General features: G+C 71.0%; 55 protein-coding genes and 1 riboswitch (1 of these 56 cut by a window edge). Of the genes, 22 read left to right on the top strand and 33 right to left on the bottom strand.

What is annotated here, in order from left to right; all coding sequences use genetic code 11:
- Positions 1 to 73: 73 nt before the first annotated feature.
- The 3 genes from FB462_RS05265 (at position 74) to FB462_RS05250 (ending at position 2467) form a co-directional block, all read left to right on the top strand.
- On the top strand, positions 74 to 823 hold the full coding sequence (locus FB462_RS05265; RefSeq protein ID WP_114848961.1) for a CPBP family intramembrane glutamic endopeptidase: 750 nt from the start codon (positions 74 to 76) through the stop codon (positions 821 to 823).
- 337 nt (positions 824 to 1160) lie between these two features.
- Complete coding sequence (locus FB462_RS05255) at positions 1161 to 1640, top strand: peroxiredoxin (protein ID WP_114848960.1); 480 nt, start codon at positions 1161 to 1163, stop codon at positions 1638 to 1640.
- 272 nt (positions 1641 to 1912) lie between these two features.
- On the top strand, positions 1913 to 2467 hold the full coding sequence (locus tag FB462_RS05250) for a hypothetical protein (protein ID WP_141860575.1): 555 nt from the start codon (positions 1913 to 1915) through the stop codon (positions 2465 to 2467).
- A gap of 133 nt (positions 2468 to 2600) precedes the next feature.
- On the opposite strand, the gene FB462_RS05245 is transcribed toward FB462_RS05250, so the two are convergent.
- Positions 2601 to 4313: an ABC transporter family substrate-binding protein gene (locus FB462_RS05245; protein WP_167510021.1), complete on the bottom strand. Its 1713-nt coding sequence runs from the start codon at positions 4311 to 4313 to the stop codon at positions 2601 to 2603.
- Between the two features lie 250 nt (positions 4314 to 4563).
- On the opposite strand from FB462_RS05245, the gene FB462_RS05240 reads away from it, so the two are divergent.
- From FB462_RS05240 to FB462_RS05230, 3 genes are read left to right on the top strand one after another with little or no spacing between them, the layout of a single operon-like run.
- Complete coding sequence (locus FB462_RS05240) at positions 4564 to 5544, top strand: ABC transporter permease (RefSeq protein WP_058741465.1); 981 nt, start codon at positions 4564 to 4566, stop codon at positions 5542 to 5544.
- A gap of 3 nt (positions 5545 to 5547) precedes the next feature.
- Entirely contained in the window at positions 5548 to 6486 is a 939-nt protein-coding gene (locus tag FB462_RS05235) for an ABC transporter permease (RefSeq protein ID WP_114848957.1), read from the top strand.
- Positions 6437 to 8623 carry a dipeptide ABC transporter ATP-binding protein gene (locus FB462_RS05230; RefSeq protein WP_141860572.1) on the top strand — a complete coding sequence of 729 codons (2187 nt, stop codon included), beginning with the start codon at positions 6437 to 6439 and terminating at the stop codon, positions 8621 to 8623. Before FB462_RS05235 ends, FB462_RS05230 begins: the two co-directional genes overlap by 50 nt.
- Positions 8624 to 9364: 741 nt before the next feature.
- Here the strand turns inward: FB462_RS05230 and FB462_RS05225 are convergent.
- The 8 genes from FB462_RS05225 to gcvT form a co-directional block, all read right to left on the bottom strand.
- On the bottom strand, positions 9365 to 9871 hold the full coding sequence (locus FB462_RS05225) for a PH domain-containing protein (RefSeq protein ID WP_058741980.1): 507 nt from the start codon (positions 9869 to 9871) through the stop codon (positions 9365 to 9367).
- 59 nt (positions 9872 to 9930) lie between these two features.
- Positions 9931 to 11673 (bottom strand): dipeptide ABC transporter ATP-binding protein, encoded by a 1743-nt coding sequence (locus tag FB462_RS05220; RefSeq protein WP_114848955.1) that lies wholly within the window; start codon positions 11671 to 11673, stop codon positions 9931 to 9933.
- Positions 11670 to 12620 (bottom strand): ABC transporter permease, encoded by a 951-nt coding sequence (locus FB462_RS05215; protein WP_114848954.1) that lies wholly within the window; start codon positions 12618 to 12620, stop codon positions 11670 to 11672. The genes FB462_RS05220 and FB462_RS05215 overlap by 4 nt, the downstream gene beginning before the upstream one ends.
- Positions 12610 to 13539 (bottom strand): ABC transporter permease, encoded by a 930-nt coding sequence (locus tag FB462_RS05210; RefSeq protein ID WP_114848953.1) that lies wholly within the window; start codon positions 13537 to 13539, stop codon positions 12610 to 12612. The genes FB462_RS05215 and FB462_RS05210 overlap by 11 nt, the downstream gene beginning before the upstream one ends.
- Before the next feature lie 229 nt (positions 13540 to 13768).
- On the bottom strand, positions 13769 to 15403 hold the full coding sequence (locus tag FB462_RS05205) for a peptide ABC transporter substrate-binding protein (RefSeq protein ID WP_181819153.1): 1635 nt from the start codon (positions 15401 to 15403) through the stop codon (positions 13769 to 13771).
- A gap of 370 nt (positions 15404 to 15773) precedes the next feature.
- Positions 15774 to 18698, bottom strand: coding sequence for an aminomethyl-transferring glycine dehydrogenase (gene gcvP / locus FB462_RS05200; protein WP_141860570.1), 2925 nt, complete (start codon positions 18696 to 18698; stop codon positions 15774 to 15776).
- On the bottom strand, positions 18695 to 19072 hold the full coding sequence (gene gcvH / locus FB462_RS05195) for a glycine cleavage system protein GcvH (RefSeq protein WP_141860568.1): 378 nt from the start codon (positions 19070 to 19072) through the stop codon (positions 18695 to 18697). The genes gcvP and gcvH overlap by 4 nt, the downstream gene beginning before the upstream one ends.
- A 4-nt stretch (positions 19073 to 19076) precedes the next feature.
- Positions 19077 to 20180, bottom strand: coding sequence for a glycine cleavage system aminomethyltransferase GcvT (gene gcvT / locus FB462_RS05190; RefSeq protein WP_141860566.1), 1104 nt, complete (start codon positions 20178 to 20180; stop codon positions 19077 to 19079).
- A 169-nt stretch (positions 20181 to 20349) separates the two neighbouring features.
- Positions 20350 to 20451, bottom strand: a riboswitch (glycine riboswitch).
- A gap of 95 nt (positions 20452 to 20546) precedes the next feature.
- Between gcvT and FB462_RS05185 the strand changes: the two genes are divergently transcribed.
- From FB462_RS05185 to FB462_RS05165, 5 genes are all read left to right on the top strand, one after another.
- A complete protein-coding gene (locus FB462_RS05185) occupies positions 20547 to 20945 on the top strand; it encodes a BlaI/MecI/CopY family transcriptional regulator (protein WP_058741973.1) in 399 nt (132 codons plus the stop codon).
- Between the two features lie 13 nt (positions 20946 to 20958).
- Positions 20959 to 21696 carry a M56 family metallopeptidase gene (locus FB462_RS05180; RefSeq protein ID WP_114848947.1) on the top strand — a complete coding sequence of 246 codons (738 nt, stop codon included), beginning with the start codon at positions 20959 to 20961 and terminating at the stop codon, positions 21694 to 21696.
- Positions 21697 to 21735: 39 nt separating this feature from the next.
- The gene (locus FB462_RS05175; protein WP_058741971.1) at positions 21736 to 22218 is read left to right on the top strand and encodes an FBP domain-containing protein; all 483 of its coding nucleotides are present in this window, start codon (positions 21736 to 21738) and stop codon (positions 22216 to 22218) included.
- Positions 22215 to 22469 carry a hypothetical protein gene (locus FB462_RS05170; protein WP_058741970.1) on the top strand — a complete coding sequence of 85 codons (255 nt, stop codon included), beginning with the start codon at positions 22215 to 22217 and terminating at the stop codon, positions 22467 to 22469. Before FB462_RS05175 ends, FB462_RS05170 begins: the two co-directional genes overlap by 4 nt.
- 74 nt (positions 22470 to 22543) lie before the next feature.
- The gene (locus tag FB462_RS05165) at positions 22544 to 23830 is read left to right on the top strand and encodes a hypothetical protein (RefSeq protein WP_141860564.1); all 1287 of its coding nucleotides are present in this window, start codon (positions 22544 to 22546) and stop codon (positions 23828 to 23830) included.
- A 184-nt stretch (positions 23831 to 24014) separates the two neighbouring features.
- Here FB462_RS05165 and FB462_RS05160 read toward each other — a convergent pair whose 3' ends face one another.
- Positions 24015 to 24893 (bottom strand): LysR substrate-binding domain-containing protein, encoded by an 879-nt coding sequence (locus tag FB462_RS05160; protein WP_058741968.1) that lies wholly within the window; start codon positions 24891 to 24893, stop codon positions 24015 to 24017.
- 68 nt (positions 24894 to 24961) lie between these two features.
- Here FB462_RS05160 and FB462_RS05155 point away from each other — a divergent pair, with 68 nt between their 5' ends.
- The 3 genes from FB462_RS05155 to FB462_RS05145 are packed head-to-tail and all read left to right on the top strand — an operon-like array spanning position 24962 to position 26252.
- Complete coding sequence (locus tag FB462_RS05155) at positions 24962 to 25450, top strand: GNAT family N-acetyltransferase (protein ID WP_141860561.1); 489 nt, start codon at positions 24962 to 24964, stop codon at positions 25448 to 25450.
- 41 nt (positions 25451 to 25491) lie between these two features.
- Entirely contained in the window at positions 25492 to 26046 is a 555-nt protein-coding gene (locus FB462_RS05150; protein WP_167510020.1) for a GNAT family N-acetyltransferase, read from the top strand.
- A 17-nt stretch (positions 26047 to 26063) separates the two neighbouring features.
- Positions 26064 to 26252, top strand: coding sequence for a hypothetical protein (locus FB462_RS05145; RefSeq protein ID WP_114848943.1), 189 nt, complete (start codon positions 26064 to 26066; stop codon positions 26250 to 26252).
- 48 nt (positions 26253 to 26300) lie between these two features.
- On the opposite strand, the gene FB462_RS05140 is transcribed toward FB462_RS05145, so the two are convergent.
- The 3 genes from FB462_RS05140 to FB462_RS05130 form a co-directional block, all read right to left on the bottom strand.
- Positions 26301 to 27488 carry a MalY/PatB family protein gene (locus FB462_RS05140; protein ID WP_229666756.1) on the bottom strand — a complete coding sequence of 396 codons (1188 nt, stop codon included), beginning with the start codon at positions 27486 to 27488 and terminating at the stop codon, positions 26301 to 26303.
- Between the two features lie 76 nt (positions 27489 to 27564).
- Positions 27565 to 28968 (bottom strand): SNIPE associated domain-containing protein, encoded by a 1404-nt coding sequence (locus tag FB462_RS05135; RefSeq protein ID WP_229666758.1) that lies wholly within the window; start codon positions 28966 to 28968, stop codon positions 27565 to 27567.
- Between the two features lie 113 nt (positions 28969 to 29081).
- Positions 29082 to 30356 carry a hypothetical protein gene (locus FB462_RS05130; protein WP_229666760.1) on the bottom strand — a complete coding sequence of 425 codons (1275 nt, stop codon included), beginning with the start codon at positions 30354 to 30356 and terminating at the stop codon, positions 29082 to 29084.
- A gap of 156 nt (positions 30357 to 30512) precedes the next feature.
- On the opposite strand from FB462_RS05130, the gene FB462_RS05125 reads away from it, so the two are divergent.
- The gene (locus FB462_RS05125; protein ID WP_141860557.1) at positions 30513 to 31289 is read left to right on the top strand and encodes an isocitrate lyase/PEP mutase family protein; all 777 of its coding nucleotides are present in this window, start codon (positions 30513 to 30515) and stop codon (positions 31287 to 31289) included.
- Between the two features lie 106 nt (positions 31290 to 31395).
- Here FB462_RS05125 and FB462_RS05120 read toward each other — a convergent pair whose 3' ends face one another.
- Both FB462_RS05120 and FB462_RS05115 read right to left on the bottom strand, forming a co-directional pair.
- Positions 31396 to 33312 (bottom strand): amidase family protein, encoded by a 1917-nt coding sequence (locus tag FB462_RS05120; protein ID WP_229666761.1) that lies wholly within the window; start codon positions 33310 to 33312, stop codon positions 31396 to 31398.
- On the bottom strand, positions 33309 to 34091 hold the full coding sequence (locus tag FB462_RS05115) for a cohesin domain-containing protein (protein ID WP_141860555.1): 783 nt from the start codon (positions 34089 to 34091) through the stop codon (positions 33309 to 33311). Before FB462_RS05115 ends, FB462_RS05120 begins: the two co-directional genes overlap by 4 nt.
- 397 nt (positions 34092 to 34488) lie before the next feature.
- On the opposite strand from FB462_RS05115, the gene FB462_RS05110 reads away from it, so the two are divergent.
- Positions 34489 to 34779, top strand: coding sequence for a hypothetical protein (locus FB462_RS05110; RefSeq protein ID WP_141860553.1), 291 nt, complete (start codon positions 34489 to 34491; stop codon positions 34777 to 34779).
- A gap of 214 nt (positions 34780 to 34993) precedes the next feature.
- On the opposite strand, the gene FB462_RS05105 is transcribed toward FB462_RS05110, so the two are convergent.
- Positions 34994 to 35323 carry a hypothetical protein gene (locus tag FB462_RS05105; RefSeq protein ID WP_058742755.1) on the bottom strand — a complete coding sequence of 110 codons (330 nt, stop codon included), beginning with the start codon at positions 35321 to 35323 and terminating at the stop codon, positions 34994 to 34996.
- A gap of 114 nt (positions 35324 to 35437) precedes the next feature.
- On the opposite strand from FB462_RS05105, the gene FB462_RS05100 reads away from it, so the two are divergent.
- Together FB462_RS05100 and FB462_RS05095 are read left to right on the top strand one after the other, a co-directional pair.
- Positions 35438 to 35902 carry a helix-turn-helix domain-containing protein gene (locus FB462_RS05100; protein ID WP_141860551.1) on the top strand — a complete coding sequence of 155 codons (465 nt, stop codon included), beginning with the start codon at positions 35438 to 35440 and terminating at the stop codon, positions 35900 to 35902.
- Positions 35899 to 36273, top strand: a complete 375-nt coding sequence (locus FB462_RS05095) for a ribonuclease HepT family protein (protein WP_141860548.1) — start codon at positions 35899 to 35901, stop codon at positions 36271 to 36273. The genes FB462_RS05100 and FB462_RS05095 overlap by 4 nt, the downstream gene beginning before the upstream one ends.
- A 7-nt stretch (positions 36274 to 36280) precedes the next feature.
- Here FB462_RS05095 and FB462_RS05090 read toward each other — a convergent pair whose 3' ends face one another.
- Positions 36281 to 36742, bottom strand: coding sequence for a phage tail protein (locus FB462_RS05090; RefSeq protein WP_141860546.1), 462 nt, complete (start codon positions 36740 to 36742; stop codon positions 36281 to 36283).
- A 37-nt stretch (positions 36743 to 36779) separates the two neighbouring features.
- A complete protein-coding gene (locus FB462_RS05085) occupies positions 36780 to 37133 on the bottom strand; it encodes a hypothetical protein (protein WP_058742759.1) in 354 nt (117 codons plus the stop codon).
- A 108-nt stretch (positions 37134 to 37241) separates the two neighbouring features.
- Between FB462_RS05085 and FB462_RS05080 the strand changes: the two genes are divergently transcribed.
- A complete protein-coding gene (locus tag FB462_RS05080) occupies positions 37242 to 37877 on the top strand; it encodes a TetR family transcriptional regulator C-terminal domain-containing protein (protein WP_058742760.1) in 636 nt (211 codons plus the stop codon).
- Between the two features lie 33 nt (positions 37878 to 37910).
- On the opposite strand, the gene ychF is transcribed toward FB462_RS05080, so the two are convergent.
- The 3 genes from ychF to FB462_RS05065 form a co-directional block, all read right to left on the bottom strand.
- Positions 37911 to 38984: a redox-regulated ATPase YchF gene (ychF, locus tag FB462_RS05075; RefSeq protein ID WP_114848934.1), complete on the bottom strand. Its 1074-nt coding sequence runs from the start codon at positions 38982 to 38984 to the stop codon at positions 37911 to 37913.
- A 61-nt stretch (positions 38985 to 39045) separates the two neighbouring features.
- Positions 39046 to 39246: a hypothetical protein gene (locus FB462_RS05070; protein ID WP_058741738.1), complete on the bottom strand. Its 201-nt coding sequence runs from the start codon at positions 39244 to 39246 to the stop codon at positions 39046 to 39048.
- A 9-nt stretch (positions 39247 to 39255) separates the two neighbouring features.
- Positions 39256 to 39810 (bottom strand): hypothetical protein, encoded by a 555-nt coding sequence (locus FB462_RS05065; RefSeq protein ID WP_141860544.1) that lies wholly within the window; start codon positions 39808 to 39810, stop codon positions 39256 to 39258.
- A gap of 51 nt (positions 39811 to 39861) precedes the next feature.
- On the opposite strand from FB462_RS05065, the gene FB462_RS05060 reads away from it, so the two are divergent.
- A complete protein-coding gene (locus tag FB462_RS05060; protein WP_058741739.1) occupies positions 39862 to 40536 on the top strand; it encodes an exonuclease domain-containing protein in 675 nt (224 codons plus the stop codon).
- A gap of 95 nt (positions 40537 to 40631) precedes the next feature.
- On the top strand, positions 40632 to 41390 hold the full coding sequence (locus FB462_RS05055; protein ID WP_058741740.1) for a GntR family transcriptional regulator: 759 nt from the start codon (positions 40632 to 40634) through the stop codon (positions 41388 to 41390).
- A gap of 33 nt (positions 41391 to 41423) precedes the next feature.
- On the opposite strand, the gene FB462_RS05050 is transcribed toward FB462_RS05055, so the two are convergent.
- The 11 genes from FB462_RS05050 to iolC all read right to left on the bottom strand — a co-directional run bounded on the left by FB462_RS05050 (position 41424) and on the right by iolC (position 53527).
- On the bottom strand, positions 41424 to 41831 hold the full coding sequence (locus tag FB462_RS05050; protein WP_058741741.1) for a tautomerase family protein: 408 nt from the start codon (positions 41829 to 41831) through the stop codon (positions 41424 to 41426).
- A 103-nt stretch (positions 41832 to 41934) separates the two neighbouring features.
- Positions 41935 to 43155 (bottom strand): Gfo/Idh/MocA family protein, encoded by a 1221-nt coding sequence (locus FB462_RS05045; RefSeq protein WP_141860542.1) that lies wholly within the window; start codon positions 43153 to 43155, stop codon positions 41935 to 41937.
- Positions 43152 to 44267 (bottom strand): transaldolase family protein, encoded by a 1116-nt coding sequence (locus FB462_RS05040; RefSeq protein WP_141860540.1) that lies wholly within the window; start codon positions 44265 to 44267, stop codon positions 43152 to 43154. The genes FB462_RS05045 and FB462_RS05040 overlap by 4 nt, the downstream gene beginning before the upstream one ends.
- Complete coding sequence (locus FB462_RS05035; RefSeq protein ID WP_141860538.1) at positions 44264 to 45133, bottom strand: sugar phosphate isomerase/epimerase family protein; 870 nt, start codon at positions 45131 to 45133, stop codon at positions 44264 to 44266. Before FB462_RS05035 ends, FB462_RS05040 begins: the two co-directional genes overlap by 4 nt.
- Positions 45133 to 46194 (bottom strand): Gfo/Idh/MocA family protein, encoded by a 1062-nt coding sequence (locus FB462_RS05030; RefSeq protein WP_141860535.1) that lies wholly within the window; start codon positions 46192 to 46194, stop codon positions 45133 to 45135. Before FB462_RS05030 ends, FB462_RS05035 begins: the two co-directional genes overlap by 1 nt.
- Before the next feature lie 41 nt (positions 46195 to 46235).
- Positions 46236 to 47156 (bottom strand): sugar phosphate isomerase/epimerase family protein, encoded by a 921-nt coding sequence (locus FB462_RS05025; RefSeq protein WP_058741746.1) that lies wholly within the window; start codon positions 47154 to 47156, stop codon positions 46236 to 46238.
- A 37-nt stretch (positions 47157 to 47193) separates the two neighbouring features.
- Complete coding sequence (gene iolD / locus FB462_RS05020; protein ID WP_141860533.1) at positions 47194 to 49089, bottom strand: 3D-(3,5/4)-trihydroxycyclohexane-1,2-dione acylhydrolase (decyclizing); 1896 nt, start codon at positions 49087 to 49089, stop codon at positions 47194 to 47196.
- A complete protein-coding gene (gene iolB / locus FB462_RS05015) occupies positions 49086 to 49988 on the bottom strand; it encodes a 5-deoxy-glucuronate isomerase (protein WP_141860530.1) in 903 nt (300 codons plus the stop codon). The genes iolD and iolB overlap by 4 nt, the downstream gene beginning before the upstream one ends.
- 8 nt (positions 49989 to 49996) lie before the next feature.
- On the bottom strand, positions 49997 to 51541 hold the full coding sequence (locus FB462_RS05010; protein WP_141860528.1) for a CoA-acylating methylmalonate-semialdehyde dehydrogenase: 1545 nt from the start codon (positions 51539 to 51541) through the stop codon (positions 49997 to 49999).
- Positions 51538 to 52533: a class I fructose-bisphosphate aldolase gene (locus FB462_RS05005; protein WP_229666763.1), complete on the bottom strand. Its 996-nt coding sequence runs from the start codon at positions 52531 to 52533 to the stop codon at positions 51538 to 51540. Before FB462_RS05005 ends, FB462_RS05010 begins: the two co-directional genes overlap by 4 nt.
- Complete coding sequence (gene iolC / locus FB462_RS05000; RefSeq protein ID WP_141860526.1) at positions 52526 to 53527, bottom strand: 5-dehydro-2-deoxygluconokinase; 1002 nt, start codon at positions 53525 to 53527, stop codon at positions 52526 to 52528. The genes FB462_RS05005 and iolC overlap by 8 nt, the downstream gene beginning before the upstream one ends.
- A 154-nt stretch (positions 53528 to 53681) precedes the next feature.
- Between iolC and FB462_RS04995 the strand changes: the two genes are divergently transcribed.
- Positions 53682 to 54944, top strand: a complete 1263-nt coding sequence (locus FB462_RS04995) for a DNA recombination protein RmuC (RefSeq protein WP_141860524.1) — start codon at positions 53682 to 53684, stop codon at positions 54942 to 54944.
- A 101-nt stretch (positions 54945 to 55045) separates the two neighbouring features.
- Here FB462_RS04995 and glpX read toward each other — a convergent pair whose 3' ends face one another.
- A protein-coding gene (gene glpX, locus FB462_RS04990; RefSeq protein ID WP_114848921.1) for a class II fructose-bisphosphatase crosses the window boundary here: on the bottom strand, positions 55046 to 55934 show its 3' portion. 101 nt of this gene lie beyond the right edge of the window; 889 of the gene's 990 nt are visible here — the last part of the coding sequence; its start codon lies off the right edge, out of view; the stop codon is at positions 55046 to 55048.

Here is a 55934-nt window from a genome sequence, read left to right as displayed (position 1 = left end):
CACATGGCACCCGCGGGCAGAACGCCCGACACGCCAGTCTACCGGTAGTTCGCAACCACGAGGAGTACAGCGTATGAGCCGACGGCGAACGTGGGTCGAGATCACGATCGTCCTCATGCTGTCGCTCGGCGGGAGCGCGCTCTACTCGATCCTGCAGATCATCGACGACCTGTCGCAGACGACCCCGCTCGGCGAGCAGTCCACGGCGCTCAACCAGTCGACGACGACCGTGCAGTACGTCGACCTGGCGCGGCAGCTCCTGGGCATCGCGGTCGACCTGGCCCCGGTCGCGCTCGTCTGCTCCCTGCTCTGGAGCACGACCCGCCCGCACCTGTCCCGGCTCGGCATCGACCGGTTCCGCGTGCGCCCGGACCTCGGCGGCGCGGCGCTCATCGCCCTGGGCATCGGGATCCCGGGGCTCGCGCTGTACTTCACGGGCCGGGCGCTCGGCTTCACGGTGGACGTGGACCCGGCGGCACTGAACACGTACTGGTGGACGATCCCCGTCCTGCTGCTCTCGGCGATCCGGTCCGGGCTGCAGGAGGAGGTCATCGTGGTCGGCTACCTGTACGAGCGGCTCGGCGGGCTGGGGTGGGGGCGGTGGCAGGTGATCCTGTCCACCGCGGTCCTGCGCGGGAGCTACCACCTGTACCAGGGCTTCGGGGCCTTCGTGGGGAACGCCGTGATGGGGATCGTGTTCGGCTGGATGTACACCCGGTGGGGGCGGCTGCTCCCCCTCGTGATCACGCACTGCCTGCTCGACGCGGCGGTGTTCGTCGGGTACCCGTACGTCGCCGCGGCGTTCCCGCACCTGTTCCGCTGACCCGGCGGGATCGGGGCACCGGCGCCGGCGTCGGTGCTGGCGCCGGTGCTGGTGCTGGTGCTGGTGCTGGTGCCGGTGCTGGTGCCGGTGTTGATGCCGGTGTTGGTGGAGCAGAAGACGTCGGGTCCGCGGGCGCGACCCGACGTGTTCTGCTCCACCGACGCGCCGGACGCGACCGACCGCCGGGCGGGAGGCGCGTGGCGGGGCGGCACCGTGCCTCCAGGCCGTCAGCCCGCCGCCTGCCGGGCCGCCCGCCCGCCTGCCCGCCCGGCCAACCAGCGGGCCGCGACACGCAGGTTGCGGCTGGCTCCCGGGCACCTGGCCCTACCGTGAGCGCATGAGCATCCCCGAGGTCGGCGAACCGGCTCCCGACTTCACCCTGCCGGGCACGATCGTCCGCGCCGGTCACCGCACCGACGGCGAGTACGCGCTGTCCGCCGAGATCGGCCGACCGGTCGTCCTGGCCTTCTACCCCGGGGACGCCAGCCTGGTCTGCACGGCACAGCTCTGCAGCTACCAGGAGGAGCTCGACGGGTTCCAGGACCTCGGTGTCGTCGTGTGGGGCATCAGTCCGCAGGCGCTGGACTCGCACGAGGCGTTCGCGCGCGGGGCGTCGCTGACGTTCCCGCTGCTGAGCGACCCCGCCGGACGGATCGTCCGCGCCTACGGCCTGCAGGCTCCGGGGATCGGACTGCGCCGGTCGGTGTTCCTGGTGGGACCGGACGGTGTGCTGCGGTGGCGGCACGTCGGGTTGGTCGGGCTGCGGTTCCCCAAGGCCGCGACGATCCGCGAACAGGTCGAGCGGCTGGTCGAGTAGCGGGCGCACCGCCGGGGCAGCGAGTTCTGTGCCGGAACGGCGTGGCGACTTCCTGAAGGTTCCGGGGTCGGGTATTGACACCCGAACTGGGGCGCGGTGACCATGGATGCACGAGAGGTCCACAGGACTTGCCTCCCCGGGGAATCGGGTCGTCCGGAGATACGCGCCGGTGTGTCACACCCGCTCCCCGGACGTTCCCGGGGAGGCACTCTCGGTACGCGCGTCCGCCTCGTCGGCGCGGGTCCCACTGCCCGCTCGCCTACCATGCTCGGGTGACCCGCACCGTGATCGTTGCCCCCGGCATGCGTCTGTCCGCCGTCGTCCTCTGGGCGGTCGCCGTGCTCCTCGTGCCGCTCGCCCTGGTCGGCGGCGGGGCCCCGTGGCTCGCCCCGGTGCCCAGCCTGTTCATCGCGCTCGTCGCGTACGCGGTCCTGTGGCGGCCGCGCTTCGTCTGCACCGACGGCAACCTGCAGGTCGTCGACGTCCGACGGACCAGCACCTACGACTGGCGCCGCGTCACCGAGATCCGGACGAAGTACGGGATCGAGATCGTCTCGAGCGAGGGCGTGCGCCGCACCTGGCTCGCCACACGCAGGACGGCTCGGCTGGGCGTGCTGCCGACGGACCGGACGGGAGGCACGACCCGCCTCGACGTGGAGGCTGCGGCCGCTCGGATGCGTGCGTTCCTGCCCGAGCCGGTGGTGCAGGACGGCCCGCCTCCGGCGACCGTCGTGCCGGCGGTGATCACGCACCGAGCGCACGGCTGGTCGGTGGTCGGGATGATCGTGCTCGGGGTGGCCGCGTCGATGGCGGGCGCGCGGCTCTGAGGGGGTCGGCGGCCGCCAGGCGACGGCCGGCTGCGGCCGACGGCTGCCGGCTGCCAGCTGCCAGCTGCCAGCTGCCGTACACGGGAGAACCCCCGGCGCCCGGAGGCGTCGGGGGTTCTCGGTGCGGTCGTGACTACTTCGTGTAGCCGACGTCCTGCCACTTGACGGAGCTCTGCTGGAACTGCGCCGGACCGTAGTTGACCAGGTCCTTCCGCACACCCCAGGCGTAGGGCTCCGGGAACAGCGGGATGGTGCCGGCGACGCCGACGATCACCTTGTCAATCTTCTGCGCGTCCTTGATCCGGTCGTTCGCGTTGAGCTCGGCGTTCGCGGTGTCCCAGAGCTTGCCGAGCGACTCGTCGGTCACGCCGGTGTAGTTCTGGCCTGCGTCGGCCGGGTAGTAGATCGACTTCGTGGACGACACCGGGAAGGGCGTGCCCTGCCAGGCGAAGTAGGTCGCGTCGAAGTCACGCGTGGTCGTCGTGACGTACTTCGTGAAGAAGTCGTCGGTCGGGACCGTGTCGATCGTGACCTTGAAGCCGGCGAGCTTCGTCTGCTGCTGCACGAGCTGCGCGATGTTGGCCGAGTTCTGGTTGTCCGACGGGATCACGAAGCGGACGTCGAGCTCCTTGCCGCCCTTCGACGCGTATCCGTTCGAGCCGATCTTCCAGCCGGCGTCCTCGAGCTTCTTCTTCGCGGAGTCGGTGCTGTAGCCGTAGACCTTCGACGCGTCGTCCTGGTACCCCTTCTGCCCCGGGAGGTAGATGAGGTTGTTCAGGACGGTCACCGGGCTCTTCACCGGCGAGAGGATCGCCTGCGCGAGGACCTGACGGTTCATGGCCTGCGCGAACGCCTGGCGGACCGACTTGTCCTTGAACACCTCGGACGTGCCGTTCAGCGTGATCTGCCGCTGGGTCGTGCCGAGCGAGCGCTCGATCTTCGAGTCGGACCGGCTGTTCGCGGTCTTGAAGTTGTCGGCGCTGCCGTTCAGGTTGAACGCGTCGAACTCCTTGTTGGCGTACGCCTGGGCCACGCTGTCGCGCGACACCGTCTTGAAGACGATCGTGTCGAGCTTGGGGGTGTCACCCCACCACTTCGGGTTCTTCTCGAAGGTGAGCACGCCGCCGTTCGCGTCGAACGACTTGACGATGTACGGGCCGCCCGAGACGTACGTCGTCCCGTCGGCCGCGTACGGGCCCTTCGCCCACGCTTTGTTGAAGTGGTCCGGGGTGTCGACGGCCCAGTACGGGTAGATCCCGCCGAGCACGCTCGGCCAGTCGGCGTTGACCTTCTTGAAGGTGATGACGACGTCGCGCTCGTCCGAGCCCTGCGTCACGGAGTCGACGTCCTCCCAGACGTTCGTCGCGAGGGGCGCGAACGCCGGGTTGGTCCCGTTCAGGGCCTTCCAGTTCGCCTCGACGTCCTTCTCGGTGATCGGCGTCCCGTCGGACCACACGGCCTTCGGGTTGATCTTGATCTCGACGGTCTGCGGGGAGTCCTTCGTGAGCTTCACGGACTCGGCGTAGTCCGGGTTCGCCTCCCAGTCACCGTTCTCCTTGAACTGGATGAACCCGGGCAGGTACACGCCGGCGATGGTCTGGTCGTCGACCGTGCCGGAGTCGAGGTTGTTGATCTGGAAGTTGGCGGGAGCCGAGTCGATCGGCAGCGTCAGGGAGCCGCCGTCCTTGATCGAACTGCGGTCCGCGGTCGTCCAGCCCGTCGACTTGAGCGACGACTGGGCGACCGCGGAACTGCTCTCCCCCGCCGTCCCGCCGCCCGAGCAGCCGGCCAGCACGAGTGCTGCGGCGGCTGCGGTGGCGAGCACAGCGGTGCTCTTGATCCTCATTCGCATCGCGAGGATCCCCTTTCGGTGTGGTTCGCGCTGAGCGCTGGCGAACGTCGGCGGCCCCTGCCGTCACGTCTTTGGTTGAGAACCCTAGCCACATCAGAAGGCTCCACAAGAGTCCCTGCGAGGAATCGAAACACGGCCGTAACACATGTTGCATAGCGTCACTTCGCATCACCACGACGTCGACGGATGGGGTTACGCTCTCCTCGCCGACAACGCCGTCCGTACCCTGCGAGGTCCATCGTCCATGCTTGCCTTCATCGCGAAGCGCATCGTCAACTACGTCATCCTGACGATCGTCGCGACCACCCTCGGGTACCTGCTCGCCAGTTCCACGCTGAACCCGGCATCCCGGTTCCTGGGCCGCAACCCCGCCGTGCCACAGGGCACGATCGACGCCTCGCTCCGCAAGCTCGGCGCCGACCCGAACACCCCCCTGCTCGTCCGCACGTGGGACTGGTGGGTGGGCCTCGTCACGCACGGCTCGCTCGGCATCAGCGCCCGCGGCACCGAGGTCACGGCCGACATCGTCGCCCGGTCCGGCACGAGCCTGCGGCTGCTGGTGATCGGCACGCTGCTCGGCGCGATCCTCGGCGTGCTGCTCGGCGTCTGGAACGCGGTCCGGCAGTACCGGGCGTCCGACCAGGTGTCCTCGTACCTGTCCTTCGCCGTCCTCGCGACGCCGGTGTTCGTGATCGCCGTCGTGCTCATGATCCTCGCGACCGCGCTGAACAACGCGGCAGGGACGCAGCTCATCAGCTTCACCGGTGAGTACACACCGGGGGTGACCGGGTTCTTCCCCGTCCTCGGCGACCGGCTCGTCCACCTGTTGCTCCCGACGATCTCGCTGACGATCGGCGCCGTGGCCTCGTACTCGCGGTACCAGCGCTCGGCGATGCTCGACGTCCTGTCGAACGACTTCATCCGCACCGCCCGGTCGAAGGGCCGGACGCGCGGATCGGCCATCATGCGCCATGGCGTCCGCGTCGCCCTCATCCCGATGTCGACCTTCTTCGCGTACTCGTTCGGCCTGATCCTGACCGGCGCGAGCATCACCGAACTGGTCTTCAGCTGGCACGGCATGGGCGAGTACTTCGTGCAGAGCATCACCAACAACGACATCAACGCGGCAGCGGGCACGATCCTCTTCACGGCGATCCTCGTGCTCATCGCAGGCACCCTCGCGGACCTGCTCTACGCCGCGCTCGACCCGCGAGTGAGGGTGTGACCCGTGTCCGTACTCGACCCCACCACCACGACCACCGCCGGCGACCCCGGCAGCGGTGACGCCGGGACGCCCGCGCACGTCATCGAGGTCCGGTCCGGCCGCACCCCGCTCTGGCGGAAGGTCCTCGGCACCTGGCGCGCCCGCATCGGCGGTGGCGCCCTGCTGCTCATCATCCTCTGGGCCTTCGTCGGTCCGTACCTGTACCACTGGAACGCGGTCGACTCGGACGGCCTGGCCTTCGGCGCCGCACCGAGCGCCGCCCACTGGTTCGGCACGAACGACATCGGACAGGACATCTACGCGCAGACGCTCGTCGGCCTGCAGAAGTCGCTGCTCATCGGTCTCATCGCCGGACCCGCCTCGACCCTGATCGCTGGGATCGTCGGCGCGGTCGCCGGCTACTTCGGCGGATTCGTCGACCGTGCCCTGGTGTGGGGCATCGACCTGCTGCTCGTGATCCCGTCGTTCTACGCGCTCGTGCTCCTCAGCCCGCTCTTCAAGAACCTCAGCTGGGTGGCCCTGATCGTCGGCCTGGCGATCTTCGGCTGGATGATCATGGCGCGCGTGATCCGCGGGCAGACGATGTCGCTGCGCGAACGCGACTACGTGAAGGCCGCCCGGTTCATGGGCGTGCCGTCGTCGACGATCATCCGCCGGCACATCCTGCCGAACGTGGCCTCGCTGCTCATCATCGACGCGACCCTCGGCGTCGGCGCGATGATCCTGTCGGAGAGCGCCCTGAGCTTCTTCGGCTTCGGCATCCAGGTGCCGGACGTGTCCCTCGGCACGCTGCTCGCCGCCGGGAGCCAGTCCGCCGTCACCCGTCCGTGGCTGTTCGTGCTGCCGGCCGCGACCCTCGTCGCGACCGTCCTGTCGACCAGCCTGCTCGGCGATGCCCTGCGCGACGCCATCGACCCCACCTCTGGAGCCAACCGTGACTGAGCCGCTGCTCACCGTCTCCGACCTGTCCGTCACCTTCAACCCGCGGACGAAGCCGGTCTACGCGGTCCGGGGTGTCGACTACTCGGTGCAGCAGGGCGAGTTCCTCGGCATCGTCGGCGAGTCCGGTTCGGGCAAGTCCGTGTCGTCGATGGCCGTGATGGGCCTGCTGCCGTCGTCCGCCCAGGTGCAGGGCAGCATCCGCTTCGACGGCCAGGAGCTCGTCGGCCGCACTGACCGCGAGATGTCACGGCTCCGCGGTGGCGACATCGCGATGGTCTTCCAGGACCCGCTGTCCGCGCTGACGCCCGTGTACACGATCGGGCAGCAGATCGCCGAGGGCCTGAAGCTGCACGACCGGGCCCTCACCACGCAGGCCGCCCGGGTCCGCTCCGAGGAGCTCCTGCGTGCCGTCGGCATCCCGAACCCGGCCCGCCGGCTCGACGCCTTCCCGCACGAGTTCTCCGGCGGCATGCGCCAGCGCGCGATGATCGCCATCGCGATCGCGAACGACCCGAAGCTGATCATCGCCGACGAGCCCACCACGGCGCTCGACGTCACGATCCAGGCGCAGATCCTGGACGTGCTGCAGACCGCGAAGGACATGACGGGCGCCGCGGTCGTGCTCATCACGCACGACCTCGGGGTCGTCGCGGGCAACGCCGACCGGGTCGCGGTGATGTACGCCGGACGGATCGTCGAGACCGCGCCGGTCGACGAGCTCTTCCACGAGCCCGTGATGCCGTACACGATCGGCCTGCTCCGCTCGATGCCGAACATGACCTCGGCACGGACCGAGCGTCTCGTGCCGCTCGACGGCCGCCCGCCGCTCCTGACCGCCCGGCCGACCGGGTGCCCGTTCGCGGACCGCTGCCCGGCCGTCATCGACGCCTGCCGCGACGGTGAGCCCGCACTGCTCGCGCCCACCGTCCCGGCCGCGGCGGGCAACCCCGTGCTCACCGGCACCACGCCGACGATCACGAACGGCACCTTCCTCGACGACCACACCGCCGCGTGCATCCGTCGCGACGAGATCGCCGCGGGCACCCTCGCCCGCTCCGAGATCTTCCCCCGCCCCGAGGACGTCCCCGAGGCCGCCATCGACCACGGCGACGAGGTCGTCCTCGAACTCCAGGACGTCGTCAAGACCTTCCCGCTCACCAAGGGTGCCGTCTTCCGTCGGCGCATCGGCGAGGTGCACGCCGTCGACGGCATCTCCCTGACCCTGAAGCGCGGGCAGGTCCTCGGGCTCGTCGGCGAGTCCGGCTGCGGCAAGACGACCACGATCATGGAGATCCTCGAGCTCGCCGGGGCGCAGCAGGGCACCATCCGGGTGAACGGCGTCGACACCGGCACGCTCTCGAAGCGCGACCGCCGGGCCCTGCGGAGCGACATCCAGGTCGTCTTCCAGGACCCGATGGCGTCCATCGACCCGCGGCTCGACATCGGTTCGGTGATCGGCGAACCCCTCACCGTGCACGGTGTCCCGAAGGACGAGATCCGCCGCCGGGTCCGTGACGCGCTCGAGCTGGTCGGACTCGAGCCGAGCTACATCGACCGATACCCGCACGAGTTCTCCGGCGGCCAGCGGCAGCGCATCGGCATCGCCCGCGCGCTCATCGTCGAGCCGAAGATCCTCGTGCTCGACGAGCCGGTCTCCGCGCTCGACGTCTCCGTCCAGGCCGGTGTCATCAACCTGCTCGAGGACCTCAAGCACCGCCTGGGCCTGTCCTACCTGTTCGTCGCGCACGACCTGTCGGTGGTACGGCACATCGCCGACGACGTGGCCGTGATGTACCTCGGCCGCATCGTCGAGTACGGCGAGGGCGACCGCGTCTTCGACGACCCGCAGCACCCGTACACGCGGGCGCTCCTGTCGGCGGTCCCCGTCCCGGACCCCTCCGCCGAGGCAGCCCGCGGACGCATCCTGCTGCAGGGAGACCTGCCGAGCCCCACCGAGCGCATCGAGGGCTGCCGGTTCCGCACCCGGTGCCCGCTCTACCAGCTGCTCGACGAGGGCCGCCAGCAGCAGTGCCGCGCCGTCGACCCGCACCTGCAGGACGTCGCGGGCCGCGGAGTCGCCTGCGTGCAGACCGACCAGGAGCACCTGCTCACGGAGCACGCGACCGCCGCGGTCTGAGCCACCCACGGACGGGAGGCAGGTGGCGGCCGCGCCACGTGCCTCCCGTCCGGCGTCTGCACGTGCCCGCGCGCGCTCGGCCGTGGACCGCGAGCGGGCGGAAGCCGTCACGCTCGCGACGACCGGGCCACACGTTCCGCCCGCTCGGCGCACCGGCTCCCCGCGCCCCGCGCGAGCGGGCGGAATCCGCGCGTCAGCGGCTCCTCGCGCCGCGCATTCCGCCCGCTCGGCTCGCGCGGTCATCCCACGCACGCGAGCGGGCGGTACACGTCACGTTCGCCCGAACCGGGTGACACCTTCCGCCCGCTCGGCACACGGTTCCGCCCGGCGCGCGCGAGCGGGCGGAATCCGCGGCCGGGACGCCCGTCGCCCCGCAGGAACCGCCCGCTCGGCTCATCGCGGGGCGCGCCGTCGCGACCGGGCGGGATCCGCGCGTCAGCGGCTCCCCTCCCCACGCATTCCGCCCGCTCGACGCACGCGACCGCCCGGGCACGCGAGCGGGCAGTACGCGTCACGTTCGCCGGGACGGGTGACACCTTCCGCCCGCTCGGCCGACGGGTCCGTGCGGCGCCGCGCGAGCGGGCGGCATCCGCGCCGGGCGTGCGCGGCGCGTCGCGGGAACGGCCCGCTCGGCAGGCCGCGCGAGAGACGGGCGGGCTGCGGTGCGCGGGGTGCGTGCGCGACGGACGGGAGGCGCGTGGCGGGGCTGGTGCCGCGCCTCCAGGCCGGTGGGTGGCGGGGTCAGCGCAGCGCAGCGCTCACCAGGGAGACCGCGAGGAGGACGACGGCCGCCGCGCCGACGAGCAACGCGAGTCGGTCCCATCCGCGGACGACCAGGCCACCGGCGGCACCCGCCTCGCGGCGCTCCGCCCAGCGGTCGAGCAGCACCGACATCTCGACCGGCTGCGGCAGCGTCCGCGGCTCGCCTCGGCGCGCGGGCTTCGGGCGAGGCAGCGACGGGCCACCCCAGCAGGAGACCGTGCGGCCCTCGGTGGTCTCGACCACGATCTGCCAGCGGAGGCGGACGTCGGCCACCGCGCCCCACGGCACGCGGGTCTCACGGAGGGGGTTCACGACGGTCAGCGCGTCGTCGTCGAGTCGGATCGACGGACGGAAGGTGAGCACCCAGAGCGCCCAGACGAGCACGGCGAGCGGGCCGAGGGCGGTGAGCACGACGTCCCAGCTCCCCCGGACCGCAGCGTCGCCGAGCAGGAAGAGGCCCAGCAACGCGACGAGGCCGGACGCCACCGCTCCCCCGCGCCCAGCGCGGAGGACGACGGTGCGTCCGGCCTCGGTACCGCTCAGGATCAGCGCCCGAACTCGAACCCGGCGCCCGGGATCGCGGCGAGCAGGTCCTTGGTGTACTGCTCCTTCGGCGCGGCGAAGACCTCGTCGGTCGTCGCCTTCTCGACGATCTGCCCCTTCCGCATGACGCAGACGTTGTCCGCGACGAGGCGGACGACGGCGAGGTCGTGCGTGATGAAGAGGTAGGTCAGGCCGAGCTCGGTCTGCAGCTCGGTGAGCAGGTCCAGGATCTGGCCCTGGACGAGCACGTCGAGCGCGGAGACCGCCTCGTCGAGCACGATGACCTCGGGCTTGAGCGCGAGAGCGCGGGCCACGGCGATGCGCTGGCGCTGACCACCGGAGAGCTCGTTCGGGTAGCGGTTCACCATCGACTTCGGCAGGGCGACCTGGTCGAGCAGCTCGAGCACGCGGGCCCGGCGGCTGGCCTTGTCGCCGACCTTGTGCGTGGCGAGCGGCTCCGCGATCGTGTTCCCGACGTTGTACATCGGGTCCAGCGAGCCGTACGGGTCCTGGAACACCGGCTGCACGCGACGGCGGAAGTCGAAGAGCTCCTTGCCCTTCAGCGCGCCGATGTCGATGCCGTCGAACTGCACCGTGCCGCTCGTGATCGACTCGAGCTGCAGGACGAGCTTCGCCACGGTGGACTTGCCCGAACCGGACTCGCCGACGAGCGCCGTGGTGGTGCCCTTCGGGATCGCGAAGGACACGTCGTCGACGGCCTTCAGCTCGCGGGTCTGCAGGTTCTTGCCGCGCAGCTTGTAGACCTTCTCGAGGTTCTTCACCACGATGAGGTCCTTCGCCGGCTGGTGCTCGCGCTCCTGGGCGCGGGCGATCAGCTCGTCGTCCTCGCTGCCGGCGTCCGCGATGTCGACGTGCTGGTGCTGCACCTTCGACTGGATGCGGCGGCTCGCGAGCGACGGTGCCGCGGCGACGAGGCGCTGCGTGTACGGGTGCTGCGGGTTGGCCAGGATCTCCTTCGAGGGCCCCGACTCGACGACCTGGCCCTTGTACATGACGACGAGCTTCTCGGCGCGCTCTGCGGCGAGCCCGAGGTCGTGGGTGATGAACAGGACGGAGGTACCGAAGTCCCGCGTCAGCGTCTCGAGGTGGTCGAGGATGACGCGCTGCACGGTGACGTCGAGCGCCGAGGTCGGCTCGTCGGCGATGAGCAGCTTCGGGCGGCTCGACAGGCCGATGCCGATGAGCACGCGCTGGCGCATGCCGCCGGAGAACTCGTGCGGGTACTGCTTCAGGCGGGTCGCGGCGTCACCGAGACCGGCCTCCTGCAGCACCTCGACCGCGCGGGCACGGATCGCGTGCTTGCCGGTCGCCATGCCGTTGGCCTTGATCGCCTCTTCGACCTGGAAGCCGATCGACCACAGCGGGTTGAGGTTCGACATCGGGTCCTGGGGGACGTAGCCGATCTCCTTCCCGCGGATCTCGGACATCTCCTTGTCGGACAGCCCGACGAGCTCACGCCCGTTGAACTTGATCGAGCCACCCGTGACCTCGCCCGTGCCGGCGAGGAGCTTGATGACCGCCTGCGCGCTGGTCGACTTGCCGGAACCCGACTCGCCGACGATCGCCAGGCGCTCGCCCTGCTCGAGGGTGAAGTTGACACCGCGGACGGCCTGGACGAACCCGCTCTGCGTCTTGAACCCGACCTGCAGGTCCGTGATCTCGAGGAGCGGCGTCCCCGGGTTCGTCGGACGGCTGGTCGTGGGGTCGGTGAGCGTCTCGGTCATCGGCGGGCCCTCGCCTTCGGGTCGAGCGCGTCGCGGACCACGTCACCGAGGAGGAGGAACGCGAGCACGGTGATGGACAGGGCGGCGGACGGCCAGAAGATCGTCGACGGGTTGGTGCGGATCGACGTCTGCGCGGTGCCGATGTCGAGACCCCAGCTCAGCGCCGACGGCGGCAGCCCGATGCCGAGGAACGACAGGGTCGCCTCGGCCACGATGAACGAACCGAGGGACACGGTCGCGACGACGATGACCGGAGCGAGCGCGTTCGGGATGACGTGACGGACCAGCGTCGTGAAGCGGCTGACGCCGAGGGCGGCCGAGGCCATCACGTAGTCGGACTGCTTCGCGCTGAGGACCGCACCGCGCATGATGCGGGCGATCTGGGGCCACGCGAAGGCCGCGAGCACGAGGGCCACGGTCAGGGCGTTGCGCGCGGGGATGACGGACATGATCACGATCGCGCCGAGGATGGTCGGGATCGAGAAGAAGATGTCACCGATGCGGGAGACGATCGTGTCGAGCCAGCCGCCGTAGAACCCGGCGAGGGCGCCGATCACGATGCCGACGACGGACACGAGGATCGTGGCGACGAGGCCGACGATGACCGAGTTGCGCGCACCCCAGATGACGCGGGCATACACGTCGTAGCCCTGTCGGGTGTACCCGAGCGGGTGTCCCGGGCGCGGACCCTCGTCACTGAAGTCGAGGTTGGCCGCACGGGGGTCGACGTGCGTGAACAGGCCGGGGAAGATCGCGACGACCAGCACGAGCAGGATCAGGACGGACGAGATCCAGAACGTCGGGCGGGTGCGCATGGAGTCCCATGCGTCCGTCCAGATGGAACGGGTCTTCTCGTCCTCGTTGACCTGGTCGACCGCCTGCAGCGGCGTCTCCTCGATCGGCGCGACGTAGTGCGTCGCGGAACGGGACTCGGCGTTACTTGGCATAGCGGATCCTCGGGTCCAGGACGGCGTAGAGCAGGTCGACCAGGAGGTTGGCGAGCATGAAGATGATGACCATCACGGCGACGAAGGACACGACCGTGGGTCCCTCGCCGAGCTTGACGGCCCGGAACACCGTGCCACCGACACCGCTGATGTTGAAGATGCCCTCGGTCACGACCGCGCCGACCATCAGGTTGCCGATGTCGACACCGAGGTAGGTCACCACGGGGATGAGCGAGTTGCGGAAGATGTGCACGCCCACGACGCGGCGACGGGGCAGGCCCTTCGCGGTGGCGGTGCGGACGAAGTCGGCGCTCATGTTCTCGGCGACGCTCGCCCGGGTCAGGCGGACGATGTACGCGAACGACACGGAGGCGAGGACGATCGCGGGGAGCACGAGCTCCGACCACGGCGCTTGACCGGACACCGTGACCCGGAACAGGCCGAGCTGGATGCCGAAGACGTACTGCAGCAGGAAGCCCACGACGAAGGTCGGGACCGAGATGAGCAGCAGCGAGACGACGAGCGCGGTGGCGTCGAACCACTTGCCCTTCTTCAGACCAGCGATGACACCGACGACGATGCCGGCAACGGCCTCGAACACGAGGGCGAGGATCGCGAGTCGAGCGGTGATCGGGAACGCGGCCGCGAGCTGCTGCGAGACCGGCAGGCCCGAGTACGTCACGCCGAGGTCGCCCTTGAACACGCCACCGATCCAGAGCAGGTACTGGACGATGAACGGCTTGTCGAGGTTGTACTGCTGCCGGAGCTGCTCGATCACCTGCGGCGACGGCTGGCGGTCGCCGAACAGCGCGGCGATCGGGTCGCCGGGCAGCGAGAAGACCATGAAGTAGATGAGGAACGTGGCCCCGAAGAACACGGGGATGAGTTGCAGGAGGCGCTTGCCGAGGTACCAGAGCATCAGATCGCTCGGTCCTGCGCGGCGCGCATGTCGTTCTGGTTCATGTCGTGAGGGGTGGACGGTCCGCGGGTCGGCACGGGAGTCCGGTGCGGGCGGCGGCGCCCGCGGTGGTGGGGGAAGGTGTTGCCGCCGTGGTACGGGGGCCCAGGGACCGTTCGGTCCCCGGACCCCCGTCCGGTGGTCGCGGAGCAGGATACCTGCTCGCGGTGGGTCTCCGAGGAGACCCGCGTTACTTCTTCTTGACCTCGATGTCGTAGTACAGCGGCACCGAGTCCCAGCCGAACTTGACGTTGGTGACGTTGTCGTTCGACCACACGCCGGTCACGTTGGCGTACCAGAGCGGGATCTCCGGCAGGTCCTGGAACAGCAGCTCCTGGGCCTGGTCGAAGTACTTGTTGCCCTCTTCGACGGAGGAGGCCGAACGGCCCTTCGCGAGGAGGTCGTTGTACTCGGTGGAGTCGTAGCGCGAGTAGTTGCTGGACGAACCCTCACCCATGGTCGGGCCGAGGAAGTTGTACAGCGACGGGTAGTCGGCCTGCCAACCGGTGCGGCTACCGCCCGTGAGCTTGTCGTTCTTCTGCGTGTCCAGGGCCTCCTGGAACGTCGGGATCGCGTTGCCCTGCGCCTTGATGCCCAGCGTGCTGGAGATCGAGTTGGTGACCGCGGTCACCCACGCCTCGTGACCGCCGTCGGCGTTGTACGAGATGGTGAGCGTCTCGTTGTAGGGCGAGATCTTGTCGGCCTCGGCCCACAGCTCCTTGGCCTTCGACTTGTTGTAGTCGAGGACGTCCGAACCCTTGAGGTCACCGTTCCAGCCGGAGATCACCGGGGAGGTGAAGTCCTTGGCCGGGGTGCGGGTGCCGTCGAAGATCTTGTCGGTGATCTGCTTGCGGTTGATCGCCATCGAGATCGCCTCGCGACGGAGCTTGCCCTCTTCACCCTTCCAGTGGTCGAGGTAGTAGGGCAGGTAGATCGCCTGGAAGATCGCCGCGGCCTGGTTGACGTTCGAGTCGGGGAAGTCCGACTTGTAGGTCTGGAAGGCGCTGTCCGGGATCGCGTCGAGGACGTCGAGGTTGCCGCCCTGCACGTCGGCGTACGCGGTGTCCGGGGTCGTGTAGAACGTGATCGTCAGACCACCGTTCTTCGGCTTGCGCTTGCCCTCGTAGTCCTTGTTGGTGACGAGCTTGATGGACTGGTTGTGCGTCCAGGCCTTGTCACCGTCGAGCTTGTAGGGACCGTTGCCGATCGGGTTCTCACCGAAGGCCTTGGTGTCCTTGTAGAACTCCGAGGGCAGCGGCATGAAGGCCGAGTAGCCGAGCGACAGCGGGAAGTCCGACTGCGGCGAGTTGAGCGTGACGGTGAACTCGTCGTCGCTCTTCACCTTGAGTCCGGTGAGCTCCGAGTCCTTCTCGGCGTCGTAGCCCTGGATGTTCTCGAAGAAGTAGCTCGCGCCCTGCGCGTTCGAGAACTGGGCAGCCCAGTTCCACGCCTTCGTGAACGACTCAGCCGTGACCTTCTCGCCGTTGGTGAAGGTGTAGTTGGTGTTCAGCTTGATGTCGTAGGTCTTCGAGTCATCGGTGGTGATGCTCTTCGCGACCTCGTTGACCGGCTTGCCCTTCTCGTCGTACGAGACGAGGCCCTCGAAGATCGACGAGACGATCTTGCCGCCACCGGTCTCGGTGGAGTTCGAGGGGATGAGCGGGTTCTGCGGTTCGCTGCCGTTCGTCGTGACGATGCCGGACGCGTTCGTCGAGCCCGAGTCACCACCGTTGCTGCTGCTGCCGTTGGACGAGCAGGCGGTCAGGGCGAGTGCTGTGGCCCCGAGCACGGCGAGGGCGGAGAGCCCAGCGCGCTTCTTGATCAAGGTTCCTCCTGGTGCATGGGACGCGCCAGGCACAGAGGTGCTGCCGGGCGCGCGTGTCATTGCACTGTAGGCAGTGCCGAGACCACCGACCAAACCCTGCGGAGATCGGTTACAAATCGGAAACCAAGTCGCAGGATCGTTGCGAGAGGATGCAAGTTTCGCGCGCTCGCGCGAACCCGATGCCGGATTGTTGCTTCTGCAACGAAGTTGTTGCACGAGCGCACAGCGGTGTGCAAGCGAACCGCGACGCCGCGGGACGTGGAGCGCTCCGACCTTTCCGGCCGCCGGGACGGACCCGGACGCACGCGTGCCCCGCCCGGACGGACCGGACGGGGCACACGCTACCTGCTCTGCTGGATCGGGGGAACGGTCAGGCGAACGCCTCGATCGGCGGGCACGCACACACCAGGTTGCGGTCCCCGTACGCCTGGTCGATGCGACGCACCGGCGGCCAGTACTTCCGCGCGCTGATGCCGGGCAGCGGGTAGACCGCCTGCTCCCGGGTGTAGGCGTGCGCCCACTCCCCCGAGATCACCGACGAGGCCGTGTGCGGGGCGTGCACGAGCGGGTTGTCGTCCGCCGGCCACTCCCCTCGTTCGACGGCCGCCGCCTCGGCCCGGATCGCGAGCATGGCGTCCACGAACCGGTCGAGCTCGGCGAGGTCTTCGCTCTCGGTCGGCTCGACCATGAGCGTCCCGGCGACCGGGAACGACATCGTCGGCGCGTGGAACCCGTAGTCGACGAGCCGCTTCGCGACGTCGTCCACCGTGATGCCCGTGCTGTCGCGCAGCGGCCGCAGGTCGAGGATGCACTCGTGCGCCACGAGCCCGTCGGCGCCCGTGTAGAGCACCGGGAACGCGTCCCGCAGCCGTGCCGCGACGTAGTTCGCGCCGAGCACGGCCGCCTCGGTCGCGCGGGTCAGCCCCTCGAGCCCCATCATCCGGACGTAGGTCCACGTGATGGGCAGGATGCTCGGGCTGCCGTACGGCGCCGACGACACCGGACTGCCGGCGTGCGCGAGGCGCCCGTCGGCCGCCTCCGTCGTCGTGCCGGTGCGACGGTCGTCCTGCTGGGCCATCGGGTGGCCGGGCAGGAACGGTGCGAGGTGTGCCTTCGCCGCGACCGGGCCGACGCCGGGGCCGCCGCCGCCGTGCGGGATGCAGAAGGTCTTGTGCAGGTTCAGGTGCGACACGTCGCCGCCGAAGTCGCCGAAGCGCGCGTGGCCGAGCAGGGCGTTGAGGTTCGCGCCGTCGACGTAGACCTGGCCGCCGGCGTCGTGCACGGCGTCGCAGACCTCGCGGATGTCGTGCTCGTAGACGCCGTGGGTGGACGGGTAGGTGATCATCAGGGCCGCGAGCGTGTCCGCGTGCTGCGCCGTCTTGGCGCGGAGGTCGTCGAGGTCGACGTTGCCGTCGTCGTCGCACGCCACCACGACCACGCGCATCCCGGCGAGCACCGCCGACGCCGCGTTGGTGCCGTGGGCGCTCGACGGGATCAGGCACACGGTCCGCTCGGTGTCGCCGTTCGACCGGTGGTACCCGCGGATGGCCAGCAGGCCCGCGAGTTCGCCCTGGCTGCCCGCGTTGGGCTGCAGCGAGACGGTGTCGTAGCCGGTGACCTCGGCGAGCCAGGTCCCGAGGTCGCCGATCATGTCGAGGTACCCCGCGACGTCCTCGCGCGGGGCGAACGGGTGCACGTTCGCGAACTCCGGCCAGGTCACCGCCGCCATCTCGGTCGCCGCGTTGAGCTTCATCGTGCAGCTGCCGAGCGGGATCATGCCGCGGTCGAGCGCGTAGTCCTTGTCGGACAGGTGCTTCAGGTACCGCATCATCCGGGTCTCGCTGCGGTGCGCGCTGAAGACGGGGTGCGTCAGGTACTCGCTGCTGCGCAGCAGGGCGGACGGGAGGCCCGTGGCTGCGTCCCGGACGGCGGTCTCCGTCCCGGGGACGGTCGCGTCCACGGCACCGAACACGACGGCGAGGGCCGTCACGTCGTCCGGGGTGGTCGTCTCGTCGACGGACACCTGGAGGGTGTCGGCGTCGACGCGGTGCAGCAGGTACGAGGCGCTCCGGGCGGCGTCGACGATCGCACCGGCCCGACCCGGCGCGCGGAGGGTGAGGGTGTCGAAGAACGCCTCGTGTACCACCTGGAGTCCGGCACCACGTGCCGCGTCGGCGAGCGCCGTCGTCGTCCGGGCGACCCGGTCGGCGATGAAGCGCAGCCCCTCGGGCCCGTGGTAGACGGCGTACATCGAGGCCATCACGGCGAGCAGCACCTGCGCGGTGCAGATGTTGCTCGTCGCCTTCTCGCGGCGGATGTGCTGCTCGCGGGTCTGCAGGCTGAGGCGGTAGGCCATCTGTCCGTCGGCGTCGAAGGACACCCCGACGAGTCGGCCCGGCAGCTGGCGCTCGAGACCGGCACGGACGGCGAGGTAGCCGGCGTGCGGGCCGCCGAAGCCGAGCGGGACGCCGAAGCGCTGGCTCGTGCCCACGGCGACGTCGGCGCCGAGGTCCCCCGGGCTGGCGAGCAGCGTCATGGCGAGCAGGTCCGCGGCGACGACCGCGATGCCGCCGCCCGCGTGGACGCGCTCGATGGTGGCGGTCGGGTCGACGATGCGTCCGGAGGCTCCGGGGTACTGCAGGACGACCCCGAACGCGCCGTCGAGCTGCTCGTCGGTGGGGCCGTCGACCGCGTCGAAGGTGCGCAGGGCGATCCCCACGGCGTCCGCACGGTGGTCGAGGAGCGCACGGGTCTGCGGCAGCAGGTCGGCGTCCACGAGGAACGCGTCCCCCTTGACCTTCGACGCGCGGCGGGCGAGGAGCATGCCCTCGACCACGGCGGTGCCCTCGTCGAGCATCGACGCGCCCGCGGTCGCCATGCCGGTCAGGTCGGACACCATCGTCTGGAAGTTGATGAGCGCCTCGAGCCGGCCCTGCGAGATCTCCGGCTGGTACGGCGTGTAGGCCGTGTACCAGCTCGGGTTCTCGAGCACGTTCCGCTGGATCACCGCGGGTGTGTGCGTGCCGTGGTAGCCGAGGCCGATCATCGCGCGGCGGACGGTGTTGCGCCCGGCCTTGGCACGGAGTTCCGCGAGGGCCTCGGTCTCGCCGACCGCAGCGGGGATCGCGGAGTGCGTGACCGGGACGGCGTGGATCGACTCAGGGATCGCGGTGCGGACGAGCGCGTCGAGCGACGGCTGCCCGACGGTCTCGAGCATGGTGCGCTGGTCGGCGGCCGTCGTGCCGATGTGACGGTCGGCGAAGGACGTCTGCAGGTTCTGGTCGGCGGTCGTCATGCGATGGAGGCCCGGTACGCGTCGTGGTCCATGAGGTCCTCGGGGAAGGAGGTCCCGTCGACCTTGAGCTTGACGAGCCAGCCCGCGCCGAAGGGGTCCTGGTTCACGGTGTCGGGGGCGTCGACGACGGCGTCGTTCACCGCGATGACCTGCCCCTCGATCGGCGCGAAGAGCTCGCCGACGCTCTTGGTGGACTCGATCTCGCCGATCTGCTGACCCGCGGTCGTGGTGGTGCCCACGGCGGGGAGCTCGACGTAGACGACGTCCCCGAGCTGCTCGGCGGCGTGGTCGGTGATGCCCACGGTGACGGTGTCGCCCTCGACGAGGATCCACTCGTGGTCGGCGGTGTACTGGAGTGCGGTCTGGTCGGTCACGGGCTCAGCCTCTCGGAGTGCGGCGGTAGAAGGGGAACGGGGTGACGGTGCTGGGGACGGCGGTCCCGCGGACGTCGATGTGGAGGACGGTGCCCTCGGTGGTGAGGGCCGGGTCGACGAAGGCCATCGCGACCGGGTGCCCGAGCGTCGGGGAGAGCGCCCCGGAGGTGACGGTCCCGACGACGGTGCCGTCGTGCAGCACGTCGTAGCCGGCGCGGGGAGCGCGACGACCCTCGGTCACGAGTCCGACGAGCACCCGGGCGTCGTCGGCGGGCTGCACACCGGCGTCCCCGACGAACGAGCCCGAGGTCGCGACGACCCGGCCGAGTCCGGCCTGGGCGGGACGCACGGTGGTGTCGAGCTCGTGCCCGTACAGCGGCATGCCGGCCTCGAGCCGGAGCGTGTCGCGCGCGGCGAGCCCCGCCGGGACGACACCGCGGTCGGCGCCGGCGTCCAGGAGTGCGTCCCAGATCGCCGTCGCGACGTCGGTGTCGCTGTAGATCTCGAAGCCGTCCTCGCCCGTGTAGCCCGTGCGGGCGACGAGGACCTCGGCGCCGTCGAACAGCGCGTGGAGCACCCGGTAGTACCGGAGCTCGTCGAGCGGCGTCTCCGGCTGCAGGCGGTCGGCGACGACGAGCGCGTCGAGCGTCCCGGCGGCGGCGGGCCCCTGGATCGCGACGAGCGCGGTGCTGTCCGAGTCGTCGGAGACCGCGACGTCGAACCCGGCGGCGCGGGCGGTCAGCGCGTCCACGGCGACGGATCGGTTCGCGGCGTTCGCGACGACGAGGAACACGTCCTCGCCGGTGCGGTAGACGACGAGGTCGTCGAGGATGCCGCCGTCCTCGGCGAGCAGGAGCGAGTACTTCGCCCGGCCGACGGGCATCGCGCCGAAGGAGCCGGCGAGCGCGTGGTCGAGGAAGGCCACCGCCTGCGGACCGGTGACCCCGACCTCGGCCATGTGCGAGAGGTCGAAGACCCCCGCGGCCGTGCGGACGGCGTGGTGCTCGGCGAGGTCGGAGGAGTAGCGCACGGGCATCCGGTACCCGGCGAAGTCGGTGAAGGAGGCGCCCGCGGCTTCGTGGGCGGACTCGAGTGGCGAGGAACGCATGAGGGAGTTCTCCTGGCATCGGCAGGACCCGACGGCCATCGTCGGGCGGAACTCCCCCTCTGTCATGGGCCTGAGAGTTTCACCGCGGCCCGTGAGGTCCGGCGGCTTTCACCGTGGGCGAGACGGCGGACCACCCGGCGGGGGCACGTCGTCTGCTTTTCAGAGTGGCCTGTCCGCTGCGGTGTGGGACCTGAGAGATTGGCGGGGGGGATTGCTCCTTCGGTGTCGCGCGTGCCCGTGGGCACCGCACGACGTCTCCCGCGACGGATGAGCGGCCGGTGTTCAGTTGTCCGGTGCCGAGTGTACCGACACCGCGTTTCCGGCATGTGTCGCAGCCGGGGCTTCGACGTCTCGTAGAATGCACCGGTGGCAGGACAGCGATCGCGCCCCCGCGGGCAGCTCGAACAGGCGGTGCTCGAGGCGCTGTGGGCCGCTGACGACGACAGGGCCGCCGACGCGGACGCCGGGCTCACCGCCCGCCAGGTCCTCGACGCGTTCCCCGAGCCGCGCCCCGCGCTGACCACGGTCCTCACCGTGCTCGACCGGCTCGGCCGCAAGGGCCAGGTGGACCGACAGGAGCACGACGACGCGCCCCTGACCTTCCGCGCCGCGCACAGCCGCGAGCAGCAGACCGCCTCGCTGATGTCGAACGCGCTCGCCGCCGCCTCCGACCGCGAGGCCGCCCTGCTGCAGTTCACAGGCTCGCTCGCCTCGGACGACCTCGACGTCCTCCGCCGCGCCCTCGACGCCCGAGCCCGCTCCTGATCCCGAGCCGCCCGTGGTCGTCGCCGGAGTCGCCCTCATCGCCCTCGCGCTCGTCGTGGTGGTCGTCGCGCCGCGGGTCCTGACCCGCTCGGCCTGGACCATCGACCACCCCCGGACCGCCCTGGTCTCGTGGTCGGTCGCCGTCCTGCTCGGCGTGGTCGGCTTCGTGGTCGGCATCGCCCTCGTCGTCCTGACCGACCGCCCGCTCACCGATCCGCTGCGCCTCGGCGACTCCCCCACGCACGGCCTGAACCTCGGGGTCGCCCTGCTCGGCGTGCTCGCGTTCGTCGTCGCGGTGCGGGTCCGTCCCGGGGCGGAGCACGAGGCCGTCCGCGACGCCATACGGTCCGGCGCGGCACCGCAGCGCGAGATCGTCGGCACGCGCGTCGCGCTGGTCGAGGCGGACCACGCACTGGCGTGCGCGGTCCCCGGCAGGTCCGGCGGGGTGCTGGTGAGCACCGGGCTCGCGGACCTGCTGCGGACGGACGAACTGGAGGCGGTGGTCGCCCACGAACGCGCCCACCTGACCCAGCACCACGCGTGGGCGGTCGCGGTCGCCGAGTCGATCGAGCGTGCGGTCCCGTGGGTGCCCGGGGCGCGCGCCATGGCGCGCTCGACGCGCGTCCTCGTCGAGTTCGCGGCGGACGACGCGGCGGCACGTCGCGTCGGACGCGACGCGCTGCGCCGGGCGGTGCTCGTGGCGGACGGGACGAGCGCGCTCGGAGCGATCCGTGCCTCCAGGCTGGGGTGACGGCGTCTGTCGGGGGCGAGGCATAGGGTGACAAGCACCGTGAAGCCACTGACCGAAGCAGACATCCGTTCGTCGTTCGTCAACGCCACCCCGGACGAGCTCGAGCAGCTCCCGATCCCGGGGCTGCACGAGATGCTCTGGGACGACCGCGAGTTCCTCGGCTGGCGCGACCCGCAGGCCGCGCGCCGGGGGTACATCGTGTCCTGGATCGACGACCGCCCCGTCGGGATCGTCGTGCGCTCCGCCGGCGGCTCCCTTCGACCCGGCATCGCGGCCATGTGCTCGTTCTGCCACTCCCCGCAGCCCGCGACCCAGGTCCGCCTGTTCTCCGCGGCGCGCGCCGGCGAGTCCGGCCGCAACGGGAACACCATCGGGTCGTACATCTGCGAGGACCTCGGGTGCTCGATGCTCATCCGCACCGCGCCGCCGCACCTCAACCCGCCGGCGACGATCGCCATGCGCGGCGAAGCGCTGCAGCAGCGCGTGCGGAACTTCACCGAGGACGTCGCGAAGACCGCGTGAGCCGCTTCGACACCGCTCGCTGGGCCGTCGTCGAGGAGCTCGGTGACGGCCGCTGGCGCCTGAGCCTGCGCGACGAGGCCGACGACGAGCTCGGGGCGTTCGGCCTCGGGGTCGAGGGCGCCTGGGACCCGGACGTCGAACCGCACGTGGGGTTCGTGCTCGTGCAGCTCGGGCTCACGCTCCGTGGTGCCCGGCCCTGGCGGGAGGACGAGCTCGGCGACCAGCGGGCGGCGGTGCTGCCACCGGGCTGACCGACTCTGTGTCCCCGGGCACAGTGCGGGGCGACGATCCGCTGGCGGCCGCGCGCTGTTCCTAGGGTCGGCCCGTGACCACCATCCGGCCGACCGTCCTCGCCACCCTGCTCGCCCTGGTGACGGTGCTGCTGCTCGGCGGATGCACCCGGGGGTTCCTCGAGACGCCGTCGCCGAAGGGGTCCGAGGACGCGCTCGCCGCACTGCTCGACGACCTCCGTGCGCTGCCCGGCGTCGCCCTGGCTGAGGGCGACGTCGACCAGGTCGACGCGAAGGACGACCCGACGCACTGGCTCGCCCGTGTCGACGTGCGTGCCCGGACCAGCGACCTCGACGTGGCCGCTGCCGTGCGCGGCGTGGTGTCGGACCGGGGGCCGTCACCCGTGCCCGGCACGACGCTCGTCGTCGGGCTCACCGTCCCCGCCGGTGACGGTCGCGCCGCGGTCGTCGTCGACCCGGTCGACCCGGGCTTGGTCGACACGGCGGCACGGCTCCGCGCCGAGTCGTTCGTCCGGACCGTCGACGCGGACCGGTACGGCACCCGGGTCGAGGCGCACGCCCTGCCCTCGTGGACGGAGACCGTCCGCCGGGTCCGGACCGACGCCGGGGACCGCACCGTGACGGTGGTGGCGGGCGACTCCTCGGTCGAGGTCGACGCGCTGCACCCCGGAGCCGCCCTGCTCGCAGCGCTCGACCAGGCCGGAGCCCGCGACGTCCGGTCGGAGGTCGGGACCCGCTACGACCGGACCGACCGCGGTGGACCCGCTCGCCCCTTCCTGCGCGCGGCCGTCCCGGATCCGCGCGGTACCGCGACGGTGCTCGCCGGCACCCGGGACGAGGCGGCCCAGGACGGCGTGACCCCGCGCACCGCGTTCTCGCTGACGGGGCCGGACGGCACCGGTGCGACGATCGTGGGTCTGCTCGGACTCCCCCTCGGCTCCGCCGAGCCGCAGGACCTCGAGGGTCCGGCGCTGCCGTGGGTGTCGGCGGACGTCAGCGCCGAGACGGAGGCCGTGCGGTCCCTCGCGGCGGAGTCCGTGGCGCGGACCGGGGTCGACGCCACGGTGACGACGACCGTCGAGCCCTGCGCGGTGGGTCGGGAGGCACTGGGGAACGAGCAGGGCACGCGGGCCGTGGCGACCGTCCTCGTGCCCGTCTACAGCCGGTACCCGGACGCGCAGGTGCCGTTCGACCGGGTCACGGCGACCTGGACCGCCGCGGGACTGGCGATGAGCGGTCGGGCGATGGGACTCGACGAGTGGACCGCCGACGACCCGGCACCGCACGGCGTCGCGAGCGCGGACATCCGCGGGACCGCCGAGGGGCTGTCGCTGCGCGTCCGGTCCGTCTGCGTGGGCTGACGGCGCGTGGTCGGCGCCGTGCGGGTGCGGTCGGTGACGGTCGGTGTCGGTCGGTGTCGGTCGGTGTCGAACCACCGATCCGACATCGAACCAGCCCCGCGCGCTGGTTCGATGTCGGGTGCCTGGTTCGATCCGGACCCCCGGACATCGGGCGCCGTGCGGGTTCGGCAGCGCACCGCGCGGGTCAGGGCTCCGTCGCGGCGATGAAGTTGCGGAGGATCTCGCGGTCGTCGTCGGCCCGGACGGCCCACACCAGTTCGCTCCGGTGCGGATCGTCCCGCAGCGGGAGCAGCACGACCGTGTCCGGCGCGGCGAGCGTGGCGCTCTCCGGCGCGACCGTGACCCCGAGCCCCGCGCCGACCAGGTGGAGCACGGTCGCCCAGGTCGTCGCCTCCTGCACGACCCGCGGCCGGCGCCCCTCGACGACGACGGGCGCGAGGTTCCGCTCGGTCGCGACCGAACCGGCGACGGCGGGGAAGAAGACGAACGGGTCGTCCACGAGCTCCGCGCCGCGGATCGCCTTCCGGTCCGCGAGCCGGTGTCCGCGCGGGACCGCGGCCACGAAGGGTTCGGACCGGAAGGGCCGGAAGCGAACGGCGGGCGTCGGGTCGGGATCCCGCAGGACGGCGAGGTCCAGCTCGCCGCGGACGATCCGGGCGAGGAGCGTCGACGAGTAGCCCTCGGACAGCTCGACGCGGACGAGCGGGTACCGCTGCCGGAACGCCTGGACTCGCTCGATCGGCCCGAGGGGCAGCGCCGAGACGACGAACCCGACGTCGAGCCGACCGGCCTCACCCCGACCGACCCGGACGACCTCGTCCAGGTCGCGCTCCACCTGGTCGAGGAGCGACCTCGCCCGACCCTGCAGCACGTGACCCGCCGGCGTCAGCGCCACACTGCGCGAGGTCCGGACGAACAGGTCGACACCGAGGTCGCGTTCGGTGCGCCGGATCTGCTGCGACAGGGCGGGCTGCGCGAGCCGCAGTCGGGACGCTGCCCGACCGAAGTGCAGTTCGTCCGCGACGGCCAGGAAGGCGCGCAGCTGACGGAGGTCGACATCCATGCAGTCAGGTTATCGATGTGCACGAACGAGTATTGGACGTGACTGCATCGCCCGCCGAGGATGGAGGCATGCCCGAAGCGACGCCCACCCTGACCATCGCCGAACTCGACTCCCCCGCCGACGCCACCGCGTTCCGGACCCTCAACGAGGCGTGGATCGAGCGGTACTTCACGCTCGAGGACGAGGACCGGGCGATCCTCGGCGACCCGGTCGGCCGCATCGTCGAACCCGGCGGTGCGGTGTTCGTCGCCCGCCTGGACGACGAGGTGATCGGCTGCGTCGGCCTGATGCCCGTCGGCGAGCGCGTGTACGAGCTCGTCAAGATGGCGGTGTCGCCCGAGCACCAGGGGCACGGCACCGGCCGGAAGCTCATCGCCACAGCCCTGGACCGCGCGCGGGCACTGGGTTCCCAGCGCGTGGCACTCGAGAGCGCCAGCAGCCTGGCGAACGCGGTGCACCTGTACGAGGCGTTCGGCTTCCGGCACCTCGAACACGACGAGATCGCCCCGAGCCCCTACGCCCGCGCCGACGTGCACATGGTGCTCGACCTGGTGTGATCCCCGCCCGGAGACGTCGCGGCCGCGGTAGCGTCGCGGTCGTGCACATCCGACCGCGCCGCAACGACGACCTGGAGCACCTGGTCGAGGTGCTCCGGCGCACGCACGACGAGGACGGCTACCCGGCGCGCTGGCCCGACGACCCCGCGTCGTGGCTGACGCCGCCCGGGCACCTCGCCGCCTGGACAGCGTGGTCGTCCGGCAGCGTGGTGGGGCACGTCGGGCTGGCCGCTCCCGACCCGGACGCGGCCCCGCTGGTCACCCGGCTCGTCGTCCACCGGGACCACCGCGGGCTCGGGATCGCCGACGCCCTCCTCGCGACCGCCGAAGCGGCCGCCGGAGCAGCAGCTGCCACCGCCGCAGCCGCAGCCGCAGCCGCAGCCGCAGCCAAGGCGACCGCCGAGCCCGCCGCCGACGCCGCCGCCGACGCCCCCGACGTGCCGACCCTCCGGCTCGACGTGACCGAGGAGACCCCGGGCGCGTGGCGGCTGTACGAACGCCGCGGGTGGCGGTTGACCCACCGGTCCCCCGCCGACTGGGCGAAGCCGGACGGGACCGTCCCGACCATGCGGTGGTACGAGAAGCGCCTGCGGTGAGCCGGTACGCTCGCGGCATGGCGACGTACGAGGTGCAGGCCGTCCGCGAGCGCGGCGTGTGGCAGGTGTTCATCGAGGGGACCCCGATCACCGAGGTCCTGCGCTGGTCGTCCGTCGGGCCGGTCGCACGGGAGTTCCTCGCCATGGACCGCACCGACGACCTGCGCATCCGCGTCGTCGGGCGCAACCAGTACGTCGACGACTGAGCCCGCCGCGCGAGCCCGTGCCCGAGACTCGGCCCAGGCCGCCGGCACTCACGCCACGTGCCAGACCAACCCCTCCTGCGCACTCGACGGGTACGCCGCCGCGATGCGGAACACCGCCTCGCGCAGGGTCTCCGGTGAGCACGCCAGGTTGAGCCGCGCGAACCCCCGCCCCTGCGACCCGAACCCGAGGCCCGAGTTCAGCGCCACGTAGGCGTTCTCGCGCAGCGGCACCGCCGGGTCGTCGCCCAGGCCGATCCCCCGGAAGTCCAGCCACGCCAGGTACCCGGCCCGCGGACGCGTGTAGACCACCCCGGGCAGGTGCTCGGCGAGCAGCGAGCCGAGCAGCCGCTCGTTCGCCACGATCCGCGCGACGACGTCGTCGAGCCAGTCCGTGGCGAGCGTGAACGCAGCGAGGTTCGCGTGCAGCCCCAGGATGCTCGTCCGGCAGGCCACCTCCTCCCACAGCGTGTCGAGGAGCGCCTCGGTCCGGTCGTCCCCCGCGACGATCACCGAGCACTTCACCCCCGCGAGGTTCCACCCCTTGCTCGCGCTCGTCACGCAGACGCTGCGGGCACCGGCGGCCTCGGCGACCATCGCGAACGGGGTGAAGCGGACGCCGGGGTGCGTCAGCGGCGCGTGGATCTCGTCGCTGATGACGAGCACGTCGTACCGCGCGGCGAGTTCGGCGAGCGCCACCAGGTCGGCCCGGTCGTGCACCAGACCCATCGGGTTGTGCGGGTTGCAGAGCAGGAAGACGCGGACGCCGTCGGCGAACGCTCGCTCGAGCCCCTCGAGGTCGAGCCGGTAGACGCCCCACTGCTCGGCGAGCGGCACCTCCTCGACCTGACATCGCGCCTCTTCGACGAGCTCGAAGAACGGCGGGTACACCGGCGGCGTGATGGCGACGCGCCCACCGTCGGGCAGCGCGAGACGCAGCGACTCGACGATCCCGACGCTGACGTCCGTCGCCAGGTGCACGCGTGCCGGGTCGACGTCCCAGCCCCACCGCTCGCGGGCGAACTGCGCGAACGCGGGCGCGAGCGGGCCCGGGCCGTCGAGGTACCCGAGGTCGGACTGCTGCACCCGCTCGATCAGCGCCTGCCGGATCGCCGGTGCAACGTCGTGGTCCATCTCCGCGACGAACAGGGGCAGCACGTCGGGCGCGTACCGCGTCCACTTGATGCTCGTGCGGACCCCGCGGAGCGAGCCGACCGGGTCCTGTTCGTCGTCAGCCATGCGTATCAGCATGCATCGGAGAGGAGGCACGGTGCGAGTCCGACCGTCATCCCGCGTCGCAGGGGTGGTCACTTCATCAGGCTGCCCGCACCGGCCACGCCCCGACAGACTGCAGGTATTCGGTCGCCTCTGCGTCCTCCCGGAACTCGAGAAGGGCGCCCACCTTCTGCATGAGCACCTCGCGAACCTCTGCCGGAGTCGCGAAGAAGAACTCCTTGCGCGGGTTCGCCTGGTTGAGCGCGCGAGAGGCGAAGTGTCGGTGCAGCTCGGTCTCGAGGGACACAGCGTCCTCGGAGAAGTAGATGGTGTGCACGTCGAATCGGAACGGGACCGAAGCACCTCCGAGCTCGTTCACTCGATCGGAGGGCTCGAGCCTCCGAGTGAGCCCGATCTTGACGACATCGGGTCCGAAGGCGCCGCGATTGGATATGACGTAGACGTACCCCGCTCGGATGTTCGCCGCACGGAAGTCGTTCTGCTGGATTGCGGCGTCGATCTGACCGAGGCGGGCTTCGAGTACTGCGTCCACCTCGCCGTTCTCACGCAGGCGCTCGATCGTCTGCTCGATCAGTGCGCGTTCCTTGTCGAGGCGCTCGCGTTCTGCCTCGAGTTCCTGCTGGACGCGTTTCTCCTCACGCAGTCGGGCACGCTCGTCTCGCTCGAGTTCCCGCTCCTCTTGCTTCCGCATGAGCCAGTCCGACGTCAACTCGACCTCTTCAACGCGGAGGTCGTGGTACTCGGCCGCGATGCGCATCTCCATCATCGCTCCCAGTCGTGCGATGGCCTCTCGTGACTTCTCAAGCCGTCGTTTGGCGGTTTCGACGTTCCCGGCGCGCAGGGACCGAACCGCGTTGTCTGCTTCGGCGTTGTACGCGCGGAGCATGAGCTTGGAGAGATCGTCACTCATCTTCCGCCCCTTGGCGAGCGAGTTGTCGAACGTGAACATGTTCGACCGCTCGATCGCTCGTCCCTCGCGGACGAGCGCCGCGATCTCCGCTTCGATGACGGTCAGACGATCTTTGTAAGCGACTGCGTTCTCCAGCGGGTGGTGGTACCGGTAGATCCCGACTGACTGCAGGACCTGCTGATCATCGAGGGGAACCGCGCCGTTCGACGGCGCCGTCGTGCTGCTGCGAAGTCGCAGCACCTCAGCTTCGAGCGACGCGATCCGCTGATCCCGAGGATCCACGACGGCACGTTCGGTCGACCGGCTGCCGATCGCACGGTCTTGCACCTCGGACGGCTCGACCGTCGGCCGGTCACCGCTGCCTCCAGTCCAGGACGAACGCGGGATCGTCACGACCGGGGATCCCGCTCCCCTCCCTACCGGAAGGACGACGAACACGACACCGTCGCGTTCGATCTCCGTCACCGTCAGCTGTGAGTCGGCGACGGGTGATGAAGCCGTTGCGTCCGTAGTCGGCGGCGGCACGTCCTCGGAAGCGAACACCGGATCGATCGGCTCGTCCTCGATCCACAACGACCATCCGGCCGGAAGCGCTGGCCAGTCAGAGGGAGGCACCCACGATGTCGGCGGTTCCCATCCCGCCGGCACCGGCGGCCACGACGGAGGCGGGTTGAACCGTCGAGTACTCATGATCGGCGCACCCCGCCAGGATCGACGACACTGAGCGACAACGGGTTCTTCGAGATCGCAGCACCGAGGTGCTGCAGTGTCGAGGACGGCACGACTGCCGAAAGGTCGAATCCGGTGAAGTGCTCCCGCGAGGCTCCGACGGCCACCAGGGGGAAGAACCGGTCGAGCCCGGTCGCCGGATCCTTGGTGGCGGGTCCGACCTCGAGCGAGATCGACTGAACGATACCGCGGCGGTCAGCCTCGAACACCTCGTGGAGCGTGCGGAGGGCGACTTGCGCGAGTGCGTCCCCGTACCGCTCCGTCTGATCCTTCTTGGTGAGCGGAGAGCCGACGATCTCGTCCGACGCCTTCACCCAGCGGTAAGCCTTGACGGTCGGGATCGTCTCAGGTGCCGGCACGACGGCGCGGATGCGCGCCTCGCTCGAAGCGGCGTCGAAGGACGCTTCATGCCGCACCTCGAAGTCTTCCGGGTAGATCGAGTTCGCGAGGACGATGTCGAGGTACTCCTGGACTGCCTCGGGTACGCCGTACCCGAGCCCCGCGATGAGGGCATCGATCTCCGCGTTGTGCTCGTCGACATCGCGCTGGCGGACGTTGCACGCCGCTTCGTAGCGACGTCGCTCCGCAGCGAGCTGGTCACGGCGCCGCTGCTCGAGGCCTTCGTACTGTCGGTCCGCCTCTGCTTGTCGCCCAGGAAGAGAATCGCGGAGACGCTCCCACTCGGCTCCATTCGCTTGGAAGGTAGCCCACGCTTCCTGCTTCAGCTCTTCGTGCTTCTTCCGCTTTCCGAACAGACCCTTCGGAGCGGGCGGCTCTTGCCACATCGGTGCCGGCGGGAGAGCCAGAGGCATCGGGCGAGGAATCGGCGCTTCGAGATCCGGGTGCGGGAACGGCGGATGCTCGGCCGTTCGCTTCAGTTGCTCGAGGTCGACGTAGTCGTCGACCTCGAGCGTTGCCGAGAGGAGATTCGCGATCGATTCGTTCGTCAGCCTGAGCGCTTCGTTCTGGTCATCAGCCTCAGCCTTGCGGGCCTCCGCGTAGGCGGCCTGCGCTTCGCGTTCGGCGCGCTTGCGCTCTGCTTCGGTCGCCCGGGCGGATGCCGCCGCCGATCGGGCGGCCTGTGCACGAGCTCGCTCGACCTGGACGCGAGAACGTTCCACGGCTGCAAGCGCGGCAGCACGTTCCCGCCGGGCGCGAGCTGCGCGCTGATCCGCGAGCCGCTGCTGGTGCTGGATCTCCGCGAAGAAACCGCGTCTACGTGCCAAGGTCATCCCTCTCGTTCAGCGCCGATCAGCCACTGATCGGGCATGAGTCTGGCGAGTGATCCTCGGAGAATCGTAGGGCGTGCCGACGACACCGAGATTCCCCGCCTTCGGGGCTGACGCGCCTCACGGACACGCTCGCCGTCCCGCCCGTAGGTTCGGGTCATGAGCACGAGCACCGCCGACAAGGCGACCACCCTCAAGCAGCTGCACGAAGCCCCCGAGATCCTCCGCGTCGTGAACGTCTGGGACGCCATCAGCGCCAAGGTCGTCAGCGACCTGCCGGAGACGAAGGCGATCGCGACCGCCGGGCACTCGATCGCCGCGAGCCACGGCTACGACGACGGCGGGATGCCCCTCGACGTCGCCCTCGCCGGCGCCGCGACGATCAGGAGCGCGACCGACCTGCCGGTGACCGCAGACCTCGACGACGGCTACGAGGACCCGGCCGAGACGATCCGGCGGGCAATCGGCGCGGGCATCGTCGGCGCGAACGTCGAGGACCGGCTCCGCCCCTTCGACGAGGCCGTGGCCCGCGTCGCCGCGATCACCGCCGCCGCCCAGGCCGAGGGCATCGACTTCCAGCTCAACGCCCGCACGGACGCGATCGCCCGCGGTGGAGACCGCCCGATCGACGAGAGCATCGAGGACGCGATCGCCCGCGGCAAGGCCTTCCTGGACAACGGCGCGGCGCTCGTGTTCGTCCCCGGCGCGATCCAGCGCGACGTGGTCGAGCGACTCGTCGCGGGCCTCGGACGCGGCAAGCTCTCGGTCATCGGCCTGCCGGGCGCCCTGCCCGCCGCCGAGTACCAGGAACTCGGCGTCGCACGCATCTCCTACGGCCCGCTCACGCAGCGCGTCGCGCTGCGCGCGCTCCGCGACCTGGCGACCGACCTCTACGGCGGCGGCGTGGTCCCCGAGGACACCCCCGTCCTCAACTGACGGTCACCACCCGGCCACGTGACGGACGGGAGGCGCGACACCAGCTGGTGCCGCGCCTCCCGTCCGGTGTGGGGTCGCGTCGCGACCGACCGACGGCCGCTCCCGGTCAGCCGACCGGCCCGTAGAGGGCCGGTGTGGTGCGCGCGTGCGTCGCCTGCTCGAAGGCGTAGCCGAGTCCGATGACCGTGGCCTCGTCGAACGAACGGCCGAGGAACTCGAGGTTCACGCCGCCGCCGGTGACGGTGCCGTCCGCTGCCGTGGCCTGGCCCATCGGAACGGTGATCGCCGGCATGCCGGTGTTCGGGCTGAGCCGCATGTTCGTCGACTGGGTGCCGTACGGCGTCCCGGACGGGTACACGAGGGCGTCGAGGTCCTGGTCCTGCAGCATCTGCGTGACGAGCTGCTTGCCGGTCGCGAGCTGCGTCGTGTGCGAACCGCTCGGACCCGCCCACGCCTGGTACTGCGCGTCGGTGACCGCGTTCCGCGACTCGTAGGTCGCCTTCCGGCTCGGGACGTACCTGCCGGAGTCGAGGATGCCCTGCAGCGACCGCGCACTCACGTCGGGGTCGAGGTGCTTCGCCACGTACTCGTCCAGGTCGTGCCCGAACTCGTTCGTGCTGCCGCTCCCCTCGGAGAGTACGCGGTTGAAGCCCGTCGTCGCGGTGATCGGGACGACGGTCGCGCCGGCGGCCTGCAGCTCGGCGACCGACTGGTCGAAGAGTCGCTTCGTCGTCGCGTTCGTGCCGACCATGCTCGTGACGTAGCCGATCCGGGCGCCCTGCAGCGCGGTCGGGTCGAGCGACGCGGTGTACGACGTGGGCACCTTGCCGACCTGCGCGCTCGTCGCCGGGTCGGCGGCGTCCACGCCCGTGACGGCGTCGAGGGCCACCGCGGCGTCGGTCACGGAGCGGGCGATCGGCCCGCCGGTGTCCTGCGACAGCGCGAGCGGGATGATCCCGTCGCGGCTGGTCAGGCCGACGGTCGGGCGGATGCCGACCAGCTGGTTGTAGGTCGATGGGATGCGGATCGATCCGCCGGTGTCGGTGCCGAACCCGATGCCGGCGAGGTTCGCCGCGATCGCCGCGCCGGTGCCGCCGCTCGAGCCACCGGCGCTCTGCGCGGTGACGTACGGGCTCGCGACGAGGAGCGAGGAGCCAGCCGGCTGGCCGGCCGAGAACTCCGACACGAAGCCGTAGGCGAACTCGTCCAGGCTGGCCTTCGCGAGGATCACCGCGCCGGCGTCCCGGAGCCCGGCGACCATGGTCGCGTCGGTGGTGGTCTGGTTGCCGTCCCAGCAGCCGCAGCCACCGGTGGTCGGCATGTCCTTGGTGTCGTAGTTGTCCTTCACGGCGATCGGGACCCCGAGGAGCATGCTCGTCATGCCGTGCGCGGCACGCTCGGCGTCGGCGGCCTTCGCGGCGGTCAGCGCGGCGGCGTTCGTCGTGATGATCGAGTTGAGCGGGCGGCCGATCGACGCCGGGTCGACCTTGGTGCGGTCGTAGGCGGCGATCCGGTCGAGGTACTCCTGCGTGATGGCGGCCGAGGTGGTGACCCCGGCGTTCATCGCGGCCTGCATGTCGATCGTCGACGCCTCGACGAGCTGGAACGGGCCGTCGTCGTAGATCATCCGCTGCGAGAGCGCGGCGACGTCGGCGACGGTGATCGTGCCGTCCTGGTCGGTGTCCGCCGCCGCGACCGTCGACCAGTCGGGGTCGGTGCTGCTCGTCGCACCGAGGTGGGCGGTGAGGAGTGCCACGTCGTCACGGGTGACCTGGTCGTCGCCGGTCAGGTCGAGCTGCGTGTAGTACGGCGCGAGCATCGCGGCGGGGCTCGCATCGACCGTCGGCGCGGCGGTGGCGGTGAGGGCGGGCGCGGCGGCGAGCGCCGTGCCGACGAGGGCGATCAGGGCGACGCCGGACGCGGCGGTGCGCGTCCGGGAGGTCCGTGCTGCCTGCTTGCTGCCGACGGTGGCTGCCCGCTTGCTGTCGGTGGTGGCTGCCTGCTTGCTGTCGGTGGTGGTCATGCGGCGGCTCCCTCGCGCTCGCGGCGTGCACGACGGGCGCGCACGGTGAACAGGGCGGCACCGAGGCCGAGGAGTGCCAGCGACGCGGCCGCCCACGGCAGGACGTCGGCGCCGGTCCAGGCCAGCGCGCCGCCGGTCGGTCGGCCGCCGTCGGTACCGACGGGCGTGACCCCGGCAGGCGTCGTGGCGCTGCCGGACGGCTCGCTGGTCGGGGTGCCGGTGGGGTCGGCACCGGCGGTCGGGCCGCTCGTCGGGGGCGTGCTGGGCGAGGGTCCGGCGACGGCGACCGTGGCGGAGGCCGGGTCGGCGAGGGTCGTGGTCGACCCGTCCGAGCCGACGAGCACGAGGCGCGTGACCGTGAGGGTCGTCTCGCCGGCGGCCTCGGGCGTGAGGGACACCTCGGCGTCGAGGTCACCGTTCAGCGCCGGCGAGGTGCCGAGCCGCGTGTGCACGATCATGATCGCGTCGGCGTCCTGGTCGGCGCGGTCGAAGCCGCCGTCCGGGCCGGTGACGCTGTCGTCGACGAGCGACACCGCGTCGGGGTCGGCGTCGAGGGTGATCTCGTACGCGTAGACGTCCGTGGCGGCCGGGATCGTGACGTCGAGGTCGAACGGCTGGCCGACGGTCGCGGCCGTCGGAGCCGCGACGCGGACGGTGGACGCGGTCGGAGCCGCCGACGCCGGTGCGGCGACGAGGAGGCTGAGGCCGATGGCCCCGGCAGCGGCGATCGTCGCGGAGACGACCGTGGCGCGGGGACACCGGAGGGTTCGGTGCTGCATGCAGGCAGGCCCTTCGGGTGCGGGATGACTGAGCGGGTACTCAGTGATCCGCACGCTAACGACGTGCTGTTTCGCGGACGGGCGCGGGGCGTTTCGTCGGCGTTACGTCGTGCCCACCGAGCGCGGTCGTGGGATCTTGCTGGACGTTCCGCACCACCTGACGTATAGTTTCTTGTTGGTGCACTGCAGCGAACCCATCTGACTCGCGCACACCGAACCGTCTCGACACCGATCCGCCGGATCGCATTCCACCGAGACCACCGCTCGATCCGAACGGACGAGCTGCACGTCGAGACACGACGTGCGCGCCACGCCCCGATGCGTCGGGCCGGACTGGGATGTCCGCGCCGACACCGGGAGCCCCTGGCGCCGAACGACCAGGAAGTACCGCACCACCATGACCAGCACCATCGACCGCATCTCCATCTCCGGGACCGCACTCGCGGCGCCCGTGATCACCCCCGACCGCATCGCCGAGTTCCCGGTGCGCGAGGACCGCTCGCAGCGCGAGTACCTCGTCCGCATCCCGGCCGACGACCTCCGGACCTTCGTCACCCGTGACGCCCGCGTGGCCGTCGACGGCGAGGCCGCCTGGACCGTCCCCGGACGCTCCTGGCGGGGCGAGGCGAGCCGGACCATCCTGCTCGCCGGGTCCGTCCACCAGGGCGAACTGGCCCTCGCGGCCTGACCGCACCCGCTCGACACCGAACGCCGCCGGCTCCGTGCCGGCGGCGTTCGTCGTGTCGGGGCTCGGTGCCCCGGTGGTCTTTCCCCCCCTCCGGCGGCCTGTCCGCCTGCCCGTCGGCTCGGCCGTCCGTCGATGGAGCAGCAACCGTCGAGTGCCGGCGGGACGCCCGACGTCTTCTGCTCCATCGAGCGGGCTGCGCGCGTCTGGCTCCCGGTCAGCGGTCGTCGGCGCCGCGGAAGTGCGCACGGCCGTCGGCGTTCACCGGGACCGCGGGGCCAGCGCGCCGAGCGGCGTCGCGGAGCCGACGGATGAACGCCGGGTCCTCGGGCTCGAGTTCGTCGTCCGGCGCCACGGTGACCGTGAGCTCACTCGCCGGCCCGATGAGCACGAGGGCGGTGGAAACCGAACCGTCGTCGCCGACGATCGGCACCGTGATCGCGTCCGTCCGGGCGTTCGCGCCGAGCACTGCTGCGTAGTCGACGACCGCGTCGGCGATCAGGTCCCCCGTCAGGATCAGGTTGGCGTCGTAGTGGATGTACTTCACGTGCCCTCCCGCTCTGTCCCCGTCGACGCTAGGTGGGCGGTGTGCGAGGCCGTTCGGACTCTGCGTTCCCTGGCCAGCGGGGACCGGTATAGTCCGGGTCTATGGGGACGCACCATGCGCATCGATCGGGCCGCTGACCTCCTGCGTGCCGCGCGCGAGGACGTCGGCATGTCGCAGAGCGCGCTCGCCTCGGCTGCCGGGATGCAGCAGCCGACCATCTCCGCGTACGAGAGTGGCCGCAAGCAACCCCGCGGTGAGACGCTGGCACGACTGCTGCGCGCCGCCCGCGTCCGTCCGAGCATCCCGCTCGCGGTGTACGCGGACGACATCCTGCGCGCCGCTGAACGGCACCACCTCACGAACGTCCGCGTGTTCGGCTCTGCTGTGCGCGGTCAGGACCACGAGGACAGCGACATCGACCTGCTCGTGTCCCTGACCCCGGACGCCTCGTTGTTCGATCTCGGTGGGTTCGCCCACGAGGTCGAGACGATCACCGGATTCACGACCGACCTGCTCACCGACGACCTCGACGGTGACGACGCGTTCCGGCACGTGCTCGACGAGGCGGTGCCGTTGTGAGCGACGAACGGTTCCGTCCGCGTCCGCGAGATCCGCACACGGCGGACCTGAATCGCTGGCCCGCCGTCCGCGACGGCCTGTTGGACCTGCTCGCGGAGTGTTCCATGATCGTCGACCGCGGCCGCTCGGAGTTCGACGAAGCACGCAGCCTGACCTACCGCGCCGCCGAAGCCGTCGTCATCCACTTCGATGATCTGCTGGGACGCCTTCCGGACGACCGGCTCGCGATGCTCCCGGCAGATCTCTCGCTGGCAGCGGTGCGCCGGACTCGGAACATCTTGTCGCACGACGACCGACGCGCGAGGAAAGAGATCGTCTGGGACGTCGTGGAGCACCGAATCCCGGCCGTCATCCTGGCGGTCGTCGGCTGACGTCGGGTCAGTACTCGTTCTTGATGACGAAGTACGAGCCGCGGATCGTCCCGGCGAGCTTCGACCGCTGCCGCGCGAACTTGAACGCGCTCAATTCCTCGGGCTCGTCCATGCCGTCGGAGAGCTTGAAGCCGACCGCCCGTTTCCCGCCGGGCTCGAGAGCGTAGAGGACGTTGATCGACAGGCCCGACTCGTGGAACACGTAGGTCCACCGGAGTCCCTCGACCTCGAACTGCGTCGCCTCGAGCACGGGCGACGAGATCTCGATGCTCCGCTCCTCGCGCAGGATCCGGGCGACGTACTCGACGAGCTCGGGAACCTCTGCCGCCGGCTCCGTCGTGAACACGTGGTCGTACTTGTTCCGGAAGTACCGCGCCTCGTTCGCCCGGAGTCCGGCGAGGGCCTCGGCGTGCGGTGAGGACTCCAGGCCCGCGGTGGAGACGGTGACGAAGTCGACGACGTACGACATGGCGACACCGTAGCGGAACGGCGCCCGCCGGGGCAGGTCAGGGGGTGGGCGGCTGCGTGCGGAGCTTCCGCGCCTCGGGCTCGTCGGAGTGCGACGAGGCGGCGTCGGCGAAGCGTCCCCCACCGACCGCAGCCGTACGACGGACCAGCTCGTTGACCAGGTCCTCGTCCTCCGGCTCGAGCTCGTCGTCGGGTGCGTCCTCGACCATGATCTGCGACGCCGGGCCGAGCAGGACCTCAGCGGTCGTGCTGAACCCCTCGGCGTCGGCACTCGGGATCTCGACGATGTCCGTCGTCCCGTTCTCACCGAGCGCAGCGGCGTAGGCGAGCACCGCTTCGGCGATCGCAGTGCCGGTCATCACCCGGTTGTCTCCGTAGACCACGTACTTCATGCCACCATCCAACGCCCCCACTTCCGGGCGTCCCCAGGTTCGTCCCCCACTCGGGCACGGCCTGTTCTGGGGGTAGCTCCCCGGACGGACACCGGGTGGACTGGTGACATGCTCCCCGTCGCCCCCGCCGATGCTGCCGCGCGCCTCCGAGTCGAGGTGGTCGGGGCGATGATCCGCGTGCTCCGCGTCCGCGCCCTGCACGAGGTCGCGTTCGAGCACGTCGCGACGGAGTCCGGTCACCCGATCGACATCGTGACCGAGGTGTTCCCCACGTGGGACGGGCTCCTGCTCGCGACGATCGACCAGTGGAACGAGCAGCGGACCCTGCCGCTCATGCCGATCGCGGAGCGCAGCGGCACCGTCGTGTTCCTGCGCGCGATCGTCGGAGCGAACGTGGCCGATCCGTCGCTCATGCGCTTCCTGACGTCCACGCTCAACATCGCCGCGACGCCGCACCACCCGCTCGCACCGATGCTGTACGTGCGGTGGCGGCGCTTCCACGCGTTCGTGCAGCAGGCGCTGCAGCACGACGTCGAGGTCGGGCGCGAGCCGGACACCATGGAGCCGGCGCGGGGCGCCGAGCAGCTGCTCGCGACCTACGAGGGACTGCAGCTGCAGTCGATGGTCCGGCCGGAGATGGACCTGCTCGAGTCGTTCGACCGGGCGGTCACCCGGCTGCGCGAGGGGTGGTCACGCGCGTACGTGCCGCCGGTGTGGGACCTGGACGCGCTCGAGACGGTCTGACCCCGCGCAACCGCACCCAGGTCGCCCGCTCGATCAGTTGTTGAAGCGGAACTCCACCACGTCGCCGTCCTGCATGACGTAGTCCTTGCCCTCGATCCGGGCCTTGCCGGCAGCGCGCGCCTCGGCGATCGAGCCGGTCGCCATGAGGTCCTCGAACGAGATGACCTCGGCCTTGATGAAGCCCTTCTCGAAGTCGGTGTGGATCACGCCGGCAGCCTGGGGCGCCTTCCACCCCTTGCCGATCGTCCACGCCCGCGACTCCTTCGGCCCGGCCGTCAGGTAGGTCTGCAGCCCGAGGGTGTCGAAGCCGATGCGCGCGAGCTGGTCGAGCCCGGACTCGGTCTGCCCGGTGGACTCCAGCAGCTCGGCGGCGTCGGCGGGGTCGAGGTCGATCAGCTCCGACTCGACCTGGGCGTCGAGGAACACGGCCTGCGCGGGGGCGACGAGCGCGGCGAGCTCGGCCTTGCGGGACTCGTCGGTCAGGATCGCCTCGTCGACGTTGAAGACGAAGATGAACGGCTTGGCCGAGAGCAGCCCGAGTTCGGCGATCGGCGCGAGGTCGATCGTCGCGGCGGACAGCAGCGTGCCCTGCTCGAGGATCTCCTTCGCGGCGCGCGCGGTCTCGAGCACGATCGGCTCGGCCTGCTTGAGCTTGACGATCTTCTCGTACCGGGGCAGCGCCTTCTCGATGGTCTCGAGGTCGGCGAGGATCAGCTCGGTGTTGATGACCTCGAGGTCGTCCTTCGGCGAGACCTTGTTCGCCACGTGCACGACGTCGTCGTCGGTGAAGCCGCGGACGACCTGCGCGATGGCGTCGGCCTCGCGGATGTTCGCGAGGAACTTGTTGCCGAGCCCCTCCCCCTCGCTGGCGCCCTTGACGATGCCGGCGATGTCGACGAACGACACCGGCGCGGGCACGGTCTTCTCGGACCCGAAGAGCGTCGCGAGCTGGTCGAGCCGCGGGTCGGGCAGGTTCACCACGCCGACGTTCGGTTCGATCGTCGCGAAGGGGTAGTTCGCGGCGAGGACCTGGTTCTTGGTCAGGGCGTTGAACAGGGTCGACTTGCCGACGTTCGGGAGACCGACGATTCCGATGGTGAGAGCCACGGGAGGACAGCCTACCGGCGGCCGCCCGCCGGAGCCGACCCCGATCCTCCAGGCCGGTCGGTCAGGACGGCCAAGCGGACATGAGGAGCCCCCAGAAGGTGATCCAGAGTCCGTACGCCGTCCCCGAGACGATCACCGCGATGGTGACCCCGCTCGCGACGAGCGCCGTCCCGAGACCCACCGCGCGTCGCGCGGTCCGCGGTTCCGCCTCGACGCGTCGGGCGCGCGCCAGCAGCTCGTCGATGCCGTCAGACTCCCCCATGCGCTGAATCTACGACGGGTCGCCTCCGGACGCCAGGGTGCGGATCCGGCGGTCCACGAGTTCCAGGACGTCGGACTGGAGGCGCTGCGAGCGTCGCCAGTCACCGGTCACCTCGAGCGCGTGGTCGGCCCCGTCGACGGTGTGCAGCCCGGCACGGGTCGTGCCGACCGCGGACGGCACCCAGAGCGGGTCGGCGGAGCCGCCGACCGCGAGGGATCCAGAGCCGCATCCGGCGAGGGCGGCGGCCACCGTGCCGTCGGTGAGGACAGGGGTCAGCCAGACGCAGTCGACGCCGTGGCGGACCGCCCACGGGAGCGCGTACGAGCCGAAGGACTTCGCGACGACCAGGTCGGGCATGCGGCCGTCGAGCGCAGTCACGATGGCGCCCTCGACGAACGCGACCGGGTCGGCCTTCGCGGCGGCGTCGACCGCCCAGGTGGGCGCGACGACCTCGGCGCCGTACCCGGCGGCTATCGCGTGCGACCACCACAGCAGCGGCGCCTGACGGCCGTAGCCGGCGCCGGGCAGCAGCAGGACGAGCGGGGGCGTGGTGGTCGCGGTCACGCTCCGGACGCTACCGCCCGGTGGCCGCAACGCCGAGGGCACGACGGGGGGATGTCGGAACCCCGTGCGACGATCGGGCCCGTGCCGTTGAACTTCACCGCGATCGACTTCGAGACCGCGAACAGCTCGCCCGCCAGCGCCTGCTCCGTCGGACTCGTCAAGGTCCGCGGCGGCCGGGTCGTCGATCGGGCGTCGTGGTTCATCCAGCCGCCGACCGGGCACGACGCCTTCCTGGAGTGGAACACGCGCATCCACGGCATCGTCGCGTCGGACGTCGTCGGCGCGAAGGGCTGGGCGGAGCAGTACGCGGACATCGTGGCCTTCGCCGAGGGGGACGTCCTCGTCGCGCACAACGCCCGCTTCGACATGGGCGTGATCGCCGGCGGGTGCTCCGCCACGGGCACCGAGCTGGCCGAGCACCACTCGCTGTGCTCCCTGCAGGTGGCCCGCAAGACCTACGCGCTCGAGTCCTACCGCCTGCCGATGGCCGCCCGGGCAGCGGGGTACGTCGGTTTCCAGCACCACGACGCGGCCGCGGACGCCGAGGCCTGCGCCGCGATCGTCGTGCACGCCGCCGGCCAGCACGGGTGCGACACGGTCGAGGCGCTCGGGGCGGCGACGCGCGTGCACATCGCGCCGGTCCGACCGCGTGCCGAGCAGCCACGGGCGACGACGCAGCCGCGGCAGCCGCGCCTGTCGAACCGCCCGATGATCTTCGCCGACTGACGCCAGCGGGCCGCCGAGGAGCCGCACAGCGCGGTGGTATTGTCACGACAATCCGTCCGGCGCTGTCGCCGACCCCGTCTTCCCGAAGGACCGCGATGACCAACGAGGGCCAGCTGCCGTCCGACCTGTTCCTGGACCTGGACCGGTCGGGTCCGATGCCCCTGTACTTCCAGGTCGCCTCGCGCATCGAGGAGACGATCCGCTCGGGTGTCCTGCCCCCCGGTGCTCGGCTCGAGAACGAGATCGCCCTCGGGGAACGCCTGGGCCTGTCGCGGCCGACGATCCGCAGGGCGATCCAGGACCTCGTCGACAAGGGGCTGCTCGTGCGTCGGCGCGGCATCGGCACGCAGGTCGTGCACGGCCCGGTCACGCGCAAGGTCGAGCTGACGAGCCTGTACGACGACCTGGCGCAGGGGTCGCAGGTGCCGACGACGAAGCTGCTGGAACGGAACGACGTGCCGGCCTCGGACGTCGTGGCCGAGGCGCTCGGCGTCGCCCCCGGCACGGTCGTCGCCCACATCCGCCGGGTGCGGTTCGCCGAGGACGTGCCGATGGCGGTGCTCGAGAACTACCTGCCGCCGGAGTTCACCGACATCACCGACACCGACCTGCAGGCGCACGGCCTGTACCAGCTGCTGCGCGGCCGGGGCGTGACGATGCGGGTCGCGAAGCAGCGGATCGGTGCCCGTGCGGCGACCGGCGACGAGGCCGACCTGCTCGAGATCGAGGACGGCGACCCGGTGCTCACGATGAGCCGGACGGCGTACGACGCGTCGGGCCGGGCGGTGGAGTACGGCGTGCACTGCTACCGCCCGGACCGCTACTCGTTCGAGGTCACCCTCGTCGACAAGTAGGTCGTGCGACGGTCCCGACAGAGCCGGGACGGGTCAGCTCGCGGAGGGGACGCCGAGCTCGCCGGTGACGTACTGGGCGCGGCCGAACCCGAACGACCAGTCCTGCGGGCCGTTCTCGACGTAGCCGATGAAGACGTCCTCGCTCGCGACGCCGGCCTCGGTGAGCCGGTCGTGCACGGCACGGTAGAGGCCCTGCTTCGCCTCGTCGCTGCGGCCGCGCTGCGTGAAGACCTGGATGATCACGACGCCCTCGGTGCGCTCGAAGCCGAGGCCGGCGTCCTGCGCGATGATCTGCTGTGCCGGGTGCTCGGTGATCACCTGGAAGCGGTCGCGCTCCGGGATGCCGTACTCCGAGACGATGGCGGTGTGGATCGCGTCGGCGATCGCGCGGACCTGCTCGGGGGTGCGGCCGGTGGCGAGGTCGATACGGACGAGCGGCATGGTGCCTCCTGGTTCGGGACTTTGTCATTACATACTAACAAGCGCCGGTCCAGAAGTCTCCCCGAGACGGACTGGAGGCGCGGTGCCAGCCTGCACCACGCCTTCAGTCCGCTTCTCGGTGCGTCTCCAGCACCGGTGTCGCCGCCCGGTAGGTGAGCGGCCCGTCGACGCGCGCCACGTCGTGCCACGCCCCGTCGGCGAGCGAGGCCTCCGCCGCCTCCACGATCGACGCGGCCGCCAGGCCGTCGGCGACCGACGGTGCGAGCTGCTCCCCGCGGCGGACGCTCGCGACGAACTGCGCGGCCTCGATCGTCTTGAGGTCGTCGTACCCCATCGCGGTCCCGGCGCCCGGCTGGAAGCGGGCGAACTCGCCGTCCCCCGGAGCGACGAGGTGCGTCGTGTAGCCCGCCACCTCTTGTCCGTCGAGGAAGACGTCGAGTTCGTTCAGGCGTTGGAAGTCCCAGCGGACGGACCCCTTCGTCCCGTACACCTCGAGCGCGTACTCGGCGTGCGGCCCGCGCATCACCCGGCTCGAGTCCATCGTGCCGACCGCGCCGTCCTCGAAGCGGAACAGCAGGGCGGCGTAGTCCTCGTTCTCGACCGGGCCGTGCTCACCCGTCGCCGCCGCCGTCCGGTCCACGATCCCCCGCCCGGGGCGCGGACGGGTCTCGATGAACGTCTCGGCGAGGGCGGTCACGCTCGCGATCCGACCGACGACGTACTGCGCCAGGTCGAGGCCGTGCGACAGCAGGTCGCCGAGGACCCCGGAGCCGGCCCGTTCACGCTCGAAGCGCCAGGTGAGCGGCGCTGCGGGGTCGGACGAGTAGTCGGCGAGGAGCGCCCCGCGGACGTTCGTGATCCGTCCGAGCCGACCGCTCCGGACGAGCTCGCGGGCCCGTTGGATCGCGGGGGCGTGCCGGTAGTTGAAGCCGACGCTCGTGATCACGCCCGCGCGTTGGACGGCCTCGTGGATCTGCCGCGAGTCGCTCGCGTACCGGCCCATCGGCTTCTCGATCCAGAACGGCTTGTCCGCCTCCGCCGCGGCGACGGCCACCTCGCGGTGCAGGAAGTTCGGCGAGCAGATCGACACCACGTCGACCTCGGGGTCGGCGAGGACCTCGCGCCAGTCGGCGACCGCGCGCTCGTACCCCAGCCGCTCGAGCGCCTGGTCGCGGGCGGCCTCGACGGGATCCGCCGCGACGACGAGCCGCGGCTGCACACCGAGCTCTGGGAAGTGGTCGGGCAGGGCGCGGTAGGCGCGGGAGTGCAACCGCCCCATCCACCCGACCGAGACCAGGCCGACGCCGATCGTGTCCGCGGTCATGCCGCCGGGACCACGATGTCGCGCACCAGGGCGTCGAGCTTCGCGTCGGCGTCCAGGAACTGCCGCAGCGTCGTGACGGTCGCGCCGAAGCGGTCGAACTCGTCGATCGTCATGCCGTCGACGTCGTACCCGCGGGCGAACTCCGGCGTGGCCGCACGCAGGGCGTCGAGGACGTGTGCGGGGACCTCGTCGTCGATCGCGTCCGGACGCCAGGGGAACGCGTTGTCGTTGATGTCCTTCGTCCACTGGAACGGCGGCGAGACGACGAGGTCCCCGCCCTGGAACTCCGACCACTGCAGGGCGTTCCGGAAGGCCGCGACGAGCACCCGCGACCGGAACCCGCGCTCGCGGAACACCCGGTACGCCTGCTTGACGGCGGCGACCCCGGCCCACTCGAGGATCCCCGGGTCGACGAGCACGTGGTCGCGCCCCACGACGGTCTTCAGCCAGTCGTCGAAGCGGCCGGCCATGAGCGTCACGACGTGCCCGAACTCCTGCTCCGGCAGTCCGTCGGCGGCCCGGCGGTCCAGGGCGCGCTCGATCGCCTCACCGACGGCGACCACCTGCGGCACCGTGAACGACACGGTCGCGTTGATCGAGACCCCGCGGTACGCGGCCTCCTCGATCGCGGCGATCCCGACCTTCGTGGCGGGGATCTTCACGATGATGTTCGGCGCGAGCCCGGAGAACCGGACGGCCTGCTCCACCAGCGCGTCACGGTCACGGTGCAGTCGCGGGTCGGTCTGCATGCTGAGGCGACCGTTGCGGCCGCCGGAGGCCTCGAACGCCGGGAGCAGCTGCTCGGCGGCCGCGATCGAGAGCTCCTCGACCGCCTTCCAGCCGATCCAGGACTCCCCCGCGGTCGGGTGCTCCGCGGCGATCTCGCGGATGCGGGGCACCCACCGGTCGGGGTCCTGCTGGATGCAGGTGAACGCGATGACCGGGTTGCAGGTGGCGCCGACCGCGCCGTACTCGTGGATCGCGGTGGACAGCTCGCGCGGGTCGGCGGAGTCGTTCCAGAGCGCCGTCGGCGTGGCGGTCGCGGCCTGCAGGGTGACCGGACGGGGGTCCGCGGCGGCCCGGTCGGCGGCCGTCTCGAGCGTGCTGGTCATCGGGTGAGTCCCTTCGTGATCGCGTCGAGCTGGGAGCGGGACACCGCGTCGGCGTTCTCGTCCTCGGCGAAGACGCTCGACACGGCGACGGTGTCGTCCCGGTCGGTGAAACCGATGCGTGCCAGCCCGGCCCAGAAGGCGTCGAAGTCGACGTCGGCCTGTCCGACCGGCAGGTGCTGGTGCACGCGCGCGGTGTTCCCCGGCGGGTTCGAGATGTACCGGAGGCCGTGCGAGCGACGGTGGTCGTACGCGTCGGCGACGTGCACGAGCTGGAGCGCGTCCCCCGCGGCGTCCATGATCGCGTCCATGTCGCCGCCGTAGTGGAAGGTGTGGCAGGCGACGTAGACGAAGCCGACGTGCTTCGAGTTGAGCCCGCGGATCACCCGCAGGGCCTCGAGGCCGTCCTCGACGAAGTCGTCGGGGTGCGGGTCGATGAGGACGCGCAGGTCGGACGACTCGATGATCGGCAGGAGCTCCTCCATCGAGCGGTAGAAGGCGTCCTCGGACTCCTCCGCACGCTCCGGTCGCCCGGAGAACTCGGTGTTGATCGTGTCGACGCCGAGCCGCTTCGTGATCTCGATGACCCGCTTCCACTTGGTCACCGCGGCCTCGCGGGCGTCGCGGTCCGGGCCGGACCAGCGGAGCACCGGCAGGACGCTCGCCACCTGCACCCCGGCGTCGCGGCACGCTGCGGCGAACGCGTCGACGAGGTCGTCGTCCGCCTTCGGGTGCCGGTAGAACGGGATGAAGTCCTTGTGCGGTGTCAGCTGGAGGTACTCGTACCCGAGGTCCGCGACCTTCTGCGGGAACTCCAGCAGCGACAGGTCGTGGTGGAACGGAGTGGGGTCGAGGGCGATCTTCGGCATCAGGCCTCCGCGGTCGCCGGCTCGCGCTCGGCCGCGGTGTCGTAGAACGCGGGCTTCGTCAGCGCGTACTCGACCGTCTCGAGCGCGCCCGACTGCTGGGCGCGCACGGCGACCTCGGCCACGACGGACGCCGTGTACCCGTCCCAGGCGCTCGGCCCGTCGATGCCGCCGTTCCGCGCGGCGTCCACCCAGCGTTGCACCTCTTCGTCGTAGGCGGCACCAAAGCGCTCCTTGTACGACGGCGTGACGCCCTGCGACGACTGGCCGGCGGACACGATGGTCTGCGAGGTGTCCCGGCCGATGTACGCGACCCCGGACTCGAAGACCGCGTCGGTCGTGACCTGGTAGCCGAACTGAGCGTTCACGTTGATCTCGACGATCGCCATCGTCCCCGACTCCGTGGTGAACAGCACGAACTGCGGCTCGGGAAGGTCCGCCGGCGCGAGCGAGTTCTTCCGCGGCTTCTTGACCTCGACGCTCGTGATCGCCTCGCCGGTCAGGAAGGGGATGATGTCGATCTCGTGGATCACCGAGTCGTGGATGAGCATCGACTCGCTGAAGTTCGGCGGGGTCGTCGGGTTGCGGTGGGCGTGGTGCAGGGCCAGCAGTGCGCCGTTCGCCCCGGACTCCCGGAGCGCCCGGAGCTCCTGGTAGCCGGCGTCGAACCGGCGCATGAAGCCGACCTGGATGACCGGGTGGTCGGCGTGCTGCTGCTCGAGCTCGACGATGCGCAGCGAGTCCTCGGCGCTCGTCGTCAGGGGCTTCTCGCACAGCACGGTGAGCCCGCGCTCGAGCGCGGTCACCAGGATCGGCTCGTGCAGGAAGCCCGGCGTCGCGATCACGACGGCGTCGATCTCGGTCGCGGCGAGCGCCTCGTCGAAGGACGCGGCCGTGACCGCGCCGGGGGCGAGGGCGGCCGCGGCCTGTGCGCGCACCTGGTCGGGCTCGACGACGGCGACGACGTCGGCGTTCGAGATCTTCGCGGTGATCCGACGGACGTGGTCGGCGCCCATCATGCCGGCGCCGACGACGGCGACGCGGAGGTTCTGGTTGCTGCTCATGGGGTGCTCCTGGAGGGGTTGGACGCGGTGCTGGCGGTGCGTCAGGAGACGCGGGCGGCGGCGGTCGAGCCGAAGATGTGCTGGAACGTGCGCTCGGCGATCGGGCCGGGGGCGTCGACCGAGCAGCCGTACATGTCCTGCTCGACGATCCCGAAGATCTGCGGGTTGATCGCGGCGACGGCCTCGATGATCGGTGCCAGCTCGGGGGTGCCGTGCGGGGGCTCGGTCATGATCCCCTGCGCGACGGCGTCGCCGAACGGGACGTCGTTCTTCAGGACGTCGAACAGCAGGTCGGTGTCGACCTGCTTGAGGTGCAGGTAGCCGATGCGCTCGGGGTGTTCGGCGATGAGCTCGAGGTTGTCGCCGCCGTAGTAGGCGAAGTGACCCGTGTCCAGGCAGAGGTTCGTGTACGCGGGGTCCGTCTCCGACAGGAACCGCACGGTCTCGCGGTAGGTCCCGACGTGGCTGTCGGCGTGGGTGTGGAACTGCTGGTGGACGCCGTACTCCTCGAGCAGCGCCTTGCCGAGCTGGTCGTGCCCCTTGCCGAGCCGCTGCCACTGCTCGTCGGTCAGCGTGCGGGACTCGAGCACCTCGGCGGTGGCGTCCGAGCGCCACAGGTCGGGGATCGTCACCAGGTGCTCGGCACCGAGCGCTGCGGCGAGCCCGGCGACCTTGACCGCCTGGTCCCACGCGCGCTGGAACTGGTCCTCGCCCTTGTGGAAGCCCGTGAACACGGTGCCGGCGGACAGCCGGAGTCCGCGGGACTCGAGCTCGTCGGACAGCTGCGCGGGGTCGGTCGGCAGGTAGCCGTAGGGGCCGAGCTCGATCCACCGGTACCCGGCGGCGGCGGCTTCGTCCAGGAAGCGCTGCCACGGCACCTGGTTCGGGTCGTCCGCGAACCACACGCCCCACGAGTCGGGAGCGGTGCCGATGCGGATCGAGGCGGCAGGGGTTTCGGTCATGGCGGGTGGTGTCTCTCTGCAGTGGTGGGCGGGTGTCTCAGCCGAGCAGCGGGCGCTGGGCGGCGACCTGCTGCTCGTACTCGGCGCGGGCCTGCCGGGTGCTCGGCAGGGTCGAGGTCTGGGCGACCGGGACGTCCCACCAGCCGTGGCCGTCCGGGGCGTAGACGAGCGGGTCGGAGTCGACGTGCACGAGCGTGGTGTGGTCGTTCGCCTTGGCCTGGCGGACGGCGGCCTCGAGGTCGGCGATCACGTCCGGCCCCGGCTGCACCTCGATCACGTCCACGCCGTACGAGCGGGCGTTCGCGGCGAGGTCGACGGGCAGCGGGTCGCCGTTCTCGAACGACTGCGTCTCGTCCAGGTAGCGGTACTTCGTGCCGTACCGCTCGGACCCGACGGTCTCGGACAGGTGCCCGATCGACGCGTACCCGTGGTTCTGGATGAGGACGACGACGATCTTGATGCCCTCGGCCACGGCGGTGACGAGCTCGGTGTGCAGCATCAGGTACGAGCCGTCGCCGACCATCACGATCGCGTCGCGGTCGGGGGCGGCACGTCGGACACCGATCCCGCCGGCGATCTCGTAGCCCATGCACGAGAACGCGTACTCGACGTGGTAGCCGAGCTCGTCGCGCACCCGCCACAGCTTGTGCAGGTCGCCCGGGAGCGACCCGGCCGCCTGGATGACGACGTCCCGCGGGTCGGACGCGCGCTGGACGGCGCCGATGATCTCGGCCTGCCCGGGCAACGCGTTGCCGGACGGCGCGAGTGCGGCGTCGACGACCGCGTCCCACTCGGCCTTGCGCGTCGCGATCTCGTCGGCGTACCCGGCGTCCACCGAGTACGACGCGAGCTCGGCCGTCAGGGCGGTCAGGGTCTCGCGGGCGTCGGCGATCACCGGCAGCTGCGACCCGTGCTTGTAGGCGTCGAAGGACGCCACGTTCACGTTGACGAAGGTGACGTCGGGGTCCTGGAACGCGGTCCGGGACGCGGTCGTGAAGTCGCTGTAGCGCGTGCCGATCCCGATCACGACGTCGGCCTGCGCCGCGACGGCGTTGGCCGCGGCCGTGCCCGTCGCGCCGATGCCGCCGAGGTACTGCGGGTGGTCCCACGCGAGGGCACCACCGCCGGCCTGGGACGTGCCGACCGGGATGCCCGTCGCCTCGACGAACTCCCGCAGCGCGTCGACCGCGTCGGCGTAGAGCACGCCGCCGCCGGCGACGACCACGGGGCGCTCCGCCGCCCGGATGGCCGCGACCGCGCGGGCGAGCGGCCCGCGCTCGGGCAGCGGCCGTCGGATGTGCCACTCGCGGGGCTGCAGGAACGCGACCGGGACGTCGAGCGCCTCGGCCTGGACGTCCTCGGGCAGCGCGATGGTCACGGCGCCGGTCTCGGCCGGGTCGGTCAGCACGCGCATCGCCGCGAGGGCGATCGAGAACAGCTGCTCGGGTCGCTCCACCCGGTCGAAGTAGCGCGACAGCGGGCGGAACGCGTCCGTCACCTGGAGCGAGGTGTCGTGCGGCAGCTCGATCTGCTGCAGCACGGGGTCGGTGGTCCGCGTGGCGAAGGTGTCCGACGGCAGCAGCAGCGCCGGGAGCCGGTTCGTCGTGGCGAGCGCCGCGGCGGTCAGCATGTTCGCCGCTCCGGGGCCGACCGAGGCCGTCGCGGCGAAGGTCGCGCGGCGGCGGTGCATGCGGGCGAAGCCGACGGCCTGGTGCACCATCGCCTGCTCGTTGCGCGCCTGGTGGTACGGCAGCAGACCGGGTTGCTCGACGTGCAGCTGCTTGATCGCCTGCCCGAGCCCGGCGACGTTGCCGTGCCCGAAGATCCCGAAGATCCCGGGGACGGTCCGCTCGCGGTGGTCGCCGTCGACGGTCCACTGGTTCGCCAGGAACTCGACCAGGGCCTGGCCGACGGTCATCCGACGGGTGTTCATCGGGCGGTGTCCTCTCCGTAGGGCAGGCGCGGGTCGATCGTCTCGGTGTCCCACACCTGGCGGACCCAGCCGTGCGCGGGGTCGTCGGTGATGTTCCAGACGCGCTCCGGGTCGGGCCCGGCCATCACGTTCAGGTAGTACATGTCGTAGCCCGGTGCGGCGACCGCGGGTCCGTGCCAGCCGTACGGCACCAGGGCGACGTCGCCGGTGCGGACCTGACGGAACTCGTCGATGGGCCGGTCGTCCGACGCGTAGGTGCGGTGCAGCGCGAAGGGCTCGGCGCCGGCGGGGGCGTCCACACCGCGGGCCACGTCGACCTCGTAGTAGTAGATCTCCTCGAGGTTCGACTCCTCGCCGTCACGGTGCGTGTCGTGCTTGTGCGGCGGGTACGACGACCAGTTGCCGGCCGGCGTGATCACCTCGCACGCCAGGAGCTTCACCGCGTCGAGCCCGGCCGGGGTGCCGAAGTTGTGCACCTGCCGCGACGACTGTCCGGCCCCACGGAGCTCGACGGGGACGTCGGCCTTCGCGATGTACGCGACCGGCTTGACGACGTCGGTGGGCGCCTCGGCCACCGCGACCCGTCCGGATCCGGTGATCTGCGCCTGCAGTCCGGACCCCAGGTACAGGACGTCGGTCGGTCCCTCGAAGACCCCGCCACGTCCCTCCAGGCCCTGCTCGCCGTTCTCGGCACCGGACCAGGTGACGTGGAAGCTCCCCGAGAGCGGCACGACCATGCGCTCCACGGGAGCGGCCGGGAGGCGCAGCTCGCCTCCGTCGGTCAGCTCACCCGTGCGGATGCCGGTGTGGGTCCAGCCGTCGACGCGGCCGTCGACCACGTCGGTCCAGCCGTCCTCGGGGCGACTGCCCTTCGGGTTGAACCAGTTGTCGTTCGTCATGCGTCGGCTCAGCCGTTCGACGGGAATCCGAGGTTGATCCCGCCGTGCGAGGGACCACCCCTCTCGGCTGGATCTGCCCATCGGGAGGTGATCGCCTTCTGCCGCGTGAAGAAGCTCACGCCGTCGGCGCCGTACGCCTTGTGGTCGCCGAACAGCGAGTTCTTCCAGCCGCCGAACGAGTAGTACGCGACCGGCACGGGGATCGGGACGTTGATGCCGATCATGCCGACCTGCACGTCGCGCTGGAAGCGCCGGGCGGCGCCGCCGTCGTTCGTGAAGATCGCCGTGCCGTTGCCGTACGCGCCGGAGTTGATGAGCTCGAGGCCCTCCTCGTAGGACCGCACGCGGACGACCGACAGCACCGGGCCGAAGATCTCCTCGGTGTAGACGCGGCTGGTCGTGGGCACCCGGTCGATCAGCGTCGGGCCGAGCCAGAAGCCGTTCTCGTCGCCGTCGGGTCGGACGGTGCGGCCGTCCACCACGATCACCGCACCGTCCTGCTCGGCGACCTCGATGTACGAGGCGACCTTGTCGCGGTGCTGCTCGGTGACGAGCGGGCCCATGTCGCAGCCACGGCGCCCGTCCCCGATGCGCAGCGTCGCCGCGCGCTCCGTGATCTTCGCGATGAGCTCGTCGGCGACCGGCTCGACCGCGACGACGACCGAGATCGCCATGCAGCGCTCACCCGCGGAGCCGAAGCCCGCGTTGATCGCGTTGTCCGCGACGAGGTCGAGGTCGGCGTCCGGCAACACGAGCATGTGGTTCTTCGCGCCGCCGAGGGCCTGCACGCGCTTGCCGTGCTTCGTGCCCGTCTCGTAGACGTACTGCGCGATGGGCGTCGAACCGACGAACGAGATCGACTCGACGTCGGGGCTCGTGAGCAGGCCATCGACCGACTCCTTGTCGCCGTTCAGCACGGTGAAGACACCGTCGGGCAGCCCGGCCTCCTGGAACTTCCGCGCGAGCCAGATCGCCGCGGACGGGTCCTTCTCGCTCGGCTTCAGCACGACGGTGTTGCCGGCTGCGATCGCGATCGGCAGGAACCAGAGCGGGACCATCGCCGGGAAGTTGAACGGCGAGATGATGCCGACGACGCCGAGCGGCTGCCGGATCGAGTAGACGTCGATCCCGGTCGAGACCTGGTCGGAGAACTCGCCCTTCATGAGCGACGGGATGTTCGTCGCGAGCTCCACGACCTCCTGTCCGCGGGCGATCTCGCCGAGCGCGTCCGAGACGACCTTGCCGTGCTCGCTGGTGATGATCTCGGCCAGCTCGGCCTTGTCGCGGTTCAGGATCTCGCGGAAGGCGAAGAGGACCTGCTGGCGCTTGGTGAGCGACAGGTCGGCCCACGCCGGGAAGGCCGCCTTGGCGCTGGCGATCGCGCGCTGGATCTCGGCCTGGTCCGCGAGGGCGACCTGCTTCGTCACGACGCCGAGCGCCGGGTCGTACACGGGCGCCGTCCGACCGGAGGTCGAGGTGACGTGCTCCCCGTCGATCCAGTGGCCGACGGTCGTGGTGCCGGACCGCTGGTCGGTCGACTCGGTGGTGGTCATGCGTTGCTTCCTTCCGGGACGGACAGGGGCGGGATCTGCTGGGCGGGTGCCGGGGTCGAGGAGTGCGGGACGTGCGCCGGTGCGGCGGACCGGCCCCGGTCCTCCTGGCCGTGGACGAGGGACGCGGCGACGTCGACGGCCGCGGCCACGTCGCCGTCCCGGGGGTAGAGGAGGGTGCGCCCGACGACCAGTCCGCGGACCCCGGGGAGCGCGAGGGCGTCGGCCCACGTCGCGTACGTCTCGTCCGGGCTGCCGGAGGGGTCGCCGCCGAGCAGCAACGTCGGCAGCGTGGTCGCCGCCATCACGCGCGCCATGTCGTCGACGACCGGGATCTTCAGCCAGCTGTAGGCACTCGACTCGCCGAGTCCGGCGGCGATGGCCATCGACGTGATCACCGCGTCGGCCGACAGGTCGTTGACGACCCTGCCGTCGCGCCACGAGGACATGAACGGCTCGAGCATGATCGGCAGCTGCAGCGCGGCGGCCTCGCTGACCGCCTTCGCCGTCGCCTCGAGGGTCGCGACGGTGCCGGCGTCCTCGAGGGCCACGCGGACCAGCAGCTTCGCGAAGTCGAGCCCGGCGTCCTTGATCGCCTGCGCGGAGTACGCGGTGTAGCGGTCGTCGAGCTCGAACGTCGCGCCGCGGAGTCCGCCGCGGTTCATCGACCCGACGACGACCTTGCCGTCGAGTGCGCCGAGGAGCGCGAGGTCCTCGAGGACGTCCGGCGTCCCGAGCACCCCGTCGACGCCCGGCCGGCCGAGGGCGACGACGAGCCGCTCGAGCAGGTCGTAGCGGTCGGCCATGGCCGTGGCGTCCGACCCGACCGCCAGGGCGCCGCGCGCCGGATGGTCGGCGGCGACGATGAAGAGCTTGCCGTCGTCGGCGAGCAGCGGGCGACGGGTGCGGGTGCGGAGCACGTCCGCGACCCGCTCCGGTGCACCGGCCCGCAGGTCGCGCAGGCGGGCGAAGTCGGCGGAGCTGATCTCAGGCATCGACGTCCTCCTTGGTGGGCTGCACGGGGTTCTCCTGCAGGAACTGCTCGATCTCGTCGCTCGTCGGCATCGCCGTCGAGCACTCGAAGCGGGTGGCGACGATGGCCCCGGCAGCGTTCGCGAACGCGAGGGTGCGGTCGAGCGACCACCCCTGCAGCAGGCCGTGCACGAGCGCGCCCCCGAACCCGTCGCCCGACCCCAGGCCGTTGACGACGTCGATGGTGTGCGGGCGGAACTCGACCACCTCGTCGCGGGTCTTGGCGAGCACGCCCTTGGGGCCCTGCTTCACGATCGCGACCTCGACGCCCCGTTCGAGCAGGGCGTCGGCCGCGCGGACCGGGTCGGTCTCCCCCACCGCGACCTCGCACTCCTCGCGGTTGCCGACGGCGACGGTCGCGTGCTCCAGGGCGACGGCGACCTCGCGCGTCGCCGCCGCGGGGTTCGACCAGAACATCGCCCGGTAGTCCAGGTCGAGCACTGTATACATCCCTCGGGCAAGCTCCGCTTCGCTCCGCGCCCTCAATGCCGCGTGGTGGGCGCTGCGGCTCGGCTCCTCGCTGAGGCCCGTGACCGTGGTCCAGAAGACCCGCGCGCGCTCGATCTCGTGCAGCGGAAGGGACTTCGTGGTGATCATCAGGTCCGGCGCCTTCGGGGCCCGGTAGAAGTACAGCGGGAAGTCGTCCGGCGGGAACACCTCGCAGAACGCGACGGGGGTGTTGAGCCCCGCGACGGTCTCCACGAACGTGTTCGCGACGCCGAACTCGGGCAGTGTCCGAGCGATGTAGCGACCGAACGGGTCGTCGCCCGTGCGGGTGATCACGGCGGCGTCGGCACCGTGCCGTGCGGCGGCGATGGCGACGTTCGTGGCGCTGCCTCCGACCGACTTCGAGAAGGTCGTGACGTCCTCGAGCGGGCCGGTCTGCTGCGGGTAGATGTCGACGGACACGCGGCCCATGGTGATCACGTCGTGTGCGTGGGGCGCTTCATCGGTCATGCGACGCGGGGACCTTCCGTGCGGCTTCATCGTCGGACGGTCACGACTGTACACCGCGTTTGGCCGAATGTCATTACATGGATCGGTGCGGGTTGACGACGCCACACCGCCGGCCTGGAGGCACGGTGTCGGTGGGCACTGCCACGGTTGCGTCATGCAGATCCTCGCGCTGGTCATCGGTCTCGTGCTCGGCGCCGCCGTCGGCGCCGTCGTCGCCTGGTCGCTCGCCCGCTCCCGGGCCGGCGTCGACGCGGCCGCCGCACATGCGACGGCCGACGCGCTGCGCGCGCAGCTCGACACGGTCCGCTCCGACGCCGAGGAGCGGCTCGACGCGCAGGACGCCCAGTACCGGCGGCAGGTCGACTCGCTCGAACGCCGAACCGCCGAGCTCGAGCACCTGCTGCAGCGGATGCACGGGGTGGACGCGGCGCGCCAGCAGGGCGAGTCGAAGGTGCTCTCGGCGCTGAGCCCCGTCGCGCAGACCCTCGACGTGATGCGCGCCAAGATCGCCGAGCTCGAGCAGTCCCGCAGCGAGCAGTACGGCGCGCTCTCCGCACAGCTCCGGTCCGCCGCCGAGTCCGAGGAACGGCTGCGCGCCACCGCCGACACGCTCGCGAGCGCCCTGTCCTCGAACAGCACGCGGGGCGTCTGGGGCGAGACCCAGCTGCGGAACGTGGTCGAGGCGGCCGGGCTGCTCGAACGCGTGGACTTCGACGTGCAGTCCGCCGTCACCACGTCGGCCGGCGCCGCTCGACCCGACATGGTCGTGCACCTGCCCGGCGGCAAGACGATCGCCGTCGACGCCAAGGTGCCCTTCAGCGCCTACCTGCAGGCGGCGGAGATCCCGGCGGGAGCCACCGGCGCCGAGGGCGCACGGCGCGACCAGCTCGTCGCACAGCACGTCAAGGCGCTCCGGGCGCACGTCGACGCCCTCGCGGCGCGCGAGTACTGGTCCGGGTACGACGCCTCCCCCGAGCTCACCATCGCGTTCATCCCGTCCGAGTCCCTCATCTCGAGCGCCCTCGCCGCCGACCCCGGGCTGCTCGACCACGCGTTCCGGAAGCGGATCGCACTCGCCTCGCCCGTCACGCTCTGGTCGGTCCTGAAGACCGTGGCGTTCTCGTGGCAGCAGGACGTCGTCACGGCCGAGGCGCGCGAGCTCTTCACGGTGTCGCGCGAGCTGTACGGCCGACTCGCGACCCTCGGCGGGCACGTGGACAAGCTCGGACGGGCCATCCGGGGGTCCGTGGTCGACTACAACCGGTTCGTGGGGTCGCTCGAGCGGCAGGTGCTGCCGAGTGCCAGGCGGCTGTCGCTGCTCGACGAGTCGAAGGTCATCGCCGACCCGGTGTCGATCGAGGACGAGCCGCGGTTGCTCACGGCGCCGGAGCTGGTCGGGGCGCTCGACGAGGACTGAGCGGCCGCTGCGGCGCGTTGCACCCGGGAACGAACATCGCACCCCGCCGAGACGGGGTGCGATGTCAGCCTGGGGGTGCGATCCCCGTCACGTGCGGCGGATCAGAACCACTTCTCGGCGCGGTGGTCGGCCTGGATCCGGCGGATCGTGTTCGAGCGGGACCGCAGCACGAGCGAGTCCGTGTGGATGACACCGCGTGAACGGCGGACACCGTCGACGAGGACACCGTCGGTGACACCGGTCGCGACGAAGAACGTGTTGTCGCCCGTGACGAGGTCGTCCTGGTCGAGGACCTTGTCCAGGTCGTGCCCGGCGTCGATCGCCTTCTGGCGCTCCTCGTCGTCCTTGGGCTGGAGCTTGCCGAGGATCACGCCGCCGAGCGCCTTGATCGCGCACGCGGTGATGATGCCCTCCGGGGTCCCGCCGACACCGACGCACATGTCGATCTTCGAGCCGGGCAGCGCCGCCGAGATGCCGCCCGCGACGTCACCGTCGAGCAGCAGGCGCGTGCCGGCACCGGTCGCACGGATCGCGCGGATCAGCTCGTCGTGGCGGGGCCGGTCGAGGACGGCGATCTGCATGTCCTCGATGTCCTTGTGCTTCGCCTTCGCCAGGGCGCGGATGTTCTCGCCGATCGGCTTCTCCAGGTCGAGGACCCCACGGCCCTCGGGCCCGGCGGCGATCTTGTCCATGTAGAACACGGCCGACGGGTCGTACATCGAACCGCGGTCCGAGACGGCCATCACCGAGATCGCGTTCTGTCGACCGGCGGCGGTGAGCGAGGTGCCGTCGATCGGGTCGACCGCGATGTCGCAGGCCGGGCCGTGGCCGTTGCCGACGTGCTCGCCGTTGTAGAGCATCGGGGCGTTGTCCTTCTCGCCCTCACCGATGACGACCACGCCGTCGAAGTTCACGGTGCCGAGGAACTTGCGCATCGCGTCGACGGCGGCACCGTCCGCGAGGTTCTTCTCACCCCGACCCACCCACGGC

It is taken from the genome of Curtobacterium citreum (assembly GCF_006715175.1).
In the GTDB taxonomy this organism is placed as follows: Bacteria; Actinomycetota; Actinomycetes; order Actinomycetales; family Microbacteriaceae; genus Curtobacterium; species Curtobacterium citreum.
Note: the sequence above shows the minus strand (reverse complement) of the source record. Positions and strands in the feature narration are given on the sequence as shown.

Coding starts and splice junctions, on each gene's coding strand:
- FB462_RS05110 (WP_141860553.1), top strand. CDS start 34,489: ATGACCAGCACCATCGACCGCATCTCCATCTCCGGGACCGCACTCGCG.
- FB462_RS05050 (WP_058741741.1), bottom strand. CDS start 41,831: ATGCCGCTCGTCCGTATCGACCTCGCCACCGGCCGCACCCCCGAGCAG.
- FB462_RS05100 (WP_141860551.1), top strand. CDS start 35,438: ATGCGCATCGATCGGGCCGCTGACCTCCTGCGTGCCGCGCGCGAGGAC.
- FB462_RS05125 (WP_141860557.1), top strand. CDS start 30,513: ATGAGCACGAGCACCGCCGACAAGGCGACCACCCTCAAGCAGCTGCAC.
- FB462_RS05160 (WP_058741968.1), bottom strand. CDS start 24,893: ATGGATGTCGACCTCCGTCAGCTGCGCGCCTTCCTGGCCGTCGCGGAC.
- FB462_RS05040 (WP_141860540.1), bottom strand. CDS start 44,267: ATGACCAGCACGCTCGAGACGGCCGCCGACCGGGCCGCCGCGGACCCC.
- iolD (WP_141860533.1), bottom strand. CDS start 49,089: ATGAACACCCGTCGGATGACCGTCGGCCAGGCCCTGGTCGAGTTCCTG.
- FB462_RS05010 (WP_141860528.1), bottom strand. CDS start 51,541: ATGACCACCACCGAGTCGACCGACCAGCGGTCCGGCACCACGACCGTC.
- FB462_RS05115 (WP_141860555.1), bottom strand. CDS start 34,091: ATGCAGCACCGAACCCTCCGGTGTCCCCGCGCCACGGTCGTCTCCGCG.
- FB462_RS05140 (WP_229666756.1), bottom strand. CDS start 27,488: ATGGCTGACGACGAACAGGACCCGGTCGGCTCGCTCCGCGGGGTCCGC.
- FB462_RS05080 (WP_058742760.1), top strand. CDS start 37,242: ATGCTCCCCGTCGCCCCCGCCGATGCTGCCGCGCGCCTCCGAGTCGAG.
- iolB (WP_141860530.1), bottom strand. CDS start 49,988: ATGACGAACGACAACTGGTTCAACCCGAAGGGCAGTCGCCCCGAGGAC.
- FB462_RS05025 (WP_058741746.1), bottom strand. CDS start 47,156: ATGACCGAAACCCCTGCCGCCTCGATCCGCATCGGCACCGCTCCCGAC.
- FB462_RS05070 (WP_058741738.1), bottom strand. CDS start 39,246: ATGGGGGAGTCTGACGGCATCGACGAGCTGCTGGCGCGCGCCCGACGC.
- FB462_RS05245 (WP_167510021.1), bottom strand. CDS start 4,313: ATGAGGATCAAGAGCACCGCTGTGCTCGCCACCGCAGCCGCCGCAGCA.
- FB462_RS05060 (WP_058741739.1), top strand. CDS start 39,862: ATGTCGGAACCCCGTGCGACGATCGGGCCCGTGCCGTTGAACTTCACC.
- FB462_RS05090 (WP_141860546.1), bottom strand. CDS start 36,742: ATGTCGTACGTCGTCGACTTCGTCACCGTCTCCACCGCGGGCCTGGAG.
- FB462_RS05230 (WP_141860572.1), top strand. CDS start 6,437: ATGCCCTGCGCGACGCCATCGACCCCACCTCTGGAGCCAACCGTGACT.
- FB462_RS05130 (WP_229666760.1), bottom strand. CDS start 30,356: ATGACCTTGGCACGTAGACGCGGTTTCTTCGCGGAGATCCAGCACCAG.
- FB462_RS05155 (WP_141860561.1), top strand. CDS start 24,962: ATGCCCGAAGCGACGCCCACCCTGACCATCGCCGAACTCGACTCCCCC.
- gcvP (WP_141860570.1), bottom strand. CDS start 18,698: ATGACGACCGCCGACCAGAACCTGCAGACGTCCTTCGCCGACCGTCAC.
- FB462_RS05240 (WP_058741465.1), top strand. CDS start 4,564: ATGCTTGCCTTCATCGCGAAGCGCATCGTCAACTACGTCATCCTGACG.
- gcvT (WP_141860566.1), bottom strand. CDS start 20,180: ATGCGTTCCTCGCCACTCGAGTCCGCCCACGAAGCCGCGGGCGCCTCC.
- FB462_RS05215 (WP_114848954.1), bottom strand. CDS start 12,620: ATGCCAAGTAACGCCGAGTCCCGTTCCGCGACGCACTACGTCGCGCCG.
- FB462_RS04995 (WP_141860524.1), top strand. CDS start 53,682: ATGCAGATCCTCGCGCTGGTCATCGGTCTCGTGCTCGGCGCCGCCGTC.
- FB462_RS05055 (WP_058741740.1), top strand. CDS start 40,632: ATGACCAACGAGGGCCAGCTGCCGTCCGACCTGTTCCTGGACCTGGAC.
- FB462_RS05120 (WP_229666761.1), bottom strand. CDS start 33,312: ATGACCACCACCGACAGCAAGCAGGCAGCCACCACCGACAGCAAGCGG.
- iolC (WP_141860526.1), bottom strand. CDS start 53,527: ATGACCGATGAAGCGCCCCACGCACACGACGTGATCACCATGGGCCGC.
- FB462_RS05085 (WP_058742759.1), bottom strand. CDS start 37,133: ATGAAGTACGTGGTCTACGGAGACAACCGGGTGATGACCGGCACTGCG.
- FB462_RS05035 (WP_141860538.1), bottom strand. CDS start 45,133: ATGCCGAAGATCGCCCTCGACCCCACTCCGTTCCACCACGACCTGTCG.
- FB462_RS05030 (WP_141860535.1), bottom strand. CDS start 46,194: ATGAGCAGCAACCAGAACCTCCGCGTCGCCGTCGTCGGCGCCGGCATG.
- FB462_RS05145 (WP_114848943.1), top strand. CDS start 26,064: ATGGCGACGTACGAGGTGCAGGCCGTCCGCGAGCGCGGCGTGTGGCAG.
- FB462_RS05045 (WP_141860542.1), bottom strand. CDS start 43,155: ATGACCGCGGACACGATCGGCGTCGGCCTGGTCTCGGTCGGGTGGATG.
- FB462_RS05220 (WP_114848955.1), bottom strand. CDS start 11,673: ATGACCGAGACGCTCACCGACCCCACGACCAGCCGTCCGACGAACCCG.
- FB462_RS05255 (WP_114848960.1), top strand. CDS start 1,161: ATGAGCATCCCCGAGGTCGGCGAACCGGCTCCCGACTTCACCCTGCCG.
- FB462_RS05005 (WP_229666763.1), bottom strand. CDS start 52,533: ATGCCTGAGATCAGCTCCGCCGACTTCGCCCGCCTGCGCGACCTGCGG.
- FB462_RS05210 (WP_114848953.1), bottom strand. CDS start 13,539: ATGCTCTGGTACCTCGGCAAGCGCCTCCTGCAACTCATCCCCGTGTTC.
- FB462_RS05265 (WP_114848961.1), top strand. CDS start 74: ATGAGCCGACGGCGAACGTGGGTCGAGATCACGATCGTCCTCATGCTG.